This window comes from Pseudomonas moorei (assembly GCF_008801475.1).
Taxonomy (GTDB): domain Bacteria; phylum Pseudomonadota; class Gammaproteobacteria; order Pseudomonadales; family Pseudomonadaceae; genus Aquipseudomonas; species Aquipseudomonas moorei.
Window position 1 is genome coordinate 1 of record NZ_VZPP01000018.1, and the last position, 56,110, is coordinate 56,110.

Annotated in this window: 54 protein-coding genes and 1 pseudogene (1 of these 55 cut by a window edge); 24 read left to right on the top strand and 31 right to left on the bottom strand. The window is 61.3% G+C overall.

Annotated elements, in window-relative coordinates:
• Positions 1-157: 157 nt before the first annotated feature.
• The 6 genes from accC to gcbA all read right to left on the bottom strand — a co-directional run bounded on the left by accC (position 158) and on the right by gcbA (position 8,210).
• On the bottom strand, positions 158-1,516 hold the full coding sequence (gene accC, locus F7R06_RS27160) for an acetyl-CoA carboxylase biotin carboxylase subunit (RefSeq protein WP_056852463.1): 1,359 nt from the start codon (positions 1,514-1,516) through the stop codon (positions 158-160).
• 17 nt (positions 1,517-1,533) lie between these two features.
• Positions 1,534-2,001 (bottom strand): acetyl-CoA carboxylase biotin carboxyl carrier protein, encoded by a 468-nt coding sequence (accB, locus tag F7R06_RS27165; protein WP_090328691.1) that lies wholly within the window; start codon positions 1,999-2,001, stop codon positions 1,534-1,536.
• Between the two features lie 48 nt (positions 2,002-2,049).
• A complete protein-coding gene (gene aroQ / locus F7R06_RS27170; protein ID WP_090328693.1) occupies positions 2,050-2,502 on the bottom strand; it encodes a type II 3-dehydroquinate dehydratase in 453 nt (150 codons plus the stop codon).
• A 132-nt stretch (positions 2,503-2,634) separates the two neighbouring features.
• Entirely contained in the window at positions 2,635-4,377 is a 1,743-nt protein-coding gene (locus F7R06_RS27175; protein ID WP_090328695.1) for a protein-disulfide reductase DsbD, read from the bottom strand.
• Between the two features lie 165 nt (positions 4,378-4,542).
• Positions 4,543-6,489: a methyl-accepting chemotaxis protein gene (locus tag F7R06_RS27180; RefSeq protein ID WP_090328699.1), complete on the bottom strand. Its 1,947-nt coding sequence runs from the start codon at positions 6,487-6,489 to the stop codon at positions 4,543-4,545.
• 50 nt (positions 6,490-6,539) lie between these two features.
• Positions 6,540-8,210 carry a diguanylate cyclase GcbA gene (gcbA, locus tag F7R06_RS27185; RefSeq protein WP_090328702.1) on the bottom strand — a complete coding sequence of 557 codons (1,671 nt, stop codon included), beginning with the start codon at positions 8,208-8,210 and terminating at the stop codon, positions 6,540-6,542.
• Positions 8,211-8,725: 515 nt separating this feature from the next.
• On the opposite strand from gcbA, the gene F7R06_RS27190 reads away from it, so the two are divergent.
• The 7 genes from F7R06_RS27190 (at position 8,726) to F7R06_RS27220 (ending at position 16,377) form a co-directional block, all read left to right on the top strand.
• Positions 8,726-9,793, top strand: a complete 1,068-nt coding sequence (locus F7R06_RS27190; RefSeq protein ID WP_090328704.1) for a DUF2333 family protein — start codon at positions 8,726-8,728, stop codon at positions 9,791-9,793.
• Between the two features lie 3 nt (positions 9,794-9,796).
• Positions 9,797-10,354, top strand: coding sequence for an NUDIX hydrolase (locus F7R06_RS27195; protein WP_090328707.1), 558 nt, complete (start codon positions 9,797-9,799; stop codon positions 10,352-10,354).
• A 278-nt stretch (positions 10,355-10,632) separates the two neighbouring features.
• Positions 10,633-11,004 (top strand): translation initiation factor Sui1, encoded by a 372-nt coding sequence (locus F7R06_RS27200; RefSeq protein ID WP_090328709.1) that lies wholly within the window; start codon positions 10,633-10,635, stop codon positions 11,002-11,004.
• Between the two features lie 218 nt (positions 11,005-11,222).
• Complete coding sequence (gene speA, locus F7R06_RS27205; RefSeq protein WP_090328711.1) at positions 11,223-13,136, top strand: arginine decarboxylase; 1,914 nt, start codon at positions 11,223-11,225, stop codon at positions 13,134-13,136.
• Between the two features lie 231 nt (positions 13,137-13,367).
• Entirely contained in the window at positions 13,368-14,690 is a 1,323-nt protein-coding gene (locus F7R06_RS27210; RefSeq protein ID WP_090328712.1) for a contractile injection system protein, VgrG/Pvc8 family, read from the top strand.
• The gene (locus tag F7R06_RS27215; protein WP_090328714.1) at positions 14,687-15,487 is read left to right on the top strand and encodes a DUF4123 domain-containing protein; all 801 of its coding nucleotides are present in this window, start codon (positions 14,687-14,689) and stop codon (positions 15,485-15,487) included. The genes F7R06_RS27210 and F7R06_RS27215 overlap by 4 nt, the downstream gene beginning before the upstream one ends.
• 14 nt (positions 15,488-15,501) lie before the next feature.
• Positions 15,502-16,377 carry an alpha/beta hydrolase gene (locus F7R06_RS27220; RefSeq protein ID WP_090328716.1) on the top strand — a complete coding sequence of 292 codons (876 nt, stop codon included), beginning with the start codon at positions 15,502-15,504 and terminating at the stop codon, positions 16,375-16,377.
• On the opposite strand, the gene F7R06_RS27225 is transcribed toward F7R06_RS27220, so the two are convergent.
• Both F7R06_RS27225 and F7R06_RS27230 read right to left on the bottom strand, forming a co-directional pair.
• Complete coding sequence (locus tag F7R06_RS27225) at positions 16,371-17,717, bottom strand: MATE family efflux transporter (RefSeq protein WP_090328719.1); 1,347 nt, start codon at positions 17,715-17,717, stop codon at positions 16,371-16,373. The genes F7R06_RS27220 and F7R06_RS27225 overlap by 7 nt on opposite strands.
• Positions 17,718-17,791: 74 nt before the next feature.
• Positions 17,792-18,085 (bottom strand): hypothetical protein, encoded by a 294-nt coding sequence (locus tag F7R06_RS27230; RefSeq protein WP_090328721.1) that lies wholly within the window; start codon positions 18,083-18,085, stop codon positions 17,792-17,794.
• A gap of 194 nt (positions 18,086-18,279) precedes the next feature.
• Here F7R06_RS27230 and F7R06_RS27235 point away from each other — a divergent pair, with 194 nt between their 5' ends.
• The 5 genes from F7R06_RS27235 to F7R06_RS27255 all read left to right on the top strand — a co-directional run bounded on the left by F7R06_RS27235 (position 18,280) and on the right by F7R06_RS27255 (position 22,738).
• A complete protein-coding gene (locus tag F7R06_RS27235) occupies positions 18,280-18,582 on the top strand; it encodes a MazG-like family protein (RefSeq protein ID WP_007951009.1) in 303 nt (100 codons plus the stop codon).
• Positions 18,582-19,331 carry a methyltransferase gene (locus F7R06_RS27240; RefSeq protein ID WP_090328723.1) on the top strand — a complete coding sequence of 250 codons (750 nt, stop codon included), beginning with the start codon at positions 18,582-18,584 and terminating at the stop codon, positions 19,329-19,331. Before F7R06_RS27235 ends, F7R06_RS27240 begins: the two co-directional genes overlap by 1 nt.
• A gap of 12 nt (positions 19,332-19,343) precedes the next feature.
• Entirely contained in the window at positions 19,344-19,961 is a 618-nt protein-coding gene (locus tag F7R06_RS27245; RefSeq protein ID WP_090328724.1) for a DUF4136 domain-containing protein, read from the top strand.
• A 54-nt stretch (positions 19,962-20,015) separates the two neighbouring features.
• A complete protein-coding gene (locus tag F7R06_RS27250) occupies positions 20,016-20,573 on the top strand; it encodes a DUF4136 domain-containing protein (protein ID WP_090328726.1) in 558 nt (185 codons plus the stop codon).
• A gap of 194 nt (positions 20,574-20,767) precedes the next feature.
• The gene (locus F7R06_RS27255; protein ID WP_090328728.1) at positions 20,768-22,738 is read left to right on the top strand and encodes a pilus assembly protein TadG-related protein; all 1,971 of its coding nucleotides are present in this window, start codon (positions 20,768-20,770) and stop codon (positions 22,736-22,738) included.
• Here F7R06_RS27255 and F7R06_RS27260 read toward each other — a convergent pair.
• Both F7R06_RS27260 and F7R06_RS27265 read right to left on the bottom strand, forming a co-directional pair.
• A complete protein-coding gene (locus tag F7R06_RS27260; RefSeq protein WP_090328730.1) occupies positions 22,735-25,476 on the bottom strand; it encodes an ATP-binding protein in 2,742 nt (913 codons plus the stop codon). The genes F7R06_RS27255 and F7R06_RS27260 overlap by 4 nt on opposite strands.
• Complete coding sequence (locus F7R06_RS27265) at positions 25,473-25,913, bottom strand: TadE/TadG family type IV pilus assembly protein (RefSeq protein WP_090328733.1); 441 nt, start codon at positions 25,911-25,913, stop codon at positions 25,473-25,475. Before F7R06_RS27265 ends, F7R06_RS27260 begins: the two co-directional genes overlap by 4 nt.
• 75 nt (positions 25,914-25,988) lie before the next feature.
• Between F7R06_RS27265 and F7R06_RS27270 the strand changes: the two genes are divergently transcribed.
• Both F7R06_RS27270 and F7R06_RS27275 read left to right on the top strand, forming a co-directional pair.
• Positions 25,989-26,498: a prepilin peptidase gene (locus F7R06_RS27270; RefSeq protein ID WP_090328735.1), complete on the top strand. Its 510-nt coding sequence runs from the start codon at positions 25,989-25,991 to the stop codon at positions 26,496-26,498.
• Positions 26,499-26,560: 62 nt separating this feature from the next.
• Positions 26,561-27,352 (top strand): response regulator transcription factor, encoded by a 792-nt coding sequence (locus F7R06_RS27275; protein ID WP_090328736.1) that lies wholly within the window; start codon positions 26,561-26,563, stop codon positions 27,350-27,352.
• Positions 27,353-27,535: 183 nt separating this feature from the next.
• On the opposite strand, the gene F7R06_RS27280 is transcribed toward F7R06_RS27275, so the two are convergent.
• The 10 genes from F7R06_RS27280 to cpaB form a co-directional block, all read right to left on the bottom strand.
• Positions 27,536-27,994 (bottom strand): hypothetical protein, encoded by a 459-nt coding sequence (locus tag F7R06_RS27280; RefSeq protein ID WP_139204850.1) that lies wholly within the window; start codon positions 27,992-27,994, stop codon positions 27,536-27,538.
• Positions 27,995-28,207: 213 nt separating this feature from the next.
• A complete protein-coding gene (locus F7R06_RS27285) occupies positions 28,208-28,405 on the bottom strand; it encodes a hypothetical protein (RefSeq protein WP_139204851.1) in 198 nt (65 codons plus the stop codon).
• 193 nt (positions 28,406-28,598) lie between these two features.
• Positions 28,599-28,874 (bottom strand): DUF3613 domain-containing protein, encoded by a 276-nt coding sequence (locus F7R06_RS27290; RefSeq protein WP_090328739.1) that lies wholly within the window; start codon positions 28,872-28,874, stop codon positions 28,599-28,601.
• A 12-nt stretch (positions 28,875-28,886) separates the two neighbouring features.
• Positions 28,887-29,600: a tetratricopeptide repeat protein gene (locus F7R06_RS27295; RefSeq protein ID WP_090328741.1), complete on the bottom strand. Its 714-nt coding sequence runs from the start codon at positions 29,598-29,600 to the stop codon at positions 28,887-28,889.
• A 10-nt stretch (positions 29,601-29,610) separates the two neighbouring features.
• On the bottom strand, positions 29,611-30,501 hold the full coding sequence (locus F7R06_RS27300; RefSeq protein WP_090328743.1) for a type II secretion system F family protein: 891 nt from the start codon (positions 30,499-30,501) through the stop codon (positions 29,611-29,613).
• Positions 30,498-31,382: a type II secretion system F family protein gene (locus F7R06_RS27305; RefSeq protein WP_090328745.1), complete on the bottom strand. Its 885-nt coding sequence runs from the start codon at positions 31,380-31,382 to the stop codon at positions 30,498-30,500. The genes F7R06_RS27300 and F7R06_RS27305 overlap by 4 nt, the downstream gene beginning before the upstream one ends.
• 10 nt (positions 31,383-31,392) lie before the next feature.
• Positions 31,393-32,673 (bottom strand): TadA family conjugal transfer-associated ATPase, encoded by a 1,281-nt coding sequence (locus tag F7R06_RS27310; protein ID WP_090328747.1) that lies wholly within the window; start codon positions 32,671-32,673, stop codon positions 31,393-31,395.
• Positions 32,670-33,857 (bottom strand): CpaE/TadZ family protein, encoded by a 1,188-nt coding sequence (locus tag F7R06_RS27315; RefSeq protein ID WP_090328749.1) that lies wholly within the window; start codon positions 33,855-33,857, stop codon positions 32,670-32,672. The genes F7R06_RS27310 and F7R06_RS27315 overlap by 4 nt, the downstream gene beginning before the upstream one ends.
• On the bottom strand, positions 33,854-35,116 hold the full coding sequence (locus F7R06_RS27320) for a type II and III secretion system protein family protein (protein WP_090328752.1): 1,263 nt from the start codon (positions 35,114-35,116) through the stop codon (positions 33,854-33,856). The genes F7R06_RS27315 and F7R06_RS27320 overlap by 4 nt, the downstream gene beginning before the upstream one ends.
• 21 nt (positions 35,117-35,137) lie before the next feature.
• Entirely contained in the window at positions 35,138-36,091 is a 954-nt protein-coding gene (gene cpaB / locus F7R06_RS27325) for a Flp pilus assembly protein CpaB (protein ID WP_090328754.1), read from the bottom strand.
• Between the two features lie 324 nt (positions 36,092-36,415).
• Here cpaB and F7R06_RS27330 point away from each other — a divergent pair, with 324 nt between their 5' ends.
• Positions 36,416-36,628, top strand: coding sequence for a Flp family type IVb pilin (locus tag F7R06_RS27330; RefSeq protein ID WP_090328756.1), 213 nt, complete (start codon positions 36,416-36,418; stop codon positions 36,626-36,628).
• Between the two features lie 74 nt (positions 36,629-36,702).
• On the top strand, positions 36,703-37,116 hold the full coding sequence (locus tag F7R06_RS27335) for a response regulator (RefSeq protein ID WP_090328758.1): 414 nt from the start codon (positions 36,703-36,705) through the stop codon (positions 37,114-37,116).
• A 154-nt stretch (positions 37,117-37,270) separates the two neighbouring features.
• Here F7R06_RS27335 and F7R06_RS27340 read toward each other — a convergent pair whose 3' ends face one another.
• Both F7R06_RS27340 and F7R06_RS27345 read right to left on the bottom strand, forming a co-directional pair.
• Positions 37,271-38,125 (bottom strand): MaoC family dehydratase, encoded by an 855-nt coding sequence (locus F7R06_RS27340; protein ID WP_090328760.1) that lies wholly within the window; start codon positions 38,123-38,125, stop codon positions 37,271-37,273.
• Positions 38,126-38,127: 2 nt separating this feature from the next.
• Positions 38,128-39,480, bottom strand: coding sequence for a 3-oxoacyl-ACP reductase (locus tag F7R06_RS27345; RefSeq protein ID WP_090328762.1), 1,353 nt, complete (start codon positions 39,478-39,480; stop codon positions 38,128-38,130).
• 216 nt (positions 39,481-39,696) lie between these two features.
• Here F7R06_RS27345 and F7R06_RS27350 point away from each other — a divergent pair, with 216 nt between their 5' ends.
• Positions 39,697-40,974 carry an acetyl-CoA C-acetyltransferase gene (locus F7R06_RS27350; RefSeq protein ID WP_090328764.1) on the top strand — a complete coding sequence of 426 codons (1,278 nt, stop codon included), beginning with the start codon at positions 39,697-39,699 and terminating at the stop codon, positions 40,972-40,974.
• A 191-nt stretch (positions 40,975-41,165) separates the two neighbouring features.
• Positions 41,166-41,957, top strand: a complete 792-nt coding sequence (locus F7R06_RS27360) for an AraC family transcriptional regulator (RefSeq protein WP_090328766.1) — start codon at positions 41,166-41,168, stop codon at positions 41,955-41,957.
• Between the two features lie 90 nt (positions 41,958-42,047).
• On the opposite strand, the gene F7R06_RS31605 is transcribed toward F7R06_RS27360, so the two are convergent.
• A complete protein-coding gene (locus F7R06_RS31605; RefSeq protein ID WP_390959830.1) occupies positions 42,048-42,815 on the bottom strand; it encodes a methyl-accepting chemotaxis protein in 768 nt (255 codons plus the stop codon).
• Positions 42,816-42,905: 90 nt separating this feature from the next.
• Positions 42,906-44,096 (bottom strand): annotated as a pseudogene (locus F7R06_RS31610) (cache domain-containing protein); the annotation flags it as partial.
• 345 nt (positions 44,097-44,441) lie between these two features.
• Here F7R06_RS31610 and F7R06_RS27370 point away from each other — a divergent pair.
• On the top strand, positions 44,442-45,335 hold the full coding sequence (locus tag F7R06_RS27370; RefSeq protein ID WP_090328771.1) for a PA4780 family RIO1-like protein kinase: 894 nt from the start codon (positions 44,442-44,444) through the stop codon (positions 45,333-45,335).
• 200 nt (positions 45,336-45,535) lie between these two features.
• On the opposite strand, the gene cueR is transcribed toward F7R06_RS27370, so the two are convergent.
• From cueR to F7R06_RS27385, 3 genes are all read right to left on the bottom strand, one after another.
• The gene (cueR, locus tag F7R06_RS27375; RefSeq protein ID WP_090328772.1) at positions 45,536-45,949 is read right to left on the bottom strand and encodes a Cu(I)-responsive transcriptional regulator; all 414 of its coding nucleotides are present in this window, start codon (positions 45,947-45,949) and stop codon (positions 45,536-45,538) included.
• Positions 45,946-48,339, bottom strand: a complete 2,394-nt coding sequence (locus F7R06_RS27380; protein ID WP_090328774.1) for a heavy metal translocating P-type ATPase — start codon at positions 48,337-48,339, stop codon at positions 45,946-45,948. The genes cueR and F7R06_RS27380 overlap by 4 nt, the downstream gene beginning before the upstream one ends.
• Positions 48,340-48,529: 190 nt before the next feature.
• Positions 48,530-48,913, bottom strand: coding sequence for a hypothetical protein (locus tag F7R06_RS27385; protein ID WP_090328776.1), 384 nt, complete (start codon positions 48,911-48,913; stop codon positions 48,530-48,532).
• Between the two features lie 161 nt (positions 48,914-49,074).
• On the opposite strand from F7R06_RS27385, the gene F7R06_RS27390 reads away from it, so the two are divergent.
• Both F7R06_RS27390 and F7R06_RS27395 read left to right on the top strand, forming a co-directional pair.
• Positions 49,075-49,272, top strand: a complete 198-nt coding sequence (locus tag F7R06_RS27390) for a heavy-metal-associated domain-containing protein (RefSeq protein WP_090328778.1) — start codon at positions 49,075-49,077, stop codon at positions 49,270-49,272.
• A 93-nt stretch (positions 49,273-49,365) separates the two neighbouring features.
• Positions 49,366-50,562: a multidrug effflux MFS transporter gene (locus F7R06_RS27395; RefSeq protein ID WP_090328780.1), complete on the top strand. Its 1,197-nt coding sequence runs from the start codon at positions 49,366-49,368 to the stop codon at positions 50,560-50,562.
• A gap of 8 nt (positions 50,563-50,570) precedes the next feature.
• Here the strand turns inward: F7R06_RS27395 and F7R06_RS30825 are convergent, their stop codons facing one another.
• From F7R06_RS30825 to F7R06_RS27405, 3 genes are all read right to left on the bottom strand, one after another.
• Positions 50,571-50,741, bottom strand: a complete 171-nt coding sequence (locus F7R06_RS30825; RefSeq protein WP_162842403.1) for a hypothetical protein — start codon at positions 50,739-50,741, stop codon at positions 50,571-50,573.
• A gap of 134 nt (positions 50,742-50,875) precedes the next feature.
• The gene (locus F7R06_RS27400; protein ID WP_090328782.1) at positions 50,876-51,889 is read right to left on the bottom strand and encodes a zinc-binding alcohol dehydrogenase family protein; all 1,014 of its coding nucleotides are present in this window, start codon (positions 51,887-51,889) and stop codon (positions 50,876-50,878) included.
• A 31-nt stretch (positions 51,890-51,920) separates the two neighbouring features.
• A complete protein-coding gene (locus F7R06_RS27405) occupies positions 51,921-52,214 on the bottom strand; it encodes a putative quinol monooxygenase (RefSeq protein ID WP_090328784.1) in 294 nt (97 codons plus the stop codon).
• 116 nt (positions 52,215-52,330) lie between these two features.
• Here F7R06_RS27405 and F7R06_RS27410 point away from each other — a divergent pair, with 116 nt between their 5' ends.
• From F7R06_RS27410 to F7R06_RS27420, 3 genes are all read left to right on the top strand, one after another.
• Positions 52,331-53,260 carry a LysR family transcriptional regulator gene (locus tag F7R06_RS27410; protein ID WP_090328786.1) on the top strand — a complete coding sequence of 310 codons (930 nt, stop codon included), beginning with the start codon at positions 52,331-52,333 and terminating at the stop codon, positions 53,258-53,260.
• A gap of 315 nt (positions 53,261-53,575) precedes the next feature.
• Entirely contained in the window at positions 53,576-54,310 is a 735-nt protein-coding gene (locus tag F7R06_RS27415) for an ArsR/SmtB family transcription factor (protein ID WP_090328788.1), read from the top strand.
• Positions 54,311-54,446: 136 nt separating this feature from the next.
• The gene (locus F7R06_RS27420; protein WP_090328790.1) at positions 54,447-55,829 is read left to right on the top strand and encodes an MFS transporter; all 1,383 of its coding nucleotides are present in this window, start codon (positions 54,447-54,449) and stop codon (positions 55,827-55,829) included.
• A 55-nt stretch (positions 55,830-55,884) separates the two neighbouring features.
• Here the strand turns inward: F7R06_RS27420 and F7R06_RS27425 are convergent, their stop codons facing one another.
• Positions 55,885-56,110, bottom strand: the final stretch of a protein-coding gene (locus F7R06_RS27425; RefSeq protein ID WP_090328792.1) for an adenosine deaminase. The gene runs 728 nt beyond the window's last position; the window shows 226 of its 954 coding nt (coding positions 729-954); its start codon lies beyond the right edge, outside the window; it ends in the stop codon at positions 55,885-55,887.

Genomic DNA, 56,110 nt, shown 5'->3' on the forward strand with positions numbered 1-56,110 from the left:
GGGAACAGGCTGGTCTGGCTGCGGGGCTCTCCCTGGATGTAGGCCATAACGAAAAATGCTCCGTATCTTTCGATACGGAGCATTTTCTTTGAGCGCTGCGCAGATTGCTAGGTTTTCACACAGTCTGCGAAGGCGGCTTTGTTGTTCGGGTCGAAGCTTAGTGCTTCTCGCCTGCCAGCTTGTGCTCGAGGTAGTGAATGTTCACGCCCCCTTTGCAGAAGCCTTCATCGCGGGTCAGGTCGCGGTGCAGCGGGATGTTGGTCTTGATCCCGTCGACCACGATTTCGTCCAGCGCATTGCGCATGCGCGCCATGGCTTCGTCACGGGTTGCGCCGTAGGTGATCAGCTTGCCGATCAACGAATCGTAGTTCGGCGGAACGGCATAACCACTGTACAGGTGCGAGTCGACGCGAACGCCGTTGCCGCCTGGAGCGTGGAAATGCTTGACCGTGCCAGGGCTTGGCATGAAGGTTTTCGGGTCTTCGGCGTTGATCCGGCATTCCAGTGCGTGACCGCGGATGACCACGTCATCCTGGGTGAACGACAGCTTGTTGCCGGCGGCGATGCTCAGCATCTCCTTGACGATGTCGATACCGGTGACCATTTCCGAAACCGGGTGCTCTACCTGGACACGAGTGTTCATCTCGATGAAGTAGAAGCGACCGTTTTCGTACAGGAACTCGAAAGTGCCTGCGCCACGGTAACCGATGTCGATGCACGCCTTGACGCAGCGGGCGAAGACTTCCTGGCGAGCCTTCTCGTCGATGCCCGGTGCCGGCGCTTCTTCGAGAACTTTCTGGTGACGGCGTTGCAGCGAGCAGTCACGGTCGCCCAGATGGATGGCGTTGCCCTGGCCGTCGGACAGCACCTGAACTTCCACGTGACGTGGGTTGGTCAGGAATTTTTCCAGATAGACCATCGGGTTGCCGAACGCTGCGCCCGCTTCGGAGCGGGTCAGTTTCGCCGAGGAAATCAGGTCTTCTTCCTTGTGCACGACGCGCATGCCGCGACCACCGCCGCCGCCAGCGGCTTTGATGATCACCGGGTAACCGACTTCGCGGCCGATGCGCAGAGCGGTTTCTTCGTCTTCCGGCAGCGGGCCGTCGGAACCAGGAACAGTCGGTACGCCAGCGGCGATCATCGCGTGCTTGGCCGAAACCTTGTCGCCCATCAGGCGGATGGTTTCGGCTTTCGGACCGATGAAGGCGAAGCCGGAGTTCTCGACCTGTTCGGCAAAGTCGGCGTTTTCCGCGAGGAAACCGTAGCCTGGGTGAATGGCGGTGGCGCCGGTCACTTCGGCCGCGGCGATGATTGCCGGGATGTGCAGGTAAGAGTGGGCAGCCGATGCCGGACCGATGCAGACGGATTCGTCTGCCAGGCCCAGGTGCATCAGTTCCTTGTCAGCCTTGGAATAAACGGCGACGGTCTTGATGCCCATCTCTTTGCAGGCGCGCAGAATCCGCAGTGCGATCTCACCGCGGTTGGCGATCAGAACTTTTTCCAACTTCGCAGTCATCAAAGGCTCTCCGCGGTTCAAACGATGGTGAACAGCGGTTGGTCGTACTCAACCGGCTGGCCGTCTTCGACGAGGATGGATTCGATCACACCGCTGGTTTCAGCTTCGATGTGGTTCATCATCTTCATGGCTTCAACGATGCACAGGGTGTCGCCTTTCTTCACGGTCTGGCCGACTTCAACGAAGGACGGCGAAGTTGGCGAAGACTTGCGATAGAACGTACCGACCATCGGCGAACGGGCAACGGTGCCGTTCAGCGCTGGTGCGGCCGGAGCAGCTGCTGGGGCGGCAGCGGCAGCCGGAGCGGCGGCAGCGGCAGGCGCGGCAGCCGGAGCATGCATTGGAGCCGGTGCATAGTACTGCTGAGCCGGGGTCTTGCTATGACGGCTGATGCGTACGGACTCTTCGCCTTCCTTGATCTCGAGCTCGTCGATGCCGGACTCTTCCAGCAATTCGATCAGTTTCTTAACTTTACGGATATCCATGAATCATCAACTCCCAAGGGTCGGTCAGGGGCGTTTAACGCTTGTTGTTCAAGCTGTTGCCTGTTTTTCAAGCTGCTCTAGGGCGGCCTCCAGGGCCAGTCGATAACCGCTGGCGCCAAGGCCGCAGATCACTCCCACCGCTACGTCGGAGAAGTAAGAGTGATGGCGGAAAGGTTCGCGTTTGTGCACGTTAGACAAATGCACTTCGATGAATGGGATGCTCACCGCCAGCAACGCGTCACGTAATGCGACACTTGTATGCGTAAAAGCTGCTGGGTTGATCAAAATGAAGTCCACGCCTTCGGTGCGAGCAGCGTGGATGCGGTCGATCAATTCGTACTCGGCATTGCTTTGCAGGTGCAGCAAATGGTGGCCGGCTTCACGGGCCCGGCGTTCCAGGTCCTGGTTGATCTGCGCCAGCGTCGTGGCGCCGTAGGTGCCCGGTTCACGGGTGCCAAGCAAGTTCAGGTTGGGTCCGTGCAGAACCAGTAGGGTCGCCATCGGCTGTTCCTTTGTTATCCGTGTGCAGTTGTCAGAACCCGGCGACTATGCCGCAAAGCCTTTGTGACTGTCCAGTTCTCTGCAATAGGCAGCACGATGACCGATGTTTGCGCGAAATATATGACCGCTTGATTAAATCCGGTCATTAGCCCTGGCGACACGTTCGGCGAAGTCCGCCGCATTGATCTCGCCGATCACCCGCACTTCGGCACGCTCGACGCCGTCCTTGCCGAAAAACATCAGTGCCGGAGGCCCGAACAGTTTGTAGCGGTCGAGCAGGGTGCGTTGCTCGGCATTGCTGGCGGTGATGTCGAAACGAATCAGCCGATAGCCCTTGAGCCGTTCAACCACGGTGGCGTCGTTGAGCACTTCGTGTTCGATGACTTTGCAGCTGATGCACCAGTCGGCGTACCAGTCGAGCAGCAAAGGGGTGCCGGAGGCGCGAGCTTCGGCGAGGACGCGGTCGAGGTCGGCCGGAGTGCTGACGGTTTGCCAGGCTCGGGTGTTTGGCGCGGTCTCGTTGGCAGCAATCGTGCGCGTCTGGCCGATCGGATTGAAAGGGTCGGTCTGACCGCTGAACGCGCCATACCAGCAGGCCAGCGCATAAAACAGCAGAAACATCCCGAGCAATTGACCCAGGCGTTTTCGAGGAGGTTTGTAGACGAACTCCAGTGCGCCCATGAACAGTCCGACGCCACCGGCCAGCAAACCGATCAACAGCAAGGTGATCTGCCCCGGCATGACGCGGCTGAGCAAACCGATCGCCAGCCCCAGCAGCAGCACGCCAATCGCGTTTTTCACGTAGATCAGCCAGGGGCCGCTCTTCGGCAACCAGGCAGCGCCGCCGGTGGCGACCAGTAACAGCGGGGCGCCCATGCCGAGGCCGAGCATGAACAGTTTCAGGCCGCCGCCCAAGGCATCGCCGCTGGCGCTGATGTAAAGCAGTGCGCCGGCCAGAGGTGCCGATACACAGGGCGAAACCAGCAGGCTGGAGACCACGCCCAGTACGGCGGCGCCCCACAATGAACCGCCTTCGGTGCGTCCGGCGATGCGATCGAGTCGGCTGCTGATCGCATGGGGCAACTTGAGTTCGAACACACCGAACATCGCCAGGGCGAACACGGCAAAAAACATCGCGAACGGCACCAGCACCCAGGCCGATTGCAGGCGTGCCTGCAGATTGAGCTGCGCGCCGAACATCCCCATCAATGCGCCCAGCAGGGCGAAGCAGGCGGCCATCGGCAGGACATACGCCAGTGACAGATTGAACCCGCGCCAGCCACCGACCTGGCCGCGCAACACCACACCGGAAAGGATCGGCAGCATGGGCAGTACGCAGGGGGTAAAGGTTAGGCCCAGGCCGGCGAGAAAGAACAGCACCAGTGCACGCCAGCCCCAGTCATGGGCTGGCGTTGCGCCGTCGCCGCTGATGCTCAGGCGTTCGGTCTCGGGTGGATAGCACAGACCTTTGTCCGCACAACCCTGGTAGGTCACGGCGAGGGTAAAGGCACGTTGGTCTGTGCGCGGCAGTTCGACGTCGAGAATGCCGTGATAGACCTCGACATCACCGAAGTACTCGTCGTGCTTTTGTTCGCCCTTGGGCAGCCGGGCGGGGCCGAGCGTGAGGTCGACCGGGTCGGCGCGGAACTGAAAGCGGTGGCGGTAGAGGTAATAACCCTCGGTGGCGACGAAGCGCAGCTTGATCGATTGCGGCGTGCTTTCCACCAGGCTGAGCTGGAAAGCCTCGCGCACCGGCAGGAAATCGGCGCTGTTGTTGATCGAGCCCAGCGTCGAACTGGGCCGATTCTCCAGCAGCCCGGTGGCGGTGGCCGGCAGGGCGAGCACTATAAGCAGCAGGCAGAGCAAACGGCGCATGACAATCTCGCGTATCGGAATTGGGGGCATGATAGCGGACGGCGGGCGGGTATGCAGGGCCAAGGATGGGGGTGATGACGCTATCGCGAGCAGGGTCGCTCACACGGGGGGATCTGCGGCGTACACAAATCAAACGTGTGCGAGCTTGCTCGCGAAGGTGATCTATCAGACGCGGAACGCCTGAACGGCCGTATGCAGTTGCCCGCCCAGCACCAGCAGGTTCTCCCCTTGTTCGCGCCCCTCGCCAATACGCAGCAAGTTATCCCCACCCAATTGGTGAATCCGCTCACTGTGATCGCGGATTTCGCTGACAGCGCCACTCTGCTGGGCGGTGACATCGGCAATGCGCACAGCTGTCTCGGAAATGGTCTGGATCGCTCCGACGATTTTATCCAGCGCGCCATCAGCCGCCTGGGCCTGGTTGGCGGTGGCTTCGGCGTGTTCGACCTGGGCGCGCATGCCTTCGACCGATTGCCGCGCGGCAGTTTGCAGGCCGGCGATCAGGGTTTGAATTTCTCCCGTGGCGCCGGCGGTGCGCTGTGCCAGAGAACGAACTTCTTCGGCCACCACGGCAAAGCCTCGCCCCATTTCCCCGGCGCGAGCGGCTTCGATGGCCGCGTTCAAGGCCAACAGATTGGTCTGGTCGGCAATCGAACGGATCACGGTTAAAACGCCGCCGATGGTGGCCGATTCCTCGGCCAGGTGTTCGATCATCTGCGCATTGCCCTGCACTTCACCCACCAGCGCATGCAGGCCGGTGAGGCTCAGGCCAATGACTTTTTGCCCGTGTGCGACGGCCTGGCCCGCGTGGCGGCTGGCATCGGCAGCCTGACTGGCATCGCCGGCCACTTGTTGAATGGTCGCTTCCAGTTCGCTCAGCGAGTCGCGAATCATTGCCGTGTCGCCGGCTTGATGTTCGGCACCGCTGTGCAGGTCGTTGCTCAGCTCGGCCAGGGTCCGGCTGCTACCGGCAACCTGCTCGGCGTTGAGGCGAATGGTGCCCACCAGGTCCACCAGGTAGGCGCGCAGACGATTGAGCGAAGCCTCGATGTCACGCAGTTCGCGGTTGGTCTTGCCCAGTTCAATGTTTCGGCTGAAATCGCCCTCGGCCCAGGTCGAGAGGGCCGGCGCCAGATTGGTCAGGGTCCGGGCCAGGCGTCGTTGCAGGGTGTCGATGAGCAGGGCGATCAGCAAAATCAGACCAATCATCACGCCTTGCATCAATCTCACTTCACTCTGGATCTGTCCGTGCTGGGCACGAACCACGGGTTCCAGGCCAGCGATGGCTTGCTGTACGGCGGCGATTTTCAGGTGGGTCGCTGTGCTGAGGTCGGCGCGTTTCTGGATCTGCTCGCGGGTGCGCGCCAGTTCCGCCGGGTAGCGGGTGAGGAGGCTGTTCAGTTCGCGCTTGAGGCCGACGCCGGCATCTTCGGCGACGGTTTTCTCGGTGTTCTCCAGGCCCATCATCGCGGCGAAGTCATCCGTATTCGATTCACCACGGGCGGCCACGCCCAGCAGCGGCAGGGTATCCAGTTGCTCAGCCTGGGTACGGATGCTGGCGACTTCGCGCTCCACATCGGCGGCCAGCTCACTACGACCGCTGCTGACCAGTTTGTCCCGGGCCAGGGACAGTTTGCCCAGGTGCTGGGAGGCGGCGAGCAACGGCGTCAGATAGGCAGCGTTGCCGCCGGCGTATTGGCTGAGTTGATCAAGGCTGGCGCTCAATTCCCGTTCGGCTTGCAGCAGCAGGGCTTGGGGGGCGCCGGCGAGTTTGCCGGCGGCCAGCAGATCGGTTTTACTGAATTCGTCCAGGGTCGACAGGCTGGGACGCAAAGTTTCGGCCAGGGCTGGCGGCAATTCGCCGAGTTCTTTTTGCAGGCCGTCGATGGCCTGGCTGGCGCTGCTCAAGCGCACGGCATCGCCGCTGGCGAGGTAATCCTCGACGTTGCGCGCGACTTCATTTTGAAACTGCTGGGATAGGCCGAGGTAACGCTCCATTAACAGGTAAGGGCGTTCGAGGGCTTTTTGCGACCACCAGAGCGTGGCGCCAAGGGCGACGCAGACGGCGACTAAAAGAAGGGTATTGAGATTGGTCAGCAGCTTCAGGCGCATCGTGTCTACCAACGTCAGAATGGTAAGCGCCTGAATTTATTGCGTTTCTGTTACAGGGTTATGACTGAGGGAGTGATTTGCGATGAAAAAGTGGCACTTTGCTTTGACGTCCTGGCCGCCTGCACGCGATTACGGCCGGCGTCTTTGGCTCGATACAGCGCCTCATCTGCCTGGCTGGCCATCAACAGGCTGTCCGAGTGTTCGCACCACTCGACCACCCCGGCACTGAAGGTGCACCAAAGATCATGGGGTTGAGCGGGGTAGTGAATTTCGGCAAACCGCTGACGTATTTCATCGAGGACCCGGTAGGCCGCTTCAAGGTCAGTGTCGGGCATGACGATGGCGAACTCTTCGCCGCCATACCGGCCGATGAAGTCGGTCTTGCGCAACCGTTGCTTGAGGAACAGCGCCAGGCTCTTGATCACGCGGTCGCCCATGGGGTGGCCGTGGCTGTCATTGACCCGTTTGAAGTGGTCGATGTCGAGCATGGCAAAGCTCAGCGGCTTGTTCTCGCGTCGGGCGCGGAACGAGCAGTCTTCGAGCAATTGCAGGATGTGGGTGTGGTTGTACAAGCCGGTGAGGCTGTCGCGGACCATCCGTGCCTTGAGGTTGCGTGCCCGAGCCGCCCGATTGCGCACCGTGGTGATCAGGTGCCGGGGCTTGATCGGTTTGGTCAGGAAGTCGTCGCCGCCTTCGCTCATGGCGTCGAGTTGCTTGTCCAGGTCATCCTCGGCCGACAGATAAATGATCGGCACGCTGACATACCGGTCGTTGTGGCGAATTACCTTGGCCAGTTCCGTGCCTGTGCAGGCTGGCATGTACATGTCGAGGATGATCAGGTCCGGTTGAAAGTCCGCCAGCTCGGCCATGGCCTGGATCGGCTCGATCAAGGTCCGGGTGACGATCCCTGCACTATTAAGGAGGCGTTCGGTGTGCAGTGCCTGGGCGCGGGAATCGTCGATGATCAGCACTTTATAAGGTTCGTACTGGGCGACGCAGGTCAGGACTTCGATTTTCTCCAGCAGGCTCGAGGCTTCGAGGGTGCCGGTGAGAAACTCCTGACCACCGGCCCGCACGGCGGCCAGGCGGGTCGGGGTGTCGGTTTCGTGCAGGCTGAAGAACAACAGCGGTAAACGATGATCGAGGCCTGCCTGGGCTTCGGCGGCCAGTTGCAGGCCAATGCCGGGGCCGCTGAAATCCACATCCATGACTATCGCCGCCGGCAGGCGCTCGACCATCGAGGAGCGAAACGCCGCCACACTGTCCAGGGACTGGGCGCTGAGACCAAAGAACTCAAGCTGTTTGGCCAGGCGTTCGCCACGGTCATGATCCTGCAGCATCACGTAGATCGGCTTGCGCAGAGGCGGCAGGAAGGTTTGGTCGAGTTGATCGCCATGGCGCAGGCCGGTGCGCGACAGGCGCTGCATCAAACGGTTGAGGTCGGTGATCAGGCCGCTGCTCAGGCGTCCGCGATTGGCGTCGACAGCCTCCAGCGACTGGCTGATATGGCGTGCCAGTTGCGTGTGTTCCGGTTGCTCGAAACGTTCGGCAAAACGCAGCAGGCGCAGATTGGCCTCGCTCAGTTCCGACAGGTCGCTGATCGACCACTCGCTGCGCTGCAGACGCTGCCATATCTCAAGAATCTGACGTGCTTGATGAATTACCCGCTGGGCAAAGTGATGCTTGAGGCGCTCGCGGCTGGGGTCTTCTGGCTCGGTCATATCCTGACTACTAGTTAGGGTGCACACTGAGGTCGACTGGTGGCTCTATGCTAGCACCTCTTTTCGATTGCATGAGTGTTGTCAGGCAATAATCTGCAAAGCACCTCCATTCAGTTTGTGACTGTGTGGTCTTTAATTGGATGGCTGTTCTCGTGAAGGCCTTTTGAATCGGGGCTTTCAGGGTTTTTCCGGGTTGGCGTGGTGCCGGCTCCAGATGGTTTATCAGCCTTGCCCGGCAGGGATTCGCGGCGTATCGACGGGGTGAATTGACGATGATTTTCGTTTTTCGGGGGTAGGGGAATCCCCTAGAGGCTTTCTGTCAGGTCCTGGGCCGTCGTCGCTAAAAACAACCGTTCAATACCGGGTCCTCACTGTCAGCGTCCGGCAGACCCTGGTTTTTCGCATGCGGGGCGACTAATTTTCAGCATCAACCCAACGGCGGGTGCCGGGCCAAGGCACGTTGTTGTATGGTTGTGGTCGAACCAATGAACCCAAGTGATTGAAAGGATATCGCCATGCTGGACTGGAAGAACCGCGCCGGTAGCGCGCCTGAACGTGCCGCTGAACCGAAGTCGGCTACCCGCAGTTATCTGGGCGGTCTGTTGTTCAGCCGGGCGCTGGCCACACTGCTGGCCATCTACCTGCTGGTGACGGGCATCCTGGGCTGGTATTGGAGCGAGGAGCCCGCCTTGTTTCCGGTGCAGCAGAATGCGCAAATGGCGGCCGAGAAAGAAGGCAAGCAGATGGTGGTCGGCTATACCACAGTCGAAACCCTCAAGACCGTAGCCGGGACATTGCTGAACAAGCCGGGCGGCTACATTTCCAATGATCGTTTCCCGCCGGGCCTGTGGATGGACAACATGCCGAGCTGGGAATATGGCGTGCTGGTGCAAGTGCGCGATCTGACCCGTGCATTGCGCAAAGACTTCGCCCGTTCGCAATCGCAGTCCGCTGAAGACGCCGATCTGGCGAAGGCCGAGCCGCGTTTCAACTTCGACAATAAAAGCTGGGTGCTGCCATCCAGTGAGTCCGAGTACCAGGAAGGCATCAATTCCCTGAGTCGCTATCAGGCGCGTCTGTCGGATCCGAACCAGAAAACCGCGCTGTTCTATGCCCGTGCCGACAACCTGAACAACTGGCTGGGCGACGTCGGGACTCGTCTGGGTTCGCTGTCGCAACGCCTGTCGGCCAGTGTCGGCCGGGTCAAGCTCAACACGTCGTTGAAGACTGAGGTTGTGGTGCCGGGTGTGGCGCCGCAAGTCGACGAGGAAATCGTCGAGACCCCGTGGATGCAGATCGATAACGTGTTCTACGAAGCCCGCGGTCAGGCCTGGGCGTTGTCGCACTTGCTGCGCGCCATCGAGGTCGACTTCGCCGATGTACTGGCGAAGAAGAACGCCACGGTCAGCGTGCGTCAGATCATCCGTGAGCTGGAAGCTTCGCAGGAACCGGTATGGAGCCCGATGATCCTCAATGGCAGCGGCTTCGGCGTGCTGGCCAACCACTCGTTGGTCATGGCCAACTACATCTCCCGCGCTAATGCGGCGGTGATCGATTTGCGTCAACTGCTGAATCAGGGCTGAGTCATGGTCGATAGTGCCAAGGAGGCTGCCCACCGTGCAGCCTCGGATGCGGAACAGATTGCCTGGGTCGACGAGCAGGACAACCTGCTCGGTGCCCTGGTCCGTGCCGATCTGCGCGAGCGCGGACTGATCGGGCGGGGCACCTACATCATGCTGTTCAACTCCGCCGGTGAGCTTTGCGTGCACCGGCGTACCCTGAGCAAGGCGATTTATCCCGGATATTGGGACGTGGCGGCGGGCGGCATGGTGCTGGCCACCGAAAGCTATGCCGAGTCGGCGGCCCGCGAGCTGGAAGAAGAGCTCGGCGTGAGCGGCGTGGAACTGACCGCCCATGACCATTTCTTCTTCGAGGACACTGGCAACCGTCTCTGGTGTTCGGCGTTTTCGGCGGTGTGGGACGGCCCTTTGATCCTGCAACCGGAGGAGGTGCTTGAGGCACGTTTCCTGCCGATCGTCGACGTGCTTCGGGAAATCGACGAAAAGCCTTATTGCCCGGACTCTTTGGCAGCGCTGAAACGCTATCTCAGGGCTCGCGGCGAAGACGTCGCAAAAGAGCTGTAAATTGGCGCCGATTGGCTCTTAGCAATCGGCGTTTTTGCCGTTACACTGCGCGACCTTTTGTAGGAGCGAGCCTGCTCGCGAAAAACGCAAGGACGACGCGTGCTGCCTGATGCCGATCGTCATCGTTGATGTCCATCGCTGCGATGCGGCGAACCGACAAGCCAGCTCCTGCAGTGATGTACTGTTTCATTAGCGCTGCCCCTGCCTGAGTGGGGCTTCGCGGTCGATAGCCTTCCCAAGTGCTGCGACCAGTCTTTGTCCTCCCAAGAGGATTGCCGGTGGCCAAAAAAGCCGCATCCTTCGCCGCCCTTGGTGGCCTGGTATTTTCCACCGACGCAGGTCGTCATTGCCCGGATTGCAGTAAACCGGTGGACGCCTGCATCTGCAAACAGACCGTTATCCCGGCCGGCGACGGCATTGCTCGCGTGCGTCGCGAAAGCAAGGGTCGTGGCGGCAAGACGGTGACGACCATCACTGGCGTGCCGCTGGCCGAAGATGCGCTCAAGGAGCTGGCGACTACATTGAAGAAACGATGTGGCACCGGCGGGGCGTTGAAAGACGGGGTCATTGAAATCCAGGGCGATCATGTCGAGCTACTGTTGGCCGAATTGATCAAGCAAGGTTTCAAAGCGAAGAAGTCCGGCGGCTAGCAGCCTCTGTGAAAACCACCTGCGGCTTGATCCAGTCCTGATGGCCTTCAGGTCTGGCGTCGTTACCATGGTTTTCACAGAGCCTGTTCATGACCGGTTTCTAAACTCACTGCGGTCGGCGGGGTCTATTCCTCGTTGACGAACCGTCATTTTCATTCTTTAGACTGCGCCGGCCTGAATCCAGGCGACGCACCATGACTTCTTTATAGGGGACTTCGATGTCCGTACGACGCACACGCAAAGACGATGGCAGCCAATGGACAGTTGCGGACAGCCGCAGTGTTTACGGGATTCGCCATTGGGGGGCCGGGTATTTCGCGATCAACGACGCCGGTCGCGTCGAAGTTCGTCCGAACGGCCCGAGCAGCTCGCCTATCGATCTGTTCGAGCAGGTCGACCAGCTGCGTAAAAGCGGCTTGTCCTTGCCGCTGCTGGTACGGTTCCCGGACATTCTGCAAGACCGCGTGCGTCAGCTGACCGGCGCGTTCGACGCCAACATCGAGCGCCTGGAATACCAGAGCAAGTACACCGCGCTGTACCCGATCAAGGTGAACCAGCAGGAAGCGGTGATCGAAAACATCATCGCCACGCAGAACGTATCCATTGGTCTGGAAGCGGGCTCCAAGCCCGAGTTGCTGGCGGTGCTGGCACTGGCGCCAAAGGGTGGCACCATCGTCTGCAACGGCTACAAGGACCGTGAGTTCATTCGTCTGGCGCTGATGGGCCAGAAGCTCGGGCACAACGTGTTCATCGTGATCGAGAAAGAATCCGAAGTCGGCCTGGTGATCGAAGAAGCGGCGTCGCTGAAGGTCAAGCCGCAGGTTGGTCTGCGCGTGCGCCTGTCGTCCCTGGCGTCGAGCAAATGGGCCGATACCGGTGGCGAGAAGTCCAAGTTCGGTCTGTCGGCGGCGCAACTGCTGTCGGTGGTCGAGCGTTTCCGTGCGGCCGGCCTGGATCAGGGCATTCGCCTGCTGCACTTTCACATGGGTTCGCAGATCGCCAACCTGGCGGACTACCAGCACGGTTTCAAGGAAGCGATCCGCTACTACGGCGAGCTGCGCAACCTTGGCCTGCCGGTGGATCACATCGACGTCGGAGGTGGCCTGGGTGTCGACTACGACGGTACGCACTCGCGTAACGCCAGTTCGATCAACTACGACATGGATGACTACGCCGGTGTCGTGGTCGGGATGCTCAAGGAATTCTGCGATGCGCAGAGCCTGCCGCACCCGCACATCTTCTCTGAAAGCGGCCGCTCGCTGACCGCGCACCACGCGATGCTGGTGGTGCAGGTGACCGACGTCGAGAAGCACAACGACGACGTGCCGCAGATCGAGAATAAAGAAGCGCTGCCGGAGACCGTGCAGTGGCTGGTGGACTTGCTGGGTCCGACCGACATCGAGATGGTCACCGAAACCTACTGGCGCGCCACGCACTACATGAGCGATGTCGCCTCGCAGTACGCCGACGGCAAGCTGACCCTGGCCGAAAAGGCCCTGGCCGAGCAATGCTACTTCGCCGTGTGCCGTCGCCTGCACAACTCGCTGAAGGCGCGTCAGCGTTCCCACCGTCAGGTGCTGGACGAACTCAATGACAAGCTGGCCGACAAGTACATCTGCAACTTCTCGGTGTTCCAGAGCCTGCCGGACACCTGGGCCATCGACCAGGTCCTGCCGATCATCCCGCTGCATCGCCTCGACGAAGAGCCGATGCGTCGTGCGGTGCTGCAAGACCTGACCTGCGATTCCGACGGCAAGATCAACCAGTACGTCGATGAGCAGAGCATCGAAACCAGCCTGCCAGTGCACGCGTTGAACGAAGGCGAGGACTACCTGCTGGGCGTGTTCCTGGTCGGTGCCTACCAGGAAATTCTCGGCGACATGCACAACCTGTTCGGTGACACCGACTCGGTGAACATCTACCAGAACGCCGATGGCAGTGTGTATCACGCGGGTATCGAAACCCACGACACCATCGAAGACATGCTGCGTTACGTGCACTTGTCGCCGGAAGAGTTGATGACCCACTACCGCGACAAGTGCGCCAGTGCGCGCATCAGTTCCAGCGAGCGCACCCAGTTCCTCGATGCCTTGCGTCTGGGTCTGACCCGTTCGTCTTACCTCTCTTCTTGAGGTAAGCCCCGTTCTCATCAGGTTGTCTGAAAATTTTCCGTGCGCTTCGGAAATTTCAGATGACCTGGTGCGACATCTCTCTTTTTCCAGGCGAAAAAACCTGCGTCTTCGGTCATCAGGCCATTTAGTCCTCTTTTCGCGTAGGTCATTTCCTAAGTTGTACTGCGCCTCTCTACTCGGCCATGTCTCTCGGCGAGAATCCCCGGCCGCCCCTCCTGTAGAGAATCGCCGATGTTCGATCCAGTCAACGAACCCGCATTTCGTCTGGACGTAGCTGGTCTGTCCGACGCCTTAGAGGTCCTGGCCTTTACCGGTAGAGAATCCATCAGCGAGCCGTTCGTTTTTGACGTGGAGTTGCTGATCGATGACCTGACCCTTGACCTTTCCAGCCTGTTGTACCGTTCAGCCTCTTTGCACTTCGGGCCAGCGGGAAACTGCGTGCATGGCCAATTGCACGAGCTGGTCCAGCGTGACCATGGTCCGGCATCCAGGCTCTGTCATGTACGGCTGGGTCCACGGCTGGCTTGTCTTTCCCAGCGGTTCAGCCAACGCATCTTCAGCGCCCGCACGGTGCCGCAAATCCTTGATCAGGTGCTCAGGGAGCACGGTATCGTCGGCCAGGCACGCCGCTTCGAGTTGAGCGGCGATTACCCCGCCCGCGATTTCTGTACCCAATACCGCGAATCGGATCTGCAATTTGTCCAGCGCCTGTGCGCCCAGGAGCGGCTGCATTACCACTTCGAGCACGGGGCACGGGGGCATCGTGTGGTGATTGCCGATGGACACGGGCATTTTCGTCACGGCGATGCGGCGGTGTTCTGCGCGGATGGCCAGCAACCGGCCGTGCGTCGTCTCGAGGTGCAGCGATGCGCGGACAACGCGGCGCAGACTGTGCAGTGCCATACGGACCTGCCGACGCTGCGCAGCGGCCAGTTGATGCCGCTCGCCAGACATCCGGTTGCCGAGTGTAATCAACCGTGGCTACTGACCCATGTCGAGCATCAGGGCAGTCAGGACCCGAACGAGCCCTACAGCAACCAACTGCGCGCCATACGTTGGGAGGCGCCATTCGAGTCGTCCCATTCTGCGCAGAAACCGGCCATGCACAGCCTGCAGCGGGCGTGGGTGGTGGGTGTCGATGAATCCGCGCCTGATCCCGCGAGACCGGTGGCGGTGCAGTTTGACTGGCTGTACCAGGGCGAGGGCGCGGCCCCCAGTCACTGTTGGTTGCCGCTCGCGCCGGCGCTGGAGGCCGAGAATGTCACAGGGTTGAGTGAAGGCACTGAAGTGGTGGTGAGCTTTATTGAGGGGGGCCCGGATCAACCGTTGATCACCGGTTTTCTCCATCCGCCACAGTTGCTCGAAGAGGAAGAAATGCCCGTTTCGTTACCCCTCGATGATTGCCCGCCTGAGGGCGTAACGGACTGGTTGCGTTCCGGCGAGCCCTTGATGTTGCTTTGCCTGCTGCCCGGTGGCGGCAGTTTCAATCATTGCGCCCAGGCTTTCTGTGCCTGTCGGGCGGCGGCACGGCTTGGCCAGAGCGGTGCGGCATGATCGGCGTGGACACACCCGATTCGCTCCCGCAATGGTTGTTGCTGGATAAACCGGGCGCCCCGCAAACGGGCGCAATCCAGCAGCACCGGTTTGCTCACGCCCGGTGGTTCTGGTTGTTCGAAGGCACGGAGTGGCATGCGCTACGCAAGCAAGGTCCGGTGCTGATCGATCTGCGGACTTGCCCGGCTCTGGCCGAACTTTGTCAGCGCGAGGCGCCTTACTGGCGTGGATTGCTGTTGGGCAGCGAGGCGCCGGCGTCGGCCTTGCTGACGCACCTGCGACGCATGCTCACGGTCGGTTTCGGCGTGCATCACCGCGCCTTGCTGAGTTACTACAACCCTTGCACCGCCAGCTACTTCTTCGATGCCTGCGATGCCGGGGAACTGAGTCGCTGGCTGGGGCCGATCAGTCAGTTGTGCTGGTTCGGCGGCACCTGGGCGGACCGGGCAAACGGCAGCCAGGGCTGGCAACGGTTGCTCAATCCGGGGCTTGCAGTCAGCCCGCTGGCGATCGAGGAAGCACTCAGTGCCCATCAGAAGACAAGGCTGCAAACCTGCCTGCTGGAGCACCACACCTGGCAATGGTGCCAGTCCACCGGCACCGATTACCGCACGCTGTGGTCCCATCTCCAGGAAGGGCTGACACTGGGTTTCAGCGAGCGTGCGGTGCTCGATGGCTGGTTATGGCTACGCTTGCAGTACCCGGAGGCTGTGCCCGACCTGCCGCTACCGGGCGTCACTCAGAAAGAACGCCTCGAACGCCTGCGCAATCGTTGGCAAGACCAGCAACCCCGATAGAAGGTACGACACTGATGGCGAACAGGATCTGGCGGTTGATAGGGTTGATTGCGGGGGCTGTATCGCTGCTCGCGATAACGGCCTGTTCGCCGCTGAAAATGCTCAACGCCCTCACGCCCGATGGCACGTTCGACAGGACCGAGGGCATTGCCTATGGCAGCGATCCGCGGCAAAAGCTCGATGTCTATGTGCCGCATCATCCGATGGTCAATGCGCCGGTGGTGGTGTTTTTCTACGGTGGCAGCTGGAACAGTGGCTCACGCAGCGACTACAGCTTTGTCGGCGAGGCGCTGGCGTCCCGGGGAATGGTCGCGGTGCTGGCGGACTATCGGTTGTATCCGCAGGTGCGATATCCGCAGTTTCTCGAAGACGCCGCCGGGGCGGTGGCCTGGACCCATGATCACATCCGTCAATATGCCGGCAACCCGCAGCGTCTGTACCTGATGGGGCATAGTTCCGGAGCCTACAACGTCGCGATGCTGGCACTGGACCCCGGACTGCTGGGGGCGGTGGGCCTGTCGCCGCACGACCTCCGCGGCTGGATCGGTCTGGCCGGCCCTTATGATTTCCTGCCGATCAAGAATCCGGATGTGCGCCCGGTGTTTTTCTGGCCCGACTCACCGCCCCAATCGCAACCGATCAATCACGTCAGTCGCGGCGCACCGCCGGCGCTGTTGATGGCATCGACGGACGATGACGTGGTCAATCCGACGCGCAACACCGGCGGCCTGGCGCTCAAGCTGCGAGAGGCGGGTGTGCCCGTGCAGGATCTTTATTTCTCTCGCACCGGCCACGCCACGCTGGTGGCGGCGTTGTCGCGGCCCATGCGCGGGTTGGCGCCGGTGCTGGATGAGGTCACTTCGTTCGTCAGGGCAACCCCGCCTCAGTGAGCACGGGCGAACCAGCCATCGTTGCGCCGCAGACGCCAGGCAATGGCGCCCAGGGTCAGGCTGCGCAACACCATGAACAGCAGGAACGTTATCCACAGGCCATGGTTGCCAAAACCTTGCAACGCCCACCCGAACGGCACCAGCAAGGCCACCGTCAGCAGCATGCCGTTGCGCATTTCCCGGGCGCGGGTGGCGCCGATGAACAGGCCATCGAGCAGGTAGCTCCAGACCGCAATCAACGGCAGCGCCGCGAGATAGGGCAGATAGATGAACGCGGTGTCGCGCACACTTTGAATGTCGGTCTGCATCTCGATGAACAGATGCCCGGCAAACAGGAACAACGCGGCAAAACCGAGGCTCGCCAGCAACGACCAGCCGCAGGCCACCACCAATGAGCGGCGCAGGGCCTCACGGTCGCGAGCGCCGATGGCATGGCCGCACAGGGCTTCGACGGCATGGGCCAGACCATCCAGTGCATGAGCGGTCAGCAGCAGGCCGTTGAGCAACAGGGCGTTGGCGGCGACAGTGGCATCCCCCAGCCGTGCACCTTGCACCGTGATCAGAAAAAACACCGATTGCAGGGCCAGGCTGCGGATGAAGATATCGCGATTGACCGCCAACAGAGGTCGCCAGCTCTGCCATAGCGCCAGTGCAGCCCAGGCGATGTGGCCAGGATAGGCGCGCAGGGCCCGGCGGGTCATCAGCAGGCCGATCAGGGCGCCGGTCCACTCGGCAATGACCGATGCCCGGGCGGCACCGACCACACCCCATTCCAGACCGAGGACAAACCAGAGGTTCAGCGCGATGTTGACCAGATTGGTGCTCAGCAGAATCACCAGCGGCGCGCGGGCGTTCTGCGTGCCAAGGAACCAGCCGACCAGGGCGTAGCTGGCCAGCGCCGCTGGCAGGCCGAACAGCCGCGTATGGAAAAACACGCGGGTCATCTGGTCCAGTTCCGCCGACGGCTGCATGAAATGCAGAGCGATGCCACTCAACGGCACACCCAGCGCACCCAACACCACAGCCAGTCCCATGGCCAGCAACAGCCCTTGCAACAAGATCTGCCGCAAAGCCGCGCCATCGCGACGCCCGGCCGCCTGGGCGGCGAACCCGGTGGAGCCCATGCGCAGAAAACCCATGGCCCAGGCGAGAAAGGTATACAGGCTGGCCCCGACCGCCACGGCGCCGAGTTGATGGGCGTGGGGCAGATGGCCGATGACGGTGCTGTCGACCAGCGCCACCAGGGGAACGGAGATGTTCGAGAGAATCATCGGCGCAGCCAGCGCCCAGACCCGGCGATGGGTAGGGCGGTCGCGCCAGTCGGCGATCAGGTTGGACATGCGGGCTCCTTGAGGAGCGGGCATTGTAGCGACACATTTTGGATTGCCGCGATCCATTGTAGGAGTGGGGGGGCTTAGTGAACCACCCAGCTCAACAACCAGAGGCCCAGCATCAACCAGATGATCCCCATGATGAACGAGGCGTTCATGAACGCGCGGATCGCCGACCACAACACCACCAATCCCAGGATCAGCGTGGCGATGCTGATGATCGACGTGTCCATGCCCAGGGCGCGGGACAGGCCATCGACAAAATTGCTGCTGGCGCGGCTCATCATCTGGAACAAGCCGCTGAGGCCATCAACGATGAAACGGATGACTGAACCGAGGGCCTGGCCGAGCCATTCGAAAAAACCTTCTACCTGCATGGAATGAACGTCCTGATCAATGAGAGGCGGGTTGCCGGAGTTGAGCCTTGGGCTGTCGATTGCGGCACCGAGTTCCCCACAAGCATAGAGGGTTGTCCTGCAACTGTGGGAACGCCCCCATCACCATGACTCAAACTCTGCCGCTTGCCTTCATCCGTCATCCCCCCGAAGCTATACGCCTTCAGGAGAACCCGATGAACCTTGTTGAACTGACCGAACGCCTGCACGCCATCCGTGACCGCAATGACTGGCGGCAATTTCACAGCCCGAAAAACCTGGCCATGGCCGCGAGCGTCGAAATGTCCGAGCTGGTGGAAATTTTCCAGTGGCTGACCGAAGACCAGTCGCGCCAGTTGCCGGCGGACAAACTGGCCCACGCCGGACAGGAAGTCGGCGATATCGTCCTCTATCTATTGCTGTTGTGCAGCGAGTTGGGTCTGGACATGAATGAAGTGGTGCGCAGCAAACTGGCGGACAGCGAACGGAGGTTCAGCTGATGAGCGACCGTCACTTCGATCAGTTGGCCACCCGCTTCGCCGAAAAAATCTACGGCGGCGCCAAAGGTGCGATCCGGCTTGCGGTGCTGCAGGCGGATCTGGCCGAAACCTTGCCGGATCGCCCGCTACGGGTGCTGGACATCGGCGCTGGCCTTGGCCACATGTCGCTGTGGCTGGCGCAACGCGGCCATGAGGTGACGTTGGCCGAGCCCGCCGAGCCCATGCTCGAAGGCGCCCGCCAGCGTTTCGCCGACGCCGGGCAAACCGCAACGTTTATCCAGGCGCCCTGGCAGGATCTGCTTGGCCAACTCACCGAACCTTACGATCTGGTGCTCTGCCATGCGGTGCTGGAGTGGCTGGCCGAACCCCACGCGATCCTGCCGGTGTTGCATCAGCTGACCAAGGCCGATGGCTGGCTGTCGCTGGCCTTCTATAACCGCGATGCACTGATCTACCGCAATTTGCTCAAGGGCCATTTCCGCAAGATGCGCAAGAACGATATGGCCGGCGAGAAGCAAAGCCTTACCCCGCAACAACCCCTTGATCCACGGGAGTTGGCGGCGCAACTTGATGGTTTGTGGCGGGTCGAAACCCAGAGTGGCGTGCGGGTTTTTCACGATTACATGCCGGTGGAATTCCAGGCCCGCGCCGAGCTGGTGGACTTGCTGGAAATGGAACTGGCCCACCGTCGCCATCCAGGCTTTGCCGGGCTTGGGCGTTATTTGCACTGGATTTGTCGGCCGGTCTGAGCGGAGTAAAAAATGAACAGTCGTTCCGGGTTGTTAGTTCTGTGTCTGGGGTTGGCGGCTTGTCAGAGCAGCAACCCGTATGTGGCAACCTCCAACCCTTTGCCACCGGCGCCGCCTCAGGCAGCCCACACCTTCGACCGCAGCGCCTACCCTGCTGCTCCACGTGATTACGGTCGCTACCGCAGTTGGGCCTGGCTCAACGGGCAACTGCCGCCGGGCAGTGTCTGGGCCGACTCGGCGCAGGTCGCCGAAGCGGTGAGCAATGCCCTCGATCAACGCGGCTTGCGCCCTCTGCATGACAATCGTCCGGCGGATCTGTTTGTCAGCGCCAACCTGCGCCTGGAAACCCGCCTGCGCCAGGTCCAGGATGACTACGGCTATTACGGCGGTGGCTACTACGGCGGTCACCACGGTTATGGTAACGGCGTTGGCATGTACAACACGGTACCGATCATCCGCACTTATCAGGAGCAAGTCGTGGTGGTGCAGGTGGATTTGTTCGACGGGCAAAGCGGTCAACCGGTCTGGAGTGCCAGCGCAGAAACCCGGAGCCAGGGCACGCTGACCGAACAGGCTGACGCCATACGGGAGGCTGTAGAAAAGGCAATGTCGGCGTATCCTCCCAGTTAGCTTCTGTGGTTGAGGAGCACTCCGCAGGTTCATGTCTTCTACCGGAGAATCATCATGTTCCGCCGTTTCGTTTTACTGGCAGCGGCCGTACTGCTCAGTGCCTGCGCCGCCAACCAGGTCAATCATGACTACGACGCCAGCCGCGACTTCTCGGCCTATCGCAGCTGGAGCTGGAAAGAACCTGCCCTGCAATATCGCCCCGATGACCCGCGGATCAAGAGTGATTTGACCGAACAGCGCGTGCGCCAGTCGGTGGCCGATCAACTGGATCAGCGCGGCCTGCGCCCCGCCGCCGCGGGTACCAAGGGCGATTTGAACGTGCAGACCTACCTGATAGTCGAGGAACGTCAGCAGCAGGTCACCACCAACTATGGCGGCGGTTGGGGCAACCCGTGGAACGGCTATTGGGGCGCGCCGATGTACAACGAAACCCGCGTGGTTCCTTACAAGGTCGCCACCCTCCAGATCGATCTGCTCGATGGCAAGGACGGTAAACTGGTGTGGCGCGGCAGTGACGAGCAGATACTCAGCCGCACACCGAACCCCTCGGACCGTAGCGATGCGATACGCGAAACGGTCACCCGGATACTGTCCAACTATCCGCCAAGATAAATACAACACCCACCTGTTGGAGCCGGCCTTGAGTCGTGCACAGCGCTTGAGGGCCTCTTCGCTGGCAAGCCAGCTCCCACAGGAATTTTTGTCGTCTGCACTGGCGAGTTGCCAGCAGTCTTGATGTCCCTTGTCTACACTGCTTCACACCAACGGAGGTAGCGCTCGGCAGTGCGCCGGCAAAGGAGTGCTCGATGTCTCCCTGCTTGCAGTTTCGCGGCCCGGCCCGGCAACGGGGGGCGATTGGGTTGATGGCTGCCGGGACGTTGGCGCTGGCGCTGTGTTTCAGTTTGCTGGTGGTCGACAGCGGCAGGCTTTACCTGGAACAGCGCAAGCTGCAACGGATGGCTGATGTTGCCGCGTTGGAGGCGGTCAGCCGCAATGGTGACTGCCTGACCCCGACGCTCAGCGCTGCGGGTTTCGCTCTCGAAAGTGCTACCCGCAACGGCTACAACGCCACCGATGGCATGACCCTGAACACCACTTGCGGCTCGTTGCAGGCCGGGGCCAACAACCTGCGGGCCTTTAGCGTCGATGCCAGCAAAAAGGAGGCCGTTCGCGTCGTGGTCACCCACACCGTGCCGACCAGTATTGCGGCGGGCATCTACGCGCTGTTCAGCCAAGGCCCGCTCAATCTGACGACCCAGCTCACCGCGACAGCGGTCAGCGCCCCGGCGCCCCTGCCGCCCCTGGCGATGTTGACCATCGGCAGTACGGCACTGGTGGTCGACTCCAGCAAATCGACGGCCTTGAACCTGTTGCTGGGGCAGATGCTCGGCAGCACTCTGAATTTGAGCGTCGCGAGCTGGCAAGGCCTGGTCGATAACCAAATCAATCTATTGGGTTACCTGAATCAGTTGGCCCTCGATGTGAACGTCAGCACCGGGAACTACACCCAGTTACTGAGCATGAACATCGCCCTGACTCAACTGCTGGACTCCGCGATCACGGTACTCCAGGCCGGTGGCCCGACCGCCAGTGTCGCGGTCAATGGCTTGATCGGAGTCAAGGCGGCGGCTGGCAATACGTCGATTGTTCTGGGGCAACTGCTGCAATTGCAGACGGGCGCGGCCTCTTCCGCACTCGATACCAATTTGCAGGTCTTTCAACTGATCGAGGCGTTTGTGCAACTGGCCAACAGCCGGAATGCCGCCATCGCCAGTATCCCGCTGAACATCCCGGGCCTGGCCAATGGCGTGGTCAAGGTCAAGGTCATCGAGCCCCCACAGTTATCGGCCATCGGCAACCCGGCGCTGGTCAATGGCCAGCTCAATGATCCCAACCGGATCTATGTGCGCACCGCCCAGGTGCGCACGGTGTTGTCGCTGAATTTGCCGGTACTGTCCGGTGTCACAGGCCTTGTCAGCGCGCTCGCCAGCAACACCCTGCTCAATGGGTTGACGGATACGCTGGACAATCTGCTGCACCTGAACCTGGCCGGTACGCTAGGCTCGCTGCTTTGCACGCTGACGGGAACCTGTGACAAAACCGACCTGAAGATCCTCCCGACGCCGACCATCGATATCGTCCTGGAGGTGGCTGCGGCCGATAGCCACGTCACCGGTTACAGCTGCGCCAGTGATGCGACCAAAACCCTCACCACCCAGACCAACACGTCACTGGTGAAGCTCAAGGTTGGCCAGATCGACACCGCCAATGCTCTTTCCTCGTCGGCTGATGTCGTCGTGCAGCCCCTGGCGCTGATCGATATCGGCAAGATCAGTTGCGTATTCTGGATTTGCAATCCTGCCACGCGCGTGCCGTTTTATGGCGGCGGCCTGGGGGTGAAAATCGATACCTCGGTCGCCAGCACCCAGAGCACGCATGTTTACAACCAGCCGCCCGAGATCAAGCAGCCGCCGCTGTTCTACAGCCTGGGTACGCAGGGCATCGTCAGCAGTCTGAAATCGACCTTGGGCGGGGTGCAGGTGCTGGCTTATAAACCGACCGGTTCGAGCCTGTTGGGCGATTTGCTGGTAGTGGCGGCTGGCACTCTTGATGGCGTCCAGAGCACCCTGGGCGTCGTGTTGCAGAGCCTGCTCAGTCCCCTGGTCGATCCCATTCTCGATGGGCTGCTGGCCTATCTCGGGATCACGCTGAACAAGGTCGATGTGGGCGCCAACCTCAGTTGCAAACCGCCAGGAAGGCCTTCCCTGGCGATTTAGTCCACCTGCACAACCGGCAACTCGATACAGAACCGCGCACCCTCGGTCGAGTTGCGCACGCTCAGTTTGCCACCCATGTTTTCGACGATGCCGTAGCTCACCGATAACCCGAGACCGGTGCCGACGCCTACCGGCTTGGTGGTGAAGAACGGCTCGAAAATCCGCTCCAGCAGACGTGGGTCGATGCCGCCGCCGTTGTCCTCGACCCACAGTCGTACCCATTGCTGGTCCCGTTCGGCGTACACCGCGATCCACGGTTTGAATTCGGGATTGGTTTCGCGCTTGCTCAGCAATGCATCCCGCGCGTTGACCATCAGGTTGATCAATACTTGTTCAAGCTGATCGACGTAACCGCGTACCTGCACTTCGAACCCGGTTTCGCTGATGCGCAGATCGACGCCTTTGCCACGCATGCCTTCGGCCAGCAACGACAGCGTGCCTTCGATGGCCTGGGCTGGATTGAACGGTTGTTGCTCGATCTCCGAGCGGCGGCCGAACACTCGCATGTGATCGACCACCCGCGCGGCACGCTGGACCTGCGCATCGATGCGATTGAGTTTGTCGGTCAGGTAATCGACCTGCACGTCACCGTTGCCCAGGCGCTTGAGCACATTGATGATCGCCATGCGCATCACGTTCAGTGGCTGGTTGATTTCGTGGGCCAGGCCGGTGGCCATTTCGCCGAGGGTGGCCATTTTCGCGCTTTGGGTCAGTTGCTGCTGGGAGCGCCGGACTTCGGTGTTGTCGCGGCCCACGGCCTGAATCTCCAGCAACTGGCCATGCTCGTCGAACACCCCGCGATCCGACCAGACCCACCAGGCATGCTCCCGTCCCGGCAACTGCAAATTGATTTCTGCGGTGCTGACCGGAAACTCCGGGCTGAGACGGGCAAGGCGCTGGATGAATGACTCGCGCTGTTGCGCCGACATCCAGTTACCCAGGTTCAGCCCCGGCAGTTGCTCGGGTGTGCACTCCAGATACGCCGCCAACGGTCGATTGCCGAAGCTCAAGGACAGGTCGGGACGATAGCGGCAGATCATCGCCGGGGAGTCTTCCACCAATATCCGATAGCGCTCTTCGCTTTGCTTGACCTGTTCGGCCGCCAGGGTCGCTTCGGTGACATCCAGCCACAGGCCCACGGCCTCCACCGGCAGACCCAGGTCATCGCGCAGCAGCTTGGCCTCATCGAGCAACCAGTGATAATCGCCGCGGCTGTCACGCAGTCGATAGCGGGCGCTTACCGAGCCTTCGCGTAGCAGTTGCCGGGTACGCTCGAAATAGCGATCACGGTCTTCGGGGTGCACCCGTTCAACCAGCGCAGTCGTGGCGCAATCGTCGAGCGTCCAGCCGAGCAACGGCAGCAGGCTGTCGCTGAAGAAGGTCGGTTGCAGCGCGCCTTCCACATAGCGCTGCACGTAAATCACCGCAGGTGAACTGGCGATCAGATTGTCCAGGCGCGCGTGTGCGGCGGCAGCGTGTTGCTCCTGGTTTTTGATGTCGCTGATGTCGAGCATGAAACCCACCAGGCGCCGATGCCGGCCGACACCCAAGGCCTGGCCTTGCAGGCGATACCAGCTCGGCGGCAGCGCGGCGTCGGGGCGATACGAACGCACGCACAGCAGTAACGGCGTGCCTTCATCCAGCAGGTCTTGCAAGCGACTGCGCAGCTCTTCGCGGTCGGCGGGATGCACTTGATCAAGCCAGTCGTTCAGCGCTAAACGCTCGCTGGCCAGGTTCAGGGCGCTGGCCAGCGAGGGTGCCAGTTGCACTTCGGCCCTGTCGCTGAACATTTCCCACCAGCCGGTGCCCAGCAACGCCTGCAGCGATTCCAGGCGCTCCATTTGCAGGTGGTGCCGGTGCTCGCGCGAGCGTTCCAACAAGGGACCGGCGAGCGCGGCGGCGAACTGCAGCCAATCGCGCTCGCTGACATCGGGCGCCCGTTGCTGCGCCGGATAGCAACCGCACAGCAACCAGGCCGCCACGCCTTGCGCATCGTGATAAGGCACGACGAAGCCCTCGGCATTGCCAAAGATGCCTTGCAGGCGAGGGTGCTCAAGGGGATTCAAATGCTGCGGGGCGGAGCCGTTCAGGCTGTCGAGACCGGTCCCCAGCCGCTGTCCGGTTTGCCACAGTTGCGGGGCATCGAAGCCTGAAAAGTGTTGGTGAATCTGCCACCCCTGTTCTTGCTCGTCGAGCAATGCCAGGGCGATGCAGGGGATGTGAAAACGCTGGGCGAGGCATTGCAACTGCTCGGTGAGCATTTCAGGCAAGCGGGTCAGGCTGCACAGGCGTAACTGCTCGCCGATCTGCAGCGCGAGCAACTGGCATTGTTCGCGCACCTGCGATTGCCGGCGCTCGAGTAGCAGATCGCCGATGTCCAGCAGTTGCAGCAGCCAGGCTTCGGCCAACGGCTGGACCCAGCCACGCAGGTGCAGGGTTTGACCACTGAGGGTGTAAAAGTCCAGGTCCAGGGCCTGGCCCTGCCAGTCAGAGGGGGTGCCTTCGACGACGAGGCTGCAGTGCGGCAGCAAAAAGTCGAGCAGGTGCGGCGCCCGGGCACCGGGTACCTGCTGGGCCAAGACATGGCGCAGCGGCCCGGTCAGGTGCAACACACGACCGTCGGCGTCCAGATGCATCTGCAAGCCGACACCGGGCATGCTCGGAGCCTGCAAGGTCTCCAGGGGCGGTGGTGGATGGCGATTGAGCAGGCGCCCGAACAGTTTGTCCCCGGCACTCAAAATTGCAGGCTCGCACTGGCGGTGAGTGTCGCCGGCAAATTCGGTACCTGCCCGATGCCCGGCAGGTTCAGGAACGGGATGACGGCATTCAATTTATTGGTCGGGTAGTTGATGGTCACCTTCAGTACGCCGCCGGTGTAAGTGGCCGCTGCATCGGTGGCGACATTGAAATTCAGCCCGGCGGGAATCCACGCCAGCTGCCGGGTCAACTCTTGCGTCGCGACGCTGATCAGCGCGGCGCTGTACCCGGGGGTGTTCGGATCCAGTGCCACGCTGCGGCGCACGGCTTCCGCAGTCGACTGGTTGAAGGATTGCATCAGCAATAGCGGCAGGCTGTAGGTGACGATTGCGTAAAACACCGCGAAAAAAATGACGAATACCAAGGCAAATTCAATCGCGGCGGCGCCTTTTTGTTTGCGAGGGAGGCTGGATTTCATGAGTGCGTCTACCCTGACATCACATTAGTAATGTCAGCATAGAATCATTCAGCCAAAACGGACGTTTTTTACCGGATGCAGAGCCTTGTCCTACTGATCTGGCTGTCGCTATGCGCAGCGCAGGATGCCCGTGAGCGGCACATCGCTAACGTCCTGACCCTCGGCGCCGGGGCATTGGCCCTGGCCTGGATGCTCTGGAGCGGAACCACCTGGCTGGGCGCAGCGGCAGAGCAGGGTGGCTGGGCTGCGCTGTTGGCCCTGGCGTTCACCTTGCCCGGTTTTGCGATGCGACGCCTGGGCGCCGGTGACGTGAAACTCATGACCGCACTGGGGCTCGCGACCGATGGTCGGCATGTGCTGGGCGTCTTCATCGGTGCCGGATTGGCCAGTGTGTGTTGGCTGCTGTTGGCGCCAAGCGTCTGGCTCCATATCGGTCAGGGCCTTAGGGGACATCTGCGTTATCTGGAGCCGGGAGTGTCAAGGAAACAACCCTTCGCACCTTTCTTGCTGGTGGGGTTGTTGCTGACGTTGGCCGTCTTCGGTTTTTTTACAGAGTCAGAAAGTGCGACTACTTTCATTCAGTAGTTGTACAGCCTTGAGCTATGAGTCGAGGAACGGTCAGCCTTTGACCTGGCAGGGAGTTGCACGTGAGCAAGCTTACTTCGGCAGTAAAAGTCCTTGTGGTCGACGATCAACCATCCATTGTTGAAGAACTCTGCGAATTTCTCGAGAGCCGCGGCTACCGTTGCGATGCCTGCGTGTCCAGTCATCAAGCCATTGAACGGTTCAACGAAGACCCTGAAATCGGTTTGGTGCTCTGTGATTTGCACATGCCGGGCCTGGACGGGATTCAACTGGTTCTGGAACTGCAACGGCTGTCCGGCAAACACCGCGCGTTCGAGGCGATCATGCTGACCGGGTATGCGGACAAACAGGATGTGATCAAGGCGTTGCGTGCCGGTTTTGCCGACTACTACCAGAAGCCGATTGATCTGAGGGAGCTGCTCGAAGGCCTGCAACGTCAGGAGATCGTCTTGCAGGAACGGAACAAGGCGCTGCAACTGGGGCATCTGGATCAGAAGCTGCAATACCTGTCCGAGTCGATCGAGGACCTGTATCAGGACCTGGACAAGGTTCGCCGGGCTCCGCTTTCCTCGGGGGCGGCGGATTCGGCTGACGAGGCTGTCGGCGACACGGATCGGGTGGAAATTCCGTCGATTTTCAATCAACTGTCACCCAGGCAGCTGGAGGTAGCGCGGCTGGTGGGCAAGGGGCAGACCAATTATCAGATTGCCTGTGAGCTGGGGATCACCGAGAACACGGTGAAGTTGTATGTGTCGCAGGTGCTGCGGTTGACCCATATGCGTAATCGGACGCAGTTGGCGTTGGCGCTTTCGCCGAATGGTTCCGGGTTGCGGCAGCGGGTTACGGCGCAGTGAATGCCCGGTATGCAGCTTTCCTGTGGGAGCTGGCTTGCCCGCGAGGGCTTCCTGCAAACCACCACCTAATCCAGAATCCTTCGCCAGCAAACCAGCTGCTACAGCATGACGCTCACCCCAAGTACCGCGGCACCTGAGCTGGCTTGCACTGGCGAAGGGGGCCTGCAAAATACACAAGGCCTATCAGCTCACCGTGAAGCGAACCTTTCTGCTTGGCGTTGAAGTCATTCCCCTGTTGGTCTGGAACGCTTCAATCTCATAAATGCCCTGGTCGAGAACAACAGGCAAAAGCCATGTCTTGTCATCGCCGACTTTTACCGTGCCAAGACTGATCGCAGGGGTATCGGCCGTCTTGACTTCCACGAGGGCGCCCGGAAATCCTCGACCTGAGATCTCCGTACGGCTGGGAACTACGGCGTTAGAAGCAGGAACCAGAATTTGCGGTGGATAAATCGTGACGATGAAACTACGGGGTTCACTCCATGGAGATAAGCCGTCGTTATAGACCAACCTCGCTTTGACACTCACGTTACCTGGTGGAAGTAAGTAGTCATTCTGTCCACTGACTCTCCAGTCCCCTCCCGAATAAACATCCCCGGTCGCTACCACTTCACTTTCATTTTCCGCCATGACGACTTTCACCGTGGCACCAGGTACCCCTCTCCCTGTAAATGCGGTAGCGGGGGGAACTTCACTTCCCTCTGTGGGAGCTTCGATAAAAATAGCGGGCATTTCTATGTTGAATGTCACTGGCGCGCTGTCATTGGAGTATTCAGCACCGCGTTCATGCCTGGCTACGATTTTGTTAGTACCTGGCTCAAGTGCGTATCCCCAGTCCAGCGTTCCTCCCCAGCGTCAATTTTCGTCAACCTCAAAAACCGTATTCGGTTCCCAATGACCTTTATCAAAAAGTACCCAAACCTTGGTTGGCGGGCGCAGGTAACTGGTGCCTGAAACGGGAATTTTGTTTGTTGGAAAGCTGTCTCCATTACGAGGTGTGTTGAAGGCCGGTGGTTCTAATGTGGGTGCTTTGTCGTCAGTTCGATTGCGCATTTTTCTGCCCTTCCAGGGTCAATGAGTGGGAGACCAATGCTCCGCCCAAGTGAAAAGAGGCGTCTACTGTCAAACTTGACAGTTCTCTTCCTGGAAGTGGTTATGAGTAGCGTGATTTTCATTGATCACAATCCTTGCGACCATGCACAGCTATGAGCGAGCGCGCGCGGCCCTACAGCCGCTATCAACCAAGCTAATTCCCCGACCCGCTACTCACCTTCCCGCCCGCATCCTGATCAAAGAACTGCGGGATCTCGTGCTGATAAGTTTTCAACCACCGCTGCATCGTCAGTTCCCGTTCGGTTGCGGTAGCGGTTTGCAGTTTTTGTGAGGCGGCGGTCTTGTTGGTTTGCAGTTGCAGCCAGCCTTCGGTTTCCTGTTGTTGTGGCGAGTTCGGGCCGGGATCGATGGCGTGGCTGGTGAGGGGCAGGGCCAGCAGGCCGAGGCAGCAGAAGGTGGTTGTTTTCATCCTGGGTTCTCCCTACTGAAGGGCGGGTGCGGTGGCGATGGCGACTTGCGCGGCGACGGTCGGGCCGGTCTTGGCTGGCGTCTTGAGTTTTTCCGCGCGGCCCTGGGCCTCGGTGACCTGGGCGGGACTCAGGCCGAGGCGGCTGACCAGTTCGGCGGCGCGGCTCCAGTCGTCCTGATAGATCAGCAAGGTCACCAGATTCAGTCCTGCCAGTGTGTTGTTTTGCTTGAGTTCGAGGGCGGTGAGGAATTCGAACCGGGCGTCTTCGACACGCAATTGATTGAGGTACACCACGCCGAGATCATTGCGGATTTTTTCGTCAGTGGGCGCCAGACGCGCCGCCCGTTGCAGGTGGGACTGAGCCTGGCCGTTGTCGCCCCGGGCGGCGGCGAGTTGACCCAGGCCATGTTCGGCCTCGGCGGCCTTGCAGCCGCCGAGCAGGCTGCGGTACAGCGGCTCGGCTTCGCTGCGGCCCAGCAGTCGATAGACCTTGGCCTTGCGCAAATGCACGTCGGCCAGGTTGTCCGGCAGGTTCTGCAGGTTGGCCAGGCTGGCGTGCAGCTTGCCGTCATTGGCCATTTCGTCGGCAAGGTTCAGTGACAGCTGTTCTTCAGAGTTCAATTTGCCGCAGCTGGCGGAGTCGGTCAGGGCGCTCCAGGGTGTCTGGCCGTTGCTCGCGCAACCGCCCAGTAACAGCAGACTCAGACCGGCAATCATTGCTTTCATCACAAACCCCCTAGGAAGCAAAGGCCCGGGCGAGGGCGGTGAAGCCCGGGCCGGCCAGTACGATCAATAACGCCGGGAAGAGGAACAACATCATCACGACGGACATTTTGGCGGACATCTTGGAGACGTGCTCCTGCAGGCGAGTCAGGCGCCGGTCATCGAGCAACAGCTTGAGCGCCAGCAAGGACTTCATCGCACCGCCGCCCTGGTGGATCAGCTGTTGCAGAATCACGCAGGTGTCGGTGAACTCGTCCACCGCCAGCAAGCGGCTCGCCTTGTTCAGCTCGTCGCCCAGCTCCAGGCCGGAATCGACCCGGGCCAACACCAGGCGCAGCTCATGGGTGAGCGTCGGCAACAGCTGTTTGCCGTCACCGCTCAACACGCGTAGCGATTGCTCCACGGCCATGCCCGATTCGAACAGGATGCGCAGCAGCGGAATGAAGGTCGAAATCTCGATCGCCAGTTTCTTTTGCCGACGTTGCGCAGCCGCCGCCAGCAGACGTTTGGGCAGCAGATAACCAATGCAGAGGGCAAACGTCGGCGCGATCCAGCGATTGACGACTTGCGCAAAGAACAGCTCTTGAATCAGCACACTCAAGGCCAGTGCCAGCAGCGGCACGCCCACTTGGAATGCCGCATACAAGGCGCGTTTGCGCGCGGTGCGCCAGCCAAGGCGGTTGAGCAGTGTCTGGGTTTCGTTGTCGAGTTTGACCGACTGTTGCCCCAGCCGGCTGGTGCCCAAGGCCAGCAACCATTGGCTGAAGCGAGGTTCGCTCGGCGCTTTGCCGTCCAGTCGTTGCACCACTTGCCGTGCGCGCCGACGCAGTTCCAGCACGACGCTCAACAGCAGCAGCGATGCCAACAGAAACAGCAGTGAGCTCAGCAGCATCGACAGGTTCATAAGTGTTTCAACATCCGCCACAGCGCCAGACAGCCGAACACCTGCAAAGCGAACGCGCTCACCAGCATCAATTGCCCGGAGCCGTCGTTCCACATGCTGAGCAGGTACTTCGGGTTAGAAACCAAGAAGTAGCCGGCGACGGCGACCGGCAACAGCGCCAGGACCACCGCCGTGACGCGGGTTTCACCCGTCATGGCGCTCAATTGACGAGCCGCTTGCTCGCGTTCGCGGATCAGCTTGATCAGGTTTTCCAGCAGCTCGCTGGCGTTGCCGCCATAGCGGTGGTTGACCTTCAGGCCGAGGGCGAACAGGCGCAGTTCGTCTTTGTCGTACAGCTCGGCGAAATCCGTGGCGGCGTCCGGCAGGCTGACGCCCAGTTGCACGCTGCGCTGTATCCGGCCCATGGCGTTTTTCAGCGGGTCTTCCGCCACGTTCACGGCGCCCAGCACCGCATCGGCCAGGGTGCGTCCGGACTTCAGGCTGCGCACCGCATGGTCAAGCAGTGTCGGCAACTGTTCGATCATGCGCTTGAGCCGGCGTTGATAGCGCCAATTGATGTACAGGCGCAGGAGCAGGGGAGGCATCAGTAGCAGCGCAATGAGACCGACCCAGCCGGCCGCCGCGAACCCGAGCAAAACAGCTATGGCCCAAAGTGCCAGCCAAAGCTTCAGTCGCTCTGTCGGCCGCGCGAGGCCTGCACGCAAAAAGGCGCGATCCAGTGCCACCCAGGACGATTTCTGCGTCACCCGCTCCGGTTGTCCCTGGGTCAGGCGCTCCAGTGCGCGCTGGGTGCCGGGCTGGCGCAACCCGCGGTAAAGCAGGCGAGCCGACAGACCAAGCAAGGCCAGGCTAACGAGGATGAGCAGCAGCGGTTTGAGCATGCCGTAACCTTCAGTACGCCAAGGGAGAGAGTGTCGACTCGCGACGCAGTTTGTCACCGGCAGGGTGGGTGGCCTCACGCATGAAACCGAAGCCGCTCCGGCGGTCGAGGCGGAACAGCGTATTGGTCACATACACGTCTTCACGAATGCCGATCACCTCCACCACTTCGCTGACGCAACGGCGGCCGTCGGGCAGGCGCGTCAACTGGATCACCACGTCCAGCGCCGCGCAGATCATTTGGCGCAAGGTCCGTTCGGCGATGCTGCGGCCCGTCAGGCCGACCAGGGTTTCCAGGCGCAACAGCGCATCCTGGGCATTGTTGGCGTGCACGGTACTCATGGAACCGTCGTGGCCGGTGTTCATCGCGGTGAGCACGTCGACCACTTCGACGCCGCGGATCTCGCCGAGGATGATCCGGTCCGGGCGCATCCGCAGGGCGTTGCGGATCAGGTCGCTGGACTTCACTTCGCCGTGGCCCTCGGCATTCGGCGGCCGGGTTTCCAGGCGCACCACGTGGGGGTGGCCCAATTGCAGTTCGGCGATGTCTTCGATGGTCACCAGCCGTTCGTGGGGATTGATCAACTGGCTGAGAATATTCAACAGCGTGGTCTTGCCTGTGCCGGTGCCGCCACTGATCAGGATGTTGCAGCGCTTGCCCACGGCCTCCTTGAGGAAGTCGAAGATGGCCTGATCGATGGTTTGCATGGTCATCAGGTCGGTGCTGTTGAGCATGTCCTGGCGGAACTTGCGGATCGACAGGCACGGGCCGTCGAGGGCAATCGGTGAAATGATCGCGTTGACCCGGCTGCCATCGGGCAGACGCGCATCGACCATCGGCGACGACTCGTCGAGACGCCGCCCGAGGGGCGCGAGAATACGCTGGATGACGCGCTCGACGTGGTGCGCATCGATGAAGCGCAAATCACTCTGGTGCAGCAAACCGTCGCGCTCGATGAACACCCGGTGCGGGCCGTTGACCAGAATTTCGGTCACCGCCGAATCTCGCAACAACACTTCCAGCGGGCCGAAACCGGTGAGCTCGTCGACGATCTCCTCGGCCAGGCGCTCCATCTCATAACGGGAAATCGCCAAATGCAGGCGCGCGATGTATTCAGCCACTTTGTCGACGACGAACTGCGACAGCGTTTGGCGTGACCCTTCCAGCAGGTTTTGACCGGACTCTTCGATGGCATCGATGATGTAGCGGTGCAGCACCAGTTTCAGACCTTCGTGGTCGGTGTTGCCGGCCACGCTGCGCTGGGTCGCGCCGAACAGTTTTTCGCCGCTCATTGCGCACCTCTCAAACGGCTGAACCAGGATTTGGGTTTGGCCAGGGTTTCAGAACGCTTGGCCAGGCATTCACCGAGGGTCCGCAGGCTTTGCGTGAGGACTTCCCGTGGTGCCAGTTCGAACAGGGTCACCCCCTGATTCTTGGCATTCAGGCGCACTTCCGGGCTGTAGGCGAGGGTGGCGATGATTTCCATGCCGAAGCTTTTGCCCAGAGCCTCGGAGTCCGGTGCGACGCTGCGCAGGTACCGATCCACCAACAGTCTGGCGTGATCGAGCTTCATGCCTTTTTCGCGCCACAGATTGAGCACGGCGAGATTGCGGCGACAGTCGAGCACGTTCTGATCGGTGTACCACAACAGCTTGTCGCAGTGGCTGACGAAGGTGCGCAGGGCTTCGCTGTCCGGCTGCCCGGTGAGGTTCACCACGATGTGCTGAAAGTGTTGGCGCAGGGCGCTGAGCAGCATGTACAACTCGGCGGCGCTGGTGTGTTCCAGCGGTTCGTCGTTATCGGCGTAGGCAAGGATTCGCAGCCCGACTTCGCAACGGGTGAAGGCGCTGTCGATCAGGGTCGCGTCGAGTCGGCGCATATGCCGCAAGGCATCACCGAAGTGAAACGAACTCTCCAGCCCGAGCAAGGCCAGGCTGTCACCGCGCGGCAGCCCGAGGTCGAGCAACAGTGTTTGCTGCCCGCTCTTCTGCACCACTTGTGCCATGTGATTGGCCAGCAGTGCGCCGTCGGCGTTGCTCTGCACGCCATACAGCACGGTCAGGCCACCCAGTTGGGTGCTCGGCGTCACGGCCGGCAGGCGTTTGCTCAGGCGTCGCACCAGTCCCGAGACTTCGCTGGAGCGCGACCCATAAGAAACGAAATCCCGCGCCCCCGCGCGCATGGCATTGAGCACGAGCTGGTTGTCCATGCCATCGCCCAGGGCGACGATCGCCAGCATCGGCTTGGCTTCCAGGGCACCCTCGATCAACGCGCATTGGGCCACCACATGTTCGCGGTCGAGGCCGACGAACACCAGGCTGGCGCAGGTCACGTCCACCAGCGCCAGCAGCTCGTCGAGGCTGCCGGAGCCGGCGCTGACCACTTGACCCAGCGGCGCCAGGGCACCCTGCAGCCACTCCAGGTCAGTGTGGTTGCGCGTGATCGCGAGGAAGGTCTGGCTCAGGTTCTGGCTCATTGCGATAGCCCGCTGCGTTTATCGAAGTCGCCGTTTTCGAGGAAATACAGGCGATACCAGTTGGGGTCGTAGTTGCGCAGTTTTTCCCCGGGCAACGATGGCAACTGCGCGTTGGCGGCCAGCGGCTGGACCAGGTGCGGGGTGACGATCATCAGCAGTTCGCGCTCTTCACGGCTGATCGAAGAACTGCGGAAAAACGCGCCGAGAATCGGAATGTCACCCAGGCCCGGAAACTTGCTGACCTGCGAGCCGTTTTGCGTGCTGATCAAACCACTGATGACAAAGCTTTCGCCGTCGGCCAGGGAGATGCTGGTGTCCGTGCGGCGGATGGTGAACGCCGGCACCGTGGTGCCGCCGATGGTCACGGCATTGTTGTAGTCCAGTTCGCTGACCTCGGGGGCGACCTTGAGGGCGATCTGATCATTGCTGACCACCGTCGGCGTGAGCGTCAGGCGGATGCCGAACTCCTTGTATTCGATGGAGTAGCTGTTGCTGTTGGCGCTGGGGATCGGGATCGGGATTTCACCACCGGCGAGGAAGCTCGCGCTCTGCCCGCTGAGGGCTACCAGGCTCGGGCGTGCCAGGGTGTAGGCGAAGCCGCTGCTTTCCATGGCATTGATGATGGCGAGGAAGTTGCCGCCACCGGCGACGATATTGAACACATCGTTGGCCAGGGGAATGCTGGGGACGGCGATGCGCGGATCGATGTTGCGCAGCGGCAGCACGCGGGGGGTCACCGCCGTATTGGGCACCGTGCCGGGAGAGCCGAACAGGAAGTTCGAGTTTTTGCCATAGATCGAGGTGCTGGCTTCTTTGAGTTTGGTCCGGCTGACTTCGACGAAGCGGATGTCGGTCTGCACCTGGGATGGCAGCGCCGGATCGTCCGATGGCAACCGCGCGGCGCTGGTCATGGCGGCGGTGGCGCGCCCCTGGACGAACACCATGCTTTGGCGCGGAGCACTGGCGCAGGCGGTCCAGACCATCAGGCTGGTAGTGCCGGGGGCCATCCCGGTGAGCAGGAACGCCTGGTTGCCGTTGACCCGCACGTCGGCGATTTTCGGGTCGCCCACGGCCAGGCGGGTGATGGGAACGGGCGATTGCAGTTCCTGTTGCTGCCCTTCGCCGACTTCCACGGTGGCGGGTAACGGGCCCAGCGCGGCGCAGTTTCCGCCTGCCGCCATGGCTGCCGTCAACGGCAGGCTGCCCAGAAAGATGGCCCAGATCAAACCGTTGAATAACGGAATAATACGTCTGCGCATGGAAAGCCGTCCTTGCTCGATTCAGGGGGTCTGTTGAGTGAGTTCATTGCCGCGAATGACTTCCACGCCCGATTTTCTCGGTGCGGCGGGGGCACTGGCGACGACGGGTTTGGGCGGTGCGGTCATGGCCAGTTGATTGAACTGGATCAACTCGCGATTGGCGTTGGCGAGGTTGACCGGGGAATCACTCTCGCCGGCCCAATAGCGGGCCAGGCGTTTTTCATCCGCACTGCGCACGGCCAGGCGCAATACCCCGGCCTGGGTGGCGAGCATCAGGCGACTCACCAGTGGCGCGGGAACGGCGAGCAGGACGGTACGGGCGCTGACGCGCTGTTGTTCCTGCTTGAGCTTTTCATCGTTGCTGTAGGCCGGGCTGGTGGGTTGCCCATCGTTGCTCAGGCCCAACTGTTCGCCGACCCCCAGCACGCGCACTGCCGGGATCACCAGTTGCGCCGAGGGCTGGAGATTGATGGTGTCCATGCGCAAAAACAGCAAGACATCGACATAGTCCCCCGGTGCCAGTTGTCCGCCGGCATTGATGACTTCGTCCACGGATACGGCGAGCGCGCGTTCGTCCGAACGAATCATCCGTGCCAGTTTGCTGCCGGCTTCGAAGCTTTCATCACTGAGCCAGGTACCGGCGCGCAGGCTGCGCCAAGGTGTGCGGCCGATTGCTTGATCGAGACGGGTGAAGCTGCCGGCAGGGGCGGTGCGGAGTTTTTCCACGGCCACGTCGGCAGCAGTGATTTGCACGAACGGCGCGATGTCATGCAACAGCACGACGACGGGTTGGCGGGTGTCTTCTTCCTGTGGCGCTGCTGCCGGGGGAGTGGCAGGGGACGGGGTTACGATTTGAGGTTGCGCAACCACAGGGGCTGCGGCCGGTTGTCGGCTCAGGGTGAAGCCCCAATAACCGGCAATGACAGCGCCCACCAGAGACAGTCCGGCAAGACCCAGAATGGCACGACTGTTCATGACGGCACTCCCTTTCCTGCTGCGCACATATCCCGTATTAGAGAACGAGAAAACTTTGCAATAAGGCAGCTATGAACATTGGACTGATTCGCTATTTGACCCTAGCGCAGCTAGTGCAAAATGCCATTACGGACATCGAAATATCTGATAAAAGTGAACGATTAACCTGAAATGTCAGGTTCTTTGACGCCAACCAAATGACTAATACTTTCGTATTAATGCGTTCTTACAGTTGTTGGCCGGGGAAATGCCGACAATGCTGGTGCTGGCATAGGGGAATCATGTTGCGTCGGTGCAACACCCGCAGTCATCAAGGAGAACGTCATGTCGTTTGCCAAGGTTGTTCAGAAGATCAAATCCGAGATCGATTTCTATAAAAGTCTGGCCAAAGATACCGAAGGGGCTTCGGGTATTGAGTACGCCATTGTGGCGGCGATGGTGGCGGTGGTCATTGCCGGGCTAAGTGGGGGCATGGGCGCTTCTATTACGACTCTCTTTGGAACAATCAAAGATGCGTTGAAACCTATTACTCCGTAATTGAGGCCTCAGTCATTTGCCAAGGCTGAAAAACGGATTTTAATGTCAGCGCTAACCCATTCCAGGTGTTTCCTATGAACGCTCCTGTGCTTTCGCGCCAGCAACTTCTACTGGTCGACGACGAGGAAGATGCGTTACTTGAATTGGCAGAATTGCTGGAGGGCGAGGGCTTTATCTGTTTTACCGCGACGTCGGTCAAACTGGCGTTGCAGCATTTGACACTTCATCCGGATATAGCGCTGGTCATCACCGACCTGCGCATGCCGGAGGAGAGTGGCATGTCGTTGATCAAGCGCTTGCGCGAACATACGTCGCGCCAGCATTTGCCGGTGATTGTGATGTCCGGGCATGCGGGCATGGAGGATGTCAGTGACATGCTGCGGTTGCAGGTGCTGGATCTGTTTCGCAAGCCGATCTATCACGTGCGGCTGCTGGAGACGTTGAACAACCTGTTTCCGCAACCGAGGCTTCAGCTGGTTTACCCCTGAACGTTGCTGATGGCGCGTGAATTCATCTTTTCGGTAACGGTGTATCCCCCAGTAGGAGCTGGCTTGTCGGGTCGCCGCATCGCAGCGAAGGCGGCCTGGAGAACACGAAACCATCCAAAAGGCTTCGCCAGCCCGCCGGCTCCCACAGATTTTCTCAGGCAAGCGGTCGCCAATGGCCAGTCATGTGCTCCAGCTCCCCGGCGCTGATCAAGCGCAGATCGCCGCTCGACCCCGCCGCACTGGCGAGCAACGTCACCTCGCTGGGCAGACGTACCGGTTTCTTGAATTGCACCATGATCTCGAGGCTTGCCGCCGGTAGATGATCGACCAGCGCGGCCAGCGTGCGTGCCTTCAGCCACAAGCCGTGGGCGATGGCCGAAGGAAACCCGAACAGTCTGGCGCTGGCTGCACTGAGGTGAATCGGGTTGTAGTCGCCGGACACCCTGGCGTACCGCCGGCCGATATCCGAAGGGGCTTTCCAGTGCGCGACTTCGCTCAGCGGCAGTGTCGAGTCCAAGACTTGTTCGAGGGGCTCCCCCTCAAGCTTGACGCCGCGACAAAGCATCCGGCTTTCGGCTTCCCACAGCGATCCCAGTTGATCGCCCAGGGTCGTCACCAGATCGAAGGTCGCCCCCTTGGCATGGGGCTGCAGGTTCTGCACTTGCACGCTGACTCGAACCCGATTGACCGCCCCCATGGGGCGCAGCACGCGGAGGCGATTGCTCAGGTGAATCAACCCGAGCAACGGAAACGGAAAGTCTTTGGCCGTCAGCAGTTGCATCTGCAAGGCGAAGGCGAGGATGTGTGGATAGGTCGGCGGTAACAAGCCGTTGTCGGCGTAGCCGCAGACGTTGCGATAGGCCGCCAGGCGTTGCGGATCGACATCGACCCAGCAACGCAAACCGGAATCGGGCAGGGTGGTGCCAGTGATTTTTCGTCGCGTCGCCGCGCGTAAATACAGCCCCGGCAGGCTCGGCTCGCGGTTGAGTGTGTGCCAGTCAGTGATCATGCCTAAGCCCCCAGAACACTTTGCCCACAGACGCGCAAGGCTTGCCCGGTGAACGCGCCCGTGCCCGGTTGGGCGAGCCAGGCGACCGCTTCGGCGACGTCTTGCGGCAGACCGCCCTGGCCCAGGGAACTCATGCGTCGTCCGGCTTCGCGCAGGCCGAAGGGAATATGTGCGGTCATCTGGGTTTCGATAAACCCCGGCGCGACCGCATTGATGCTGATGCCCCTGGCCTGCAACAGCGGCGCCCAGGCCTGCGCGAGACCGATCAGCCCGGCCTTGCTCGCCGCGTAGTTGGTTTGTCCGCGATTGCCGGCGATGCCGCTGATCGACGCCAGCAGGATGACCCGGCCGTTGTCACGCAAGGTGCCGTTATCGAGCAAGGCCTTGGTCAGGACTTGCGGGGCATTGAGGTTGACCGCGAGCACCGCGTCCCAGAACTCCGGCGTCATGTTGGCCAGGGTTTTGTCGCGGGTGATGCCGGCGTTGTGCACCACGATATCGATGCCGTCGGGCAACTGTTCGACCAGTTGCGTGGCGGCGTCCTCGGCGCAGATGTCGAGGGTAATGCTGCGCCCGCCCAGGCGCGCAGCGAGGGCGTCGAGATCGGTTTTGGCCGGGGGCACGTCGAGCAGAATGACGTCGGCGCCGTCACGGGCCAGGGTTTCGGCGATGGCGGCGCCAATGCCGCGTGCTGCACCCGTAACCAGCGCCTTGCGCCCGGACAGGGGCCGGGTCCAGTCCGTGACCTGGGTGTCGCAGGCGTTCAGGCGAATCACTTGCCCGGAGACGAAAGCGCTTTTGGGCGAGAGGAAAAACCGCAGCGGGCCTTCCAGTTGATCTTCGGCGCCTTCGCCGACATGGATCAGCTGCAAGGTGCCGCCGCTGCGCAGTTCCTTGGCCAGTGAACGGCTGAACCCCTCAATCGCGCGCTGGGCACTGGCGGCGAAAGGGTCGCTCAAGGTCTGCGGCTCACGCCCGAGAATGACCAGGTGTGCGCAGTGGTCGAGGTTCTTCATCAGGGGCTGGAAGAACTCGCGCAGCTGTTTGAGTTGATCGGTGTGCACCAGATGAGAGGCATCGAACACCACGGCCTTGAGCTTGGAACCATGGCCGGGAATCCATCCGGTGGCCAGCGAAGGCTCGGTGCCGTAGCTGTAGATCGCGTCGGTCAGGCGATTGGCGAAGGCGCTGACGTTTTCCGCCAGCGGCCCGCCGCCGATCAGCAGCGCACCCTCGACCGGGCGCAGGCGGCCGGCTTGCCAGCGCTCCAGGCGAACCGGCGAAGGCAGGCCCAAGGCCCCGACCAGACGATGGCCGATGGAGGAATTGGCGAAGTCGATATAGCGGTCAGACATGGAACGCGCTCCAGCAGCTGAGGTTCAAAGTGTGGACCACGAATGGCGATCAGTCGTTCGATCCACTAGATAAGGCCTACGCTTGACCAGACTGTAGGAGCGAGCCTGCTCGCGATGGTGTATCAGTCGAAGTCAATGTAGCTGACACACCATCGCGGGCAAGCCCGCTCCCACAGAGGCCGGTGTTTTCATTGGATATTTCATCAGGAGCTTTTCATGACTCAGCTGCGCCGCGTCGCGATCATCGGCGGTAACCGGATTCCCTTCGCCCGCTCCAACGGTCCATACGCCACCGCCAGTAACCAGGCCATGCTCACGGCTGCTCTCGAAGGCCTGATCGAGCGCTACAACCTGCATGGCCTGCGCATCGGGGAAGTGGTTGCCGGGGCGGTGCTCAAGCTGTCGCGGGACATGAACCTGACCCGCGAATGCGTGCTCGGCTCGCGGTTGTCACCCATGACGCCTGCCTATGACATCCAGCAAGCCTGCGGCACCGGACTGGAAGCCGCGTTGCTGGTGGCGAACAAGATTGCCCTGGGCCAGATCGACTGTGGCATTGCCGGTGGGGTCGATACCACGTCGGATGCACCGATCAGCGTCAGTGAGGGCCTGCGCAAGATTCTGCTGCAAGCCAATCGCGCCAAAACCACCGGCGACAAACTGAAAACCTTTCTGCAGTTGCGTCCCCGTGACCTGATTCCAGAATTCCCGCGCAACGGCGAACCGCGAACCGGCTTGTCCATGGGGCAGCACTGCGAGCTGATGGCGCAGACCTGGAACATTCCCCGCGAAGCACAGGATCAACTGGCCCTGGAGAGCCATCAAAAACTGGCCGCGTCCTATGCCGAAGGCTGGCACAACGATTTGATGACACCCTTCCTCGGCCTCACCCGTGACAACAACCTGCGTGCGGACTCGACGCTGGAAAAGCTTGCCGCGCTCAAACCGGCCTATGAAAAAAGTGCCAAGGGCACCCTGACGGCGGGCAACTCCACGCCGCTGACCGATGGTGCATCACTGGTGCTGCTGGGCAGTGAAGCGTGGGCCAGGGAACGTGGCTTGCCGATTCTGGCGTACCTGCGCGACGGCGAGGCGGCGGCGGTGGACTTCGTCAACGGCGCCGAAGGGCTGTTGATGGCGCCGGTGTATGCGGTGCCGCGCTTGCTGGCGCGCAACGGCCTGACGTTGCAGGACTTCGATTACTACGAAATCCACGAAGCCTTCGCCGCACAAGTGCTCTGCACCTTGAAAGCCTGGGAGGACCCGGACTACTGCAAGACCCGCCTCGGCCTCGATGCGCCTTTGGGTTCGATCGATCGCAGTCGGCTCAACGTCAAAGGCAGCTCGCTGGCGGCCGGGCACCCGTTTGCCGCCACGGGCGGGCGCATCGTTGCCAACCTGGCGAAGCTGTTGGATGCGGCAGGCAAAGGCCGGGGCCTGATCTCGATCTGTGCTGCGGGAGGGCAGGGTGTCACCGCCATCATCGAGCGCTGATTTTTGAAGTCAGCGAAAAACCTGTGGGAGCGGGCTTGCCCGCGATGGGGGCTGCACATTCAACAACTCTGTTGCCTGACACACCGCTATCGCGGGCAAGCCCTCTCCCACAAGGACCACCGGTGTTGAATAGATGTGTGACATGGCCTAACGTCGGCCCCATCAGCCGTCTCGCAACATAAGGCCAGTCAATGCCGACTAACGGACAAATCACCCTCGAACGGAGCATTCCACCCCTCAAGACGTTGCCGCGTCCGCTGTATGCGCGGGTGGAGAGCCTCAATGCCGGTTCGTGGACGCCGTCCCATCGCCACGACTGGGTGCAGTTTTCCTATGCGATCAGTGGCGTACTCGGCGTGCACACCGCCGAGGGCAGTTTCTTCGCACCGCCGCAGTGGGGGATCTGGATTCCGGCGGATCTGGAGCATCAAGTGGTGACGTCGATGCGCGCCGAGATGCGCAGCCTCTACGTACGTCGCGAGGATTGTCAGTGGGCGGACGGGCGTTGCCGGGTGCTGGAAGTGACGCCACTGGCCCGTGAACTGATCAAGAGTTTTTGCCTGCTGCCCGTGGAGTATCCGCAGGGCGATAGCCCGCAGGCGCGGCTGGTGAGTGTGCTGCTGGATCAGTTGGCCACGTTGCCGGAAGTCGGGTTTTCCCTGCCGTTGCCCCGGCATCAACGGTTGCTGGGATTGTGCAACGAGCTGATTGAAAATCCCGAGCAGAACGTGACGTTGCAGGCGTGGGCAGAGCGCTTGGGCACTTCGGAGAAAACCCTGATGCGCCTGTTTCAGCGCGAGACGGGGTTGAGCTTCCGCAGCTGGCGCCAGCGCATGCGGCTGCTGTCGTCGTTGAGTTTGCTGGAGGAGGGCGACAGCGTGACCAATGCCGCGCTGGCCTGTGGGTATGACTCGACGTCGGCGTTTATTGCGGCGTTCAAAGGTCTGTTCGGGTTTACGCCGGGAGAGTTGTTTCGGCAGTGATGAAGCCTTCGCTGGCAAGCCAGCTCCCACAGGTGACGCAAATCTTGTAGGAGCTGGCGTGCCAGCGATCGACCGCGAAGCGGTCGCCGGTCAGGTGCGGAAGCGGCGCACCAACCCGTCCAGCTCATTCGACAACCCGGCCAGGCTCTGGGAATCCAGGCGCGCCGAGTTCGCCAGTTCCGCCACCAACTGCGCATCGCCATGGATCTGGCTGATGTGCCGGTTGATGTCTTCGGCCACTTGATGCTGTTGCTCAGCCGCCGTGGCGATCTGGGTGTTCATGTCACGGATCACGTCCACCGACTCGCGAATCTGCCCGAAGCTGCTGCGGGCTTCGCCGATGCGCGTGACCGATTGCTGCGACACTTCCAGGCTCGCATGCATTTGCTGGGTGACCTGGCTGGTGCGCTTGGCCAGGTTGCCCAGCAGCCCGTCGATTTCCGCCGTGGAGTCGGCCGTGCGTTTGGCCAACGCCCGCACTTCATCGGCGACCACCGCGAAACCACGACCTTGCTCGCCGGCGCGTGCAGCCTCGATGGCGGCGTTCAGTGCCAACAGGTTGGTCTGCTCGGCAATCGAACGAATGGTCCCGAGAATCGACTGAATATCGTTGCTGTCGCGCTCCAGCTGTTGCATCGACTGGGCCGACTGTTCGATTTCCTGGCTCAGGCGATCGACGCTGGTCACCGCTGCGTCAATCTGTTGCTGGCCTTCACGGGCCTGGCGCTGGCCGCTGTCGGCCGATTCGGCGGCCTGGCTGCAAGAGCGGGCCACTTCGTTGGCGGTGGCGACCATTTCGTGGAACGCCGTGGACACCATGTCCACCGCCTCACGCTGGCGGCCGGCGGCTTCGGCCATGTCACTGGAGACCTGGGTCGAGCTCTTGGAGGTGGCCAGGATCTTGGTTGCGGCACCGCCGATGTTCTGGATCAGGTTGCGAATCGCGGTCAGGAACTGGTTGAACCAGTTGGCCAGTTGCGCGGTTTCGTCGCTGCCACGGATTTGCAGGTTTTTGGTCAGGTCGCCTTCACCCTGGGCGATGCCTTCCAGGCCGTCAGCCACGCTGCGGATCGGGCGCACGATGACGCTGGCGAAACTGGCGCCGACGACTGCGAAGATCAATGCCAGTACCGCGGCGATGATGGCGATCAACCAGGTCAGTTGGGTCGCGGAACTCATCACGTCTTTCTGTTTGATCAGGCCGATGAAGGTCCAGCCCAGTTGCTCCGATGGCCAGACGTTGGCCATGTAGCGCTCGCCATTGAGCTCGACTTCGACCAGGCCTTTGCCGGCCTTGGCCAGTTGCGCGTAACCCTCGCCGAGGCTGTTCAGTGCCTTGAAGTTGTGCTCCGGTTGTTTGGGGTCGACCAGTACGGTGCCGGTATTTTCCAGCAACATCAGGTAGCCGGTTTCACCGAGCTTGATCTGTTTGACGATTTCGGTGAGTTGCTTGAGCGTCACGTCGATGCTGACCACGCCGCCATTGGTGCCCAGCTTGTTGTCGATGGTGCGCACGGTGCTGACGTAGGTCGAGTCGTCCTGGGCCCAGTAGTAAGCCTCGGTGCGGAACGGCTTGCCCGGTTTGGCTTGGGCCGCCTTGTACCAGGGACGCTGGCGCGGGTCGTAGTTGCTCAGCTTGGGATCGTCCGGCCACGACACGTAACCGCCGGCTGCCGTGCCGAGAATGGCGTAGGCGTAGGACGGATGGCTGTTACCCAGGTCCTGGAGCAGGCCGAAGACTTTCTTGTCCATCTCGCCTTGGGGAACGCTTTCGGCGTTGGCGGCCATGTAGGTCTTGAGGCTGTCGTCGGAGTTTTTGATCAGCGGTTGCTTGGCCAGGTATTCGACGTTCTGGCTGATGCCGTCAAAGAACAGTTGCATGGCATTGCTGACCTGACGGATTTCGCGACCGCTGCTGTCGACGAATTCGTCCTTGGCATCACTGCGCAGGTTCAGCACAACGAGGGTGGCGACCAGCACCACGGGTAGGCAGGCGATGATTGCAAACGCCCAGGTCAACTTCTGTTTGATGTTCATCCGCGCTCCAGATTTTCTTGTAGGCCCACGAAGTGCAGATGACTCGCGGTTTATTGGCAGCCGTAAACGTTCGTTTTCAACCCGGTTCCGTGAGTGCGGCATCGTTTTTGTTGTGCGAACGATTGTCGGACAAATCAGTTTGTCACTGAGGACTTCGGCAGTTGTCGGAGGAAATTGAGGACTAATCTGAAAAATCCTACGAAGGGTATGAAACCCGGATGTCAGTTTCTGTCACAAATGCCCTTGCGGCCTGTAGGCAGCAGGTGCTGCGGGCTCGGCTATGATCCGCGGCGGCCGGTAACGGTCGTCAGGTTTTCGTGATGAATCCGGCACATTGTGTGCATCCTCGACGTTCATAGGTCGGCACCCCCTCCCCCCCGTGAGTGGATTGCCGTATAACGAATGACTTTCGCGTGTTTGGTAATAAAGGACCCACAATAAAAGCTGATGAAGACTCCAAAACGCATTGAACCCCTGATCGAGGACGGTCTGGTCGACGAAGTGCTGCGCCCACTCATGAGTGGTAAAGAAGCAGCTGTTTATGTGGTGCGCTGCGGTAACCAGTTACGTTGCGCGAAGGTCTACAAGGAGGCGAACAAACGCAGTTTTCGTCAGGCGGCCGAGTACCAGGAAGGCCGCAAGGTGCGCAACAGCCGTCAGGCCCGGGCCATGGCCAAGGGCTCCAAGTTCGGCCGCAAGGAAACCGAAGACGCCTGGCAGAACGCCGAAGTGGCGGCGCTGTTCCGTCTGGCCAATGCCGGTGTGCGAGTGCCCAAGCCGTACGACTTCCTCGAAGGCGTGCTGCTGATGGAGTTGGTGGCCGACGAGTACGGTGATGCCGCGCCGCGTCTGAACGACGTGGTGCTGGAACCGGATCAGGCTCGCGAGTATCACGCCTTTCTGATTTCGCAGATCGTGCTGATGCTGTGTACCGGTCTGGTGCACGGTGACTTGTCCGAGTTCAACGTGTTGCTGACCCCGACCGGTCCGGTGATCATTGACTTGCCGCAAGCGGTGGACGCGGCGGGCAACAACCACGCGTTCAGCATGCTGGAGCGGGACGTGGGCAACATGGCGTCCTACTTCGGGCGGTTTGCGCCGGAGTTGAAAAAGACCCGGTACGCCAAGGAAATGTGGGCTTTGTACGAGGCCGGCACCTTGCATCCGGCCAGCGTCTTGACCGGTGAGTTCGACGAACCGGAAGAGTTGGCTGACGTGAGCGGCATCATGCGTGAGATCGAGGCTGCACGGCTCGATGAAGAGCGCAAGCAAGCGGCGCGTGCCGCGGATGATGCGCCACCGGGCAAGGCCGAAGAGCCACCACCGCCGTGGATGCAGTAATCAGCTAAAGAAAAACCCGGCTTCGGCCGGGTTTTTTGTAGGGTTTTACAGATTCAAGATGGATGTCGCCTGACTGTCCGCCTTCGCGGGCAAGCCCGCTCCCACAGATTTTGTTGGCGTACGCCAGATCGGCGAACACGCTTGATGACTGTAGGAGCGGGCAAGCCCGCGATGGCGTCAGTGCATCCAGCATCAAGGTGTCAGGCAGAAGCAGGTCCAGCACAGCACCCCGATTCCAGGTTCTTGAGAATCGGACAGTCCGGCCGGTGATCCCCTTGGCAGTGCTCGACCAGGTCCTGCAGGGTGTCGCGCAACTGACCCAGTTCACGGATCTTCTGATTCAGCTCCTCGATATGCTGACGGGCCAGGGCTTTCACATCGGCGCTGGCGCGCTGGCGGTCTTGCCAGAGCGCCAGCAACTTGCCGACTTCTTCCAGGGAAAAGCCCAGATCCCGGGAGCGCTTGATAAACGCCAGGGTATGCAAGTCGTCGTCACTGTAGATCCGATAGCCGCTGTCAGTACGATGGGCGGCCTTGAGCAGGCCGATTGACTCGTAATACCGGATCATCTTGGCGCTCAGGCCACTGTGGCGTGCTGCTTGGCCGATGTTCATCGGTTGTCCTCCAGGTCCTTGGGCTTCCAGGTTTTCAACAGCAGCGCATTGCTCACCACGCTGACACTCGATAGCGCCATGGCGGCACCGGCCAGCACCGGGTTGAGGAAACCGAACGCGGCCAATGGAATGCCAATCAGGTTATAGACGAAGGCCCAGAACAGGTTCTGCCGGATCTTCGCGTAGGTCTTGCGGCTGATCTCCAACGCGGCGGGCACCAGTCGTGGGTCACCGCGCATCAGGGTGATGCCGGCCGCGTGCATGGCCACATCGGTGCCGCCGCCCATGGCGATGCCAATGTCGGCGGCGGCCAGCGCCGGCGCATCGTTGATGCCGTCACCGACCATCGCCACCACGCCGGTTTTCTTCAGCGCCGTGACCGTAGCGGCTTTGTCGGCTGGCAGCACTTCGGCATGCACGTCGGTGATGCCCAGGGCTTCGGCCACTACTTTGGCGCTGCCGCGGTTGTCACCGGTCAGCAAGTGACTGCTGATGTGTCGTGCGCTCAGTTGTTGCACCGCTTGCAGTGCGCCGGGCTTGAGGGTGTCACCAAAGGCGAACAGGCCCAGCACCCGTGGTTCCGGGATTTGCTCGATGAGCCAGGACAGGGTTCGGCCTTCGGTTTCCCAGGTGCTTGCCGATTCGGCCAGGGGGCCAGCGCTCAAGCCGCTTTCTTCCAGCAACCGCCGATTGCCCAGGGCCAGTCGCCGCCCTTCAAGGTTGCCAGTAATGCCGCGTCCAGTCAGGGACTGGCTGTCGCTGACATCGGCCACGGTCAGGCCACGTTCTGTGCACGCGTCCAGTACCGCCTTGGCCAGAGGATGTTCGCTGCCGCGTTGCAGGGCACCGGCCATTTGCAGCAGAGCGGCTTCGTCACGATTGATGGCGCTCAGATGGGCGATACGCGGAGCGCCAGAGGTCAGGGTGCCGGTCTTGTCGAACACCACGGCGCTGACTTCATGGGCACGCTCCAGCGCCTCGGCATCCTTGATCAGGATCCCATAGCGCGCCGCCACCCCGGTGCCGGCCATGATCGCGGTCGGCGTCGCCAGACCGAGGGCGCAGGGACAAGCGATCACCAACACCGCTACGGCGTTGATCAACGCGGTTTCCATCGGCGCGCCGTTCAGCCACCAACCGATCAGCGTCGCCAGGGCCAGCAGCAAAACCACGGGCACGAATACCTGGCTGACTTTATCCACCAGTTTCTGGATCGGTGCTTTCGCCGCTTGAGCGTCTTCCACCAGGCGGATGATGCGTGCCAGTACGGTTTCCGCGCCGAGTGCCTGGGTGCGGACCAGCAACCGACCTTCACCATTGATCGCGCCGCCGGTGACCTTGTCGCCAGGTTGTTTCGGCACCGGCAGGCTTTCGCCGCTGATCAGCGCTTCATCGGCATGGCTCTGGCCTTCGATCACGACGCCATCCACCGGGAAGCGCTCACCGGGTTTGACCAGCACCAGATCATCCAGGCGCAGGGCGCTGATGGCGACGTCCTGCTCAAGACCGTCGATGACTTGAATGGCGCGCTCGGGGCGCAGTGCTTCGAGGGCACGAATGGCGCTGGCGGTCTGGCGTTTGGCACGACTTTCCAGGTACTTGCCCAGCAGCACCAGGGCAATCACCACCGCAGAGGCTTCGAAATACAGGTGCGGCATGCGCCCGGCGGCAGTGGCCCATTCATACAGACTCAAGCCGTAGCCGGCGCTGGTGCCCAGGGCGACCAGCAAATCCATGTTGCCGGCCCCGGCCCGCAGCGCTTTCCAGGCAGCGACATAAAAGCGTGCGCCAAAGATGAACTGCACTGGCGTGGCCAACGCGAATTGCACCCAGGCCGGGAGCATCCAGTGCACGCCGAACGGTTGCAGCAGCATTGGCAGCACCAGCGGCAACGCGAGGGCGATGGCCGCGAGCAAGGCCCAGCGCTCGCGGTGCAGACGCGTGTGCTGGCTGTCGGTTTGTGGCTGTTCGGCTTGCCAGACGCTGGCGCTGTATCCGGCCTTGGTCACGGCGGCGAGCAGGGATTGCGGGTCGATCTGGCCGAGCAATTCGAGATGGGCGCGCTCGTTGGCCAGGTTGACGCTGACGCTCTTCACCCCTGGGACCTTGTTCAGTGCCCGTTCGACGCGACCGACGCAAGAGGCGCAGGTCATGCCGTCGATGCTCAATTCCAGGCTGTGCTGGGGCACGCTGTAGCCGGCGTTTTGTACCGCCTCCATCAAGGCCGGCAGGCTGTCGGCGGGTGCCTGAACCCGGGCCTGCTCAGTGGCCAGGTTGACGCTGACAGCCGTGGCGCCAACGACTTTGCTCAAGGCACGTTCGACACGCCCGGCGCAACTGGCGCAGGTCATGCCGGCAATGGGCAGATCGAAGGTAATGGATTCGGACATGGGTCACGCTCCCTGTAGTAGATGACCACAGGATCAACCTTGCCATGCGGGCAAGGTCAAGCGCCATCTGGAAACTCACCGCAATTCAACTGTAGGAGCGAGCCTGATCGCGATGGTGGCGGTACGTTTAACATGGATGTGACAGTCAGATCGCTTTCGCGAGCAGGCTCGCTCCCACAAGGAAGGTAGGTCAGTAACCGAGGGCCGCTGGCTTCAGATACATCCCTTCCTGCGTCATCGCAATCCTGAACTTCAGCACGTCCCCGGCCCGAAGCGTGATGGTTTGCGAGCCCGGCGCCAGCATGCCCGGATTGCAGCCCGGCGCCTGGCCCGGTAGCAGTTTCAGGCGCAGCGAGACATTGCCCGGCGGCAGGTTGAACGAGGTGCTTTGCTCCTGGAACAGCCGCGCCGACAACTGATCCTGGATGTACACGCCGATCTCACAGTTGGTCGACACTTCCAGCCGTTCGCGGGAAATGATCAGCACGCCATAATCCTCTCCGGCAGCATTGGCCGAAGGCATGGCGGCGAAAAGGCTGAGAAAGCCAAACAGGCTGAAAGCTGACCAGCGCATGGCTGAATCTCCTGAGATCGAGTCATAGATGGACGCAGCTTGGCCGAGCGCGACGCCGATTGCCAGCCCGGCAGATCATTCCAGAACTTGACCTTGCCATGATGGCAAGCTCGACACTGCACACGGTCCCATTCAAAAGCCCCCATGTAAGGAGTTGTCCCATGCAAGTGTTCAAGGTTGAAGGCATGTCCTGCGGTCACTGCGTCAAGGCCATCACGGCTGCGCTACAGGCCAGGGACGCGGCCGCCAGTGTGCGCGTCGATCTGGCTGCGAAAGAGGTCGGCGTGGAAAGTTCGCTGAGCGCCGAACAGGTGATCGCGGCGATCAGCGAAGAAGGCTACGGCGTCAGGCTGGCCTGATCTTTTTGATAGTTAGCGAGCTACCGGAATGTTCAAGGCATCCACGCGCGGCTAGACTGTCGGGCTGCTGACTTCTGCCCAACTGGATGCCTGATGAATTTCCGCACAATCCTGATTCTCGGCGCCTTGAGCGCGTTCGGTCCGCTGGCGATCGATTTTTACCTGCCGGCCTTTCCGGCCATGGCGCTCGCTTTTGGCACTGACGAACAACACGTTCAACTGACGCTGGCGGCCTACTTCCTCGGTCTGTCCATCGGCCAGTTGGGATACGGTCCGGTCGCGGATCGTTTTGGCCGACGCATTCCCCTGTTGATCGGTGTCGGGCTGTTTACCGCCGCTTCGCTGGCGTGCGCCTATGCGCCGAACCTTCAATGGCTGATCGGCGCGCGCTTCATTCAGGCGCTGGGCGGTTGCGCGGGCATGGTGATCTCGCGGGCGGTGGTCAGCGACAAATGCGATGCGGTGGGTTCAGCGAAAGTCTTTTCTCAGTTGATGCTGGTCATGGGCCTGGCGCCGATCCTTGCGCCGATGCTCGGTGGATTGCTGGTCAACACCACGGGGTGGCAGTCGATCTTCCTGGCACTGACCGGTTTCAGTGCGGTGGCCGGTCTGGCCGTGGCCCTCGGCTTGCCGGAAAGCATGCCCGCACATTTGCCGCGCCCACCCTTGTCCGGGGCATTGCGTCAGTACGGACGATTGTTGAAAGACCCGATCTATCTCGGCCACGCGTTGACCGGCGGCATCGCTATCGCCGGGATGTTTTCCTACATCGCCGGTTCACCGTTCGTCCTGATCAAACTCTATGGCGTCCCGGCCGAGCATTTTGGCTGGTTCTTCGGTGCCAACGCAGCGGGCTTCATTCTGGTGGCCCAGGTCAATGCGCGGCTGTTGGCTCGACGCGGTCCGGCGTTCCTGCTGGCGCGCACGGTGTGGATCTACCTCGGTGCCGGCCTGACCTTGCTCGCCGTCAGTGCACTGCACACCGTGCAGCTTTGGCCGCTACTGATTCCGTTGTTCGTCTGTATCGCCAGCCTGGGCTGCATCCTGCCCAACGCCTCGGCCTGCGCGATGAACGGGCAGGGCGCACGTGCCGGCAGTGCTTCGGCGCTGCTCGGTTGCCTGCAATTCAGTGTCGCTGCCGGTGCCGCCGCGCTGGTCGGTGTGTTACACGACGGCAGTGCAATGCCGATGGCCATGGTCATCAGCCTGTGCGGCATTCTGGTGGTGAGTACGGCGATGCTCACCCGGCGACTGCAAAATATCCGGGCGCTGACTCAAGCCCAGGCCTGAGGACGGACTCAGCCAACAGCCCGCTGCTGGCGGTCGGGAATCTGGTGGGGAGCCTGCAAGCGCGCTTCAAGGGTGTTGGTGAAGGCGCGGGCTTCGGCTTCGCTGCGGAACGTCACTGCATGTTGGTCCAGGCGAACTTGCCACTGGGACTTTGCCAATTCTTTTATCAGGATCTTCATTGCTGACCTCCTCAGATAAAAATGTGCCTCGCAGAGGAATCGATTGTAGTCCTGAATACGATCGCAATTTTGACAAGGGTCAAGCTTCAGACTGACGGTGTCGCCCGTCGTCGGGCGACACCGATGCCACTTGCCTAGAACCCTTCCAGGACAATCTTGCCCTTGGACTTTCCACTCTCGAGCAGCGCATGGGCTCGGCGCACATTCGCCGCGTTGATCGTGCCGAAGTGCTCGCCCACCGTGGTTTTCAGCGTCCCGGCATCGATCAGTTGCGCCACGCGATTGAGCAGGTTGTGCTGCTCGATCATGTCCGCAGTCTCGAACAGTGAGCGGGTGTACATGAACTCCCAGTGCAGCGACAGGCTCTTGCGCTTGAGCTTGGTCACGTCGAGGGACTTCGGATCATCGATCAGTGCCAGCTTGCCTTGAGGGGCCAGGGCCTCGACCAGTTGATCGAGGTGATGATCGGTCTGGGTCAGGCTGGCAACGTGAGTCACGTGATCAACACCGGCGTGTCTGAGTGCTTCGCTCAGCGGCTGGCTGTGATCGACCACCAGGTCGGCGCCCAACGCTTTGACCCAGCTTTGGGTTTGCGGACGCGAAGCGGTGCCGATGACGTTCAGGCCAGTGAGTTGTTTCGCCAGTTGCGTGAGGATCGAGCCGACACCCCCGGCCGCGCCGACAATCAGCAGACTCTGGCCTTCATCGACGTTGCCTTCGCGCACTTGCAGGCGTTCGAAGAGCAGTTCCCACGCGGTGATGGCCGTCAACGGCAGGGCGGCCGCTTCAGCGAAACCCAGGGTTTTTGGCATGTGGCCGACGATCCGCTCGTCCACGACGTGCAGTTCGCTATTGCCGCCGGCGCGGGCGATGGAGCCGGCGTAAAACACCTTGTCGCCGGTCTTGAACAGCGTGACTTCGCTGCCAACGGCCTTGACCACACCGGCCACGTCCCAGCCCAGTACCTTTGCCGCGCCGTCTTCAGGCTGGACGTTCTGGCGGACCTTGGTGTCCACCGGGTTGACCGAAATGGCTTTGACTTCCACCAACAGGTCGCGGGGACCGGTGACTGGCTCCGGCAGTTCGATGTCTTGCAGGGATTTTTCGTCGCTGATCGGCAAGGAGGCGTAATAGGCGATGGCTTTCATGGAGGGCTCCGCAAACGAATGGAAGAAAGAATCAGGCGAGGGCACGCAGGCGCTTGAGTTCGAAGTGTTCGAGAAAATCACCGGCCTGGTCGCGAAAGTGCTGGATATGGGCGCTGACATCATGGGCTTGCAGGGCTTCTTCGCTGCTCCAGTGCTCGATCATGTAGAAAGCCAGCGGGTTGGCCTGGTCCTGATGCAGATCGTATTGCCCGCAACCGGCCTCGGCACGGGTCGGCTCCACCAGCGCCCGCAAGTGCTGTTCCAGGGCGTCTTGCTGGCCGGGTTTGGCAATCAGGGTGGCGATAGCGGTAAAAGGCTGGGACATCTGCGACTCCGGGCGGGGGTGATTTCGATGAAGAGATGATTGGCTATTTCTCCTGAAGATAAAACCCGCTAAAAGAGCAGTCTCTTTCAACATTTTTTTGATAATCGAGGCTTCAAATGCTGCGTTTCGATGACTTGCAGTTGTTTGTCCGGGCGGCGGACCTGGGCAGCCTGTCAGCGGCTGCGCGGGGCATGGACATGTCGGCAGCGGTGGCCAGCGCCGCGTTGAAACGCATCGAACAGCAGCTCGGCGCCCGCCTGCTGGCCCGCTCCACGCGCAGCCTGCGCCTGACCGCGGAGGGCGAAGGTTTTCTCGAATACGCACGGGCGGCCCTGAGCAATCTCGACGAGGGCCGACGGCTGTTGGCCAGCGGCCAGGATCAAGTGAGCGGCGTGTTGCAGTTGTCGGCACCTTCGGACTTCGGTCGCAACCTGTTGCTGCCCTGGCTCGATGAGTTCCAGCGCGAGCACCCGAAGCTCACCGTGCGCCTGTTGCTGGGCGACCGCATCGCCGATCTGTTTCGTCAGCCGGTGGACATCGCCTTGCGGTATGGCGAGCCGGAAGACTCCAGTCTGGTGGCATTGCCCATCGCCCCGCAGAACCGTCGTGTTCTCTGCGCTGCGCCGGGTTACCTGGCCCGGCATGGCGAGCCGCGGCAATTGGAACAACTGGCCCAACACAATTGCCTGCTGTTCATGCTCGGCAGCCGCGTCCACGACCACTGGAGTTTCCACGATGGCAAGCGTGAGATGAGCCTGACGGTCAGCGGCGATCGTTTCAGTGACGATGCCGATGTGGTGCGTCTGTGGGCGGTGGCGGGGGCCGGAATCGCCTACAAATCCTGGCTTGATGTGGCGGCCGATGTGCTCGCCGGCCGCTTGAAAGTGCTGATGCCCGAGCTGCTCTGTGAGCGCGCACCGCTGAATCTGCTGTGCGCCCATCGCGCCCAATTGAGTAAGCCGGTGAACCTTTTGCGAGAAATGCTGGCCAGCCGATGCGCGCGGTTGAGCAGCCATTTTCCGGGGGTGGCGGGCATCGATCATTAATCGCAGGAAAAAAGCGAAATTTCCCTCAGGAACTATCAGCACCAACCCTTGGCGGAGGACAGGAACCGTCCGCCAACCCGCCTATACTAGCGCTCGCCTCATGTCCGCACCGTCGATCCGAATGGCAAGGCCTCGCTGGAGCCGACCTTGCCCCATACCCCGTCGCCTGCCCTCTGCAATCCTTGTCCGGTGAGGGCTTGAGTGAGCGATGGTTGTGTCCGGTGAATGGCGGTTATCGCGTCTTGGCCGACGACACATTACTGCTCAAGATGTCCCGCGAGCAGTAGACGAAACGATTCAACAGGGAGTGAATACATGGAACATGCACCTTGCATCAGCCAGATAGCCACCTTGCTGGCTGACCCAAAGCGCAGCGCAATGATGTGGGCCTTGATGGATGGCTCGGCGCGACAAACCGAAGAGCTGGCGTTGCTGGCGGGTCTGTCACCCTCTTCGGCCAGTGCACATCTGGGGCGTTTGGCCGCCGGAGGTCTGTTGAAGGTCGAGCCGCGCGGGCGCAAGCGGTTCTTCCGCCTGGCGGCCCCCGAAATCGGTGCCGCGATCGAAGCCCTGGCCAGTGCGACGATTGCCAGCGCGCCACAGAATATCCCCGAGATCTTCAAACGCACCGCCCCCCTCGCCAAACCGCAGCCGGCACGTTCGTCACTGTTGCGCGCCCGGCTTTGCGATGACCATCTCGGCGGTACGCTGGCCGCCGATCTGTATCAGCGGTTACTGGATGCGGGCTGGATCGAACAATTCGATCAGCGTGTCACGATCACGCTCAAGGGCTCTACGGAACTGGCGGCGCGTGGCGTGTACATCCAGGCTCTGGCCCATCGCAATGGCCGGTCGGCGTGCGCCTGTCCAGACTGGAGCGAAAGACGCCCGCACATGGGCGGGGCATTGGGCGCGGCGTTGCTGCAGCTATTCTTGCAGTCCGGCTGGTTGAGCCTGCCCAACGATTCGCGCGCCTTGCAGGTCACCGCCGCCGGGCAGCGTGAAATTCACCGCTTTGCCAAGGCAACCGAGCTGGAACTGGCGTTCTAGGGCGTTTTCAGGCTGACGTCTGGGGTTATGGCGCCAGACGTCGTTCAGAGGTCCGGACAGGTCGCATCCAGCAATAACCCCCCATGGCTATCACGCACACTCGATCCGGGGATTTCCTGGATTGGGGGTATGCGGTATGGACACACGAAGCTACAGCGCGGCAGAACGTCTGGAACGACTGCCCATCAGCGGCTATCACCGCGTCATTTTCATCATTATTGCCCTGGCGTTTTTCTTCGACTCCATGGACCTGGCGATGATGACGTTCCTGCTCGGCTCGATCAAAGCCGAGTTCGGCCTGAGCACCGCGCAGGCGGGCTTTCTGGCCAGTTCGAGTTTTTTCGGGATGGTGGTCGGCGCGTCGCTCTCCGGGATGCTGGCTGACCGCTTCGGGCGTAAACCGGTGTTCCAGTGGAGCATCGTGTTGTGGGGGCTCGCCAGCTACCTGTGCTCCACGGCGCAAACGATAGAGACGCTGACGTTGTTCCGAATCCTGTTGGGAATCGGCATGGGCATGGAGTTTCCCATTGCTCAGTCGATGCTGTCCGAACTGATTCCGGCCAAGCGACGCGGACGCTACATCGCATTGATGGACGGTTTCTGGCCGCTGGGCTTCGTCGCCGCCGGGGTGCTTTCCTACTTCCTGTTGCCGGTGATTGGTTGGCGGGACATTTTTCTGGTGTTGGCGGTGCCGGCGGTGTTCGTCCTGACGATCCGCTTTTTCATTCCCGAGTCACCGCGCTGGCTGGAGCAGGCCGGTCACCATGAGGCGGCGGATACTGTATTGCGGCGTATCGAGGAGCGCGTCAGGGCTTCATTGGGTCATTCGCACCTGCCCGAGCCGATTCGCCTGCCACGGGTGGCCAGTCAACCCGGCAACTTCTTTTCGGCGCTGAGTCAGATCTGGTCGCCACTGTATCGCCAGCGCACGATGATGATCTGGAGCGTCTGGTTCTTCGCCTTGCTCGGCTTCTATGGCTTGACCTCCTGGCTCAGTGCCTTGCTGCAACAGTCGGGGTTTGCCGTGACTCAGTCGGTGTATTACACGGTGCTGATTTCCCTTGGCGGGATTCCCGGCTTCCTGATGGCGGCCTGGCTGGTGGAGCGCTGGGGACGTAAGCCGGTGTGTGTCGTGACGCTGCTCGGCGGCGGGGTGATGGCGTTTCTTTATGGGCAGAGTGCGGTGTTTGGCGGCAACGTCAGCCTGCTGATCGCCTCCGGGTTGCTGATGCAGTTTTTCCTGTTCGGTATGTGGGCAGTGCTCTACACCTACACCCCGGAGCTGTACCCGACATCGGCGCGGGCCACCGGCTCGGGTTTTGCCTCGGCAATTGGTCGCGTGGGTTCGCTGCTCGGGCCTATGGTGACCGGGCTGGTGTTCCCGATAACGGGGCAGGGCGGGGTGTTCGCCCTGGGGGCGTTGTGTTTTGCGTTGGCGGCGCTGGTGGTCTGGATGTTCGGGATGGAGACGCGGGGCAAGACGCTGGAGGAGTTAAGCGAGCCGGTATCCATCGGCTAAATGCTGACCCTGCAGGAGCGAGCAAGCTCGCTCCTGCATTGGTTTTGCGGTGCGCTTACGGTTTGACCAAACGTGCATCCAGGCTGTTCTGCGCCAACCGCTTGGCCTGCTCCTGGGTCATGCCCAGGTCGGTGTACAACGCATGGAAGTTTTCGGTGACGTAACCGCCGAAGTACGCCGGGTCATCGGAGTTCACGGTCACCTTCACGCCACGCTCGAGCATGTCGAGAATGTTGTGCTGCGACATGTGATCGAACACGCGGAGCTTGGTGTTGGACAGC

Bases quoted from the DNA above. Each gene is read 5' to 3' on its own strand.
- F7R06_RS27180 (WP_090328699.1), bottom strand. From the start codon at position 6,489: ATGCGCCTGAAGCTGCTGACCAATCTCAATACCCTTCTTTTAGTCGCC.
- F7R06_RS27340 (WP_090328760.1), bottom strand. From the start codon at position 38,125: ATGATCACTGACTGGCACACACTCAACCGCGAGCCGAGCCTGCCGGGG.
- accB (WP_090328691.1), bottom strand. From the start codon at position 2,001: ATGGATATCCGTAAAGTTAAGAAACTGATCGAATTGCTGGAAGAGTCC.
- F7R06_RS27380 (WP_090328774.1), bottom strand. From the start codon at position 48,339: ATGTCCGAATCCATTACCTTCGATCTGCCCATTGCCGGCATGACCTGC.
- F7R06_RS27315 (WP_090328749.1), bottom strand. From the start codon at position 33,857: ATGAGCCAGAACCTGAGCCAGACCTTCCTCGCGATCACGCGCAACCAC.
- F7R06_RS27395 (WP_090328780.1), top strand. From the start codon at position 49,366: ATGAATTTCCGCACAATCCTGATTCTCGGCGCCTTGAGCGCGTTCGGT.
- F7R06_RS27390 (WP_090328778.1), top strand. From the start codon at position 49,075: ATGCAAGTGTTCAAGGTTGAAGGCATGTCCTGCGGTCACTGCGTCAAG.
- speA (WP_090328711.1), top strand. From the start codon at position 11,223: ATGTCCGTACGACGCACACGCAAAGACGATGGCAGCCAATGGACAGTT.
- F7R06_RS27285 (WP_139204851.1), bottom strand. From the start codon at position 28,405: ATGCGCAATCGAACTGACGACAAAGCACCCACATTAGAACCACCGGCC.
- F7R06_RS27210 (WP_090328712.1), top strand. From the start codon at position 13,368: ATGTTCGATCCAGTCAACGAACCCGCATTTCGTCTGGACGTAGCTGGT.
- F7R06_RS27175 (WP_090328695.1), bottom strand. From the start codon at position 4,377: ATGCGCCGTTTGCTCTGCCTGCTGCTTATAGTGCTCGCCCTGCCGGCC.
- F7R06_RS27290 (WP_090328739.1), bottom strand. From the start codon at position 28,874: ATGAAAACAACCACCTTCTGCTGCCTCGGCCTGCTGGCCCTGCCCCTC.
- F7R06_RS27240 (WP_090328723.1), top strand. From the start codon at position 18,582: ATGAGCGACCGTCACTTCGATCAGTTGGCCACCCGCTTCGCCGAAAAA.
- F7R06_RS30825 (WP_162842403.1), bottom strand. From the start codon at position 50,741: ATGAAGATCCTGATAAAAGAATTGGCAAAGTCCCAGTGGCAAGTTCGC.
- F7R06_RS27330 (WP_090328756.1), top strand. From the start codon at position 36,416: ATGTCGTTTGCCAAGGTTGTTCAGAAGATCAAATCCGAGATCGATTTC.
- F7R06_RS27270 (WP_090328735.1), top strand. From the start codon at position 25,989: ATGCAGAGCCTTGTCCTACTGATCTGGCTGTCGCTATGCGCAGCGCAG.
- aroQ (WP_090328693.1), bottom strand. From the start codon at position 2,502: ATGGCGACCCTACTGGTTCTGCACGGACCCAACCTGAACTTGCTTGGC.
- cpaB (WP_090328754.1), bottom strand. From the start codon at position 36,091: ATGAACAGTCGTGCCATTCTGGGTCTTGCCGGACTGTCTCTGGTGGGC.
- F7R06_RS27385 (WP_090328776.1), bottom strand. From the start codon at position 48,913: ATGCGCTGGTCAGCTTTCAGCCTGTTTGGCTTTCTCAGCCTTTTCGCC.
- F7R06_RS27305 (WP_090328745.1), bottom strand. From the start codon at position 31,382: ATGCTCAAACCGCTGCTGCTCATCCTCGTTAGCCTGGCCTTGCTTGGT.
- cueR (WP_090328772.1), bottom strand. From the start codon at position 45,949: ATGAACATCGGCCAAGCAGCACGCCACAGTGGCCTGAGCGCCAAGATG.
- F7R06_RS27215 (WP_090328714.1), top strand. From the start codon at position 14,687: ATGATCGGCGTGGACACACCCGATTCGCTCCCGCAATGGTTGTTGCTG.
- F7R06_RS27255 (WP_090328728.1), top strand. From the start codon at position 20,768: ATGTCTCCCTGCTTGCAGTTTCGCGGCCCGGCCCGGCAACGGGGGGCG.
- F7R06_RS27220 (WP_090328716.1), top strand. From the start codon at position 15,502: ATGGCGAACAGGATCTGGCGGTTGATAGGGTTGATTGCGGGGGCTGTA.
- F7R06_RS27235 (WP_007951009.1), top strand. From the start codon at position 18,280: ATGAACCTTGTTGAACTGACCGAACGCCTGCACGCCATCCGTGACCGC.
- F7R06_RS27310 (WP_090328747.1), bottom strand. From the start codon at position 32,673: ATGAGCGGCGAAAAACTGTTCGGCGCGACCCAGCGCAGCGTGGCCGGC.
- F7R06_RS27320 (WP_090328752.1), bottom strand. From the start codon at position 35,116: ATGCGCAGACGTATTATTCCGTTATTCAACGGTTTGATCTGGGCCATC.
- F7R06_RS27295 (WP_090328741.1), bottom strand. From the start codon at position 29,600: ATGAAAGCAATGATTGCCGGTCTGAGTCTGCTGTTACTGGGCGGTTGC.
- F7R06_RS27300 (WP_090328743.1), bottom strand. From the start codon at position 30,501: ATGAACCTGTCGATGCTGCTGAGCTCACTGCTGTTTCTGTTGGCATCG.
- F7R06_RS27245 (WP_090328724.1), top strand. From the start codon at position 19,344: ATGAACAGTCGTTCCGGGTTGTTAGTTCTGTGTCTGGGGTTGGCGGCT.
- F7R06_RS31605 (WP_390959830.1), bottom strand. From the start codon at position 42,815: ATGGCCGAAGCCGCCGGCCGCCAGCGTGAGGCGGTGGACATGGTGTCC.
- F7R06_RS27360 (WP_090328766.1), top strand. From the start codon at position 41,166: ATGCCGACTAACGGACAAATCACCCTCGAACGGAGCATTCCACCCCTC.
- F7R06_RS27370 (WP_090328771.1), top strand. From the start codon at position 44,442: ATGAAGACTCCAAAACGCATTGAACCCCTGATCGAGGACGGTCTGGTC.
- F7R06_RS27335 (WP_090328758.1), top strand. From the start codon at position 36,703: ATGAACGCTCCTGTGCTTTCGCGCCAGCAACTTCTACTGGTCGACGAC.
- F7R06_RS27225 (WP_090328719.1), bottom strand. From the start codon at position 17,717: ATGTCCAACCTGATCGCCGACTGGCGCGACCGCCCTACCCATCGCCGG.
- F7R06_RS27195 (WP_090328707.1), top strand. From the start codon at position 9,797: ATGGTCGATAGTGCCAAGGAGGCTGCCCACCGTGCAGCCTCGGATGCG.
- F7R06_RS27400 (WP_090328782.1), bottom strand. From the start codon at position 51,889: ATGAAAGCCATCGCCTATTACGCCTCCTTGCCGATCAGCGACGAAAAA.
- F7R06_RS27410 (WP_090328786.1), top strand. From the start codon at position 52,331: ATGCTGCGTTTCGATGACTTGCAGTTGTTTGTCCGGGCGGCGGACCTG.
- F7R06_RS27350 (WP_090328764.1), top strand. From the start codon at position 39,697: ATGACTCAGCTGCGCCGCGTCGCGATCATCGGCGGTAACCGGATTCCC.
- accC (WP_056852463.1), bottom strand. From the start codon at position 1,516: ATGACTGCGAAGTTGGAAAAAGTTCTGATCGCCAACCGCGGTGAGATC.
- gcbA (WP_090328702.1), bottom strand. From the start codon at position 8,210: ATGACCGAGCCAGAAGACCCCAGCCGCGAGCGCCTCAAGCATCACTTT.
- F7R06_RS27230 (WP_090328721.1), bottom strand. From the start codon at position 18,085: ATGCAGGTAGAAGGTTTTTTCGAATGGCTCGGCCAGGCCCTCGGTTCA.
- F7R06_RS27265 (WP_090328733.1), bottom strand. From the start codon at position 25,913: ATGAAATCCAGCCTCCCTCGCAAACAAAAAGGCGCCGCCGCGATTGAA.
- F7R06_RS27420 (WP_090328790.1), top strand. From the start codon at position 54,447: ATGGACACACGAAGCTACAGCGCGGCAGAACGTCTGGAACGACTGCCC.
- F7R06_RS27415 (WP_090328788.1), top strand. From the start codon at position 53,576: ATGGAACATGCACCTTGCATCAGCCAGATAGCCACCTTGCTGGCTGAC.
- F7R06_RS27345 (WP_090328762.1), bottom strand. From the start codon at position 39,480: ATGTCTGACCGCTATATCGACTTCGCCAATTCCTCCATCGGCCATCGT.
- F7R06_RS27250 (WP_090328726.1), top strand. From the start codon at position 20,016: ATGTTCCGCCGTTTCGTTTTACTGGCAGCGGCCGTACTGCTCAGTGCC.
- F7R06_RS27190 (WP_090328704.1), top strand. From the start codon at position 8,726: ATGCTGGACTGGAAGAACCGCGCCGGTAGCGCGCCTGAACGTGCCGCT.
- F7R06_RS27405 (WP_090328784.1), bottom strand. From the start codon at position 52,214: ATGTCCCAGCCTTTTACCGCTATCGCCACCCTGATTGCCAAACCCGGC.